Source organism: Pelagovum sp. HNIBRBA483, from assembly GCF_040931995.1.
Classification (GTDB): Bacteria; Pseudomonadota; Alphaproteobacteria; order Rhodobacterales; family Rhodobacteraceae; genus JAEPMR01.
On the sequence record NZ_CP162412.1, the window covers coordinates 843,120 to 900,790 of the forward strand.

General features: G+C 59.0%; 47 protein-coding genes and 2 tRNA genes (2 of these 49 cut by a window edge). 34 read left to right on the forward strand and 15 right to left on the reverse strand.

Going from position 1 to position 57,671, the window contains the following annotated elements; genetic code table 11:
* On the reverse strand, positions 1-2,053 hold the 5' portion of the coding sequence (locus tag AB1E42_RS04230) for a tetratricopeptide repeat protein (RefSeq protein WP_368345754.1). Its footprint begins 362 nt before the window's first position; the window shows 2,053 of its 2,415 coding nt (coding positions 1-2,053); its start codon is at positions 2,051-2,053; its stop codon lies off the left edge, out of view.
* A gap of 52 nt (positions 2,054-2,105) precedes the next feature.
* Positions 2,106-2,789, reverse strand: coding sequence for a sugar transferase (locus tag AB1E42_RS04235; RefSeq protein WP_368345755.1), 684 nt, complete (start codon positions 2,787-2,789; stop codon positions 2,106-2,108).
* A 396-nt stretch (positions 2,790-3,185) separates the two neighbouring features.
* On the opposite strand from AB1E42_RS04235, the gene AB1E42_RS04240 reads away from it, so the two are divergent.
* The 8 genes from AB1E42_RS04240 to AB1E42_RS04275 all read left to right on the forward strand — a co-directional run bounded on the left by AB1E42_RS04240 (position 3,186) and on the right by AB1E42_RS04275 (position 10,975).
* Positions 3,186-4,487 carry a right-handed parallel beta-helix repeat-containing protein gene (locus AB1E42_RS04240; RefSeq protein ID WP_368345756.1) on the forward strand — a complete coding sequence of 434 codons (1,302 nt, stop codon included), beginning with the start codon at positions 3,186-3,188 and terminating at the stop codon, positions 4,485-4,487.
* A 99-nt stretch (positions 4,488-4,586) separates the two neighbouring features.
* Positions 4,587-5,474: an ExeA family protein gene (locus AB1E42_RS04245; RefSeq protein WP_368345757.1), complete on the forward strand. Its 888-nt coding sequence runs from the start codon at positions 4,587-4,589 to the stop codon at positions 5,472-5,474.
* Positions 5,471-7,039 (forward strand): GumC family protein, encoded by a 1,569-nt coding sequence (locus AB1E42_RS04250; protein WP_368345758.1) that lies wholly within the window; start codon positions 5,471-5,473, stop codon positions 7,037-7,039. Before AB1E42_RS04245 ends, AB1E42_RS04250 begins: the two co-directional genes overlap by 4 nt.
* A gap of 9 nt (positions 7,040-7,048) precedes the next feature.
* On the forward strand, positions 7,049-7,927 hold the full coding sequence (locus tag AB1E42_RS04255) for a CpsD/CapB family tyrosine-protein kinase (protein ID WP_368345759.1): 879 nt from the start codon (positions 7,049-7,051) through the stop codon (positions 7,925-7,927).
* Positions 7,914-8,876, forward strand: a complete 963-nt coding sequence (locus tag AB1E42_RS04260; protein WP_368345760.1) for a glycosyltransferase family 2 protein — start codon at positions 7,914-7,916, stop codon at positions 8,874-8,876. The genes AB1E42_RS04255 and AB1E42_RS04260 overlap by 14 nt, the downstream gene beginning before the upstream one ends.
* On the forward strand, positions 8,869-9,789 hold the full coding sequence (locus AB1E42_RS04265; RefSeq protein ID WP_368345761.1) for a glycosyltransferase family 2 protein: 921 nt from the start codon (positions 8,869-8,871) through the stop codon (positions 9,787-9,789). Before AB1E42_RS04260 ends, AB1E42_RS04265 begins: the two co-directional genes overlap by 8 nt.
* 160 nt (positions 9,790-9,949) lie before the next feature.
* Complete coding sequence (locus AB1E42_RS04270; RefSeq protein ID WP_368345762.1) at positions 9,950-10,138, forward strand: hypothetical protein; 189 nt, start codon at positions 9,950-9,952, stop codon at positions 10,136-10,138.
* 240 nt (positions 10,139-10,378) lie between these two features.
* Positions 10,379-10,975, forward strand: a complete 597-nt coding sequence (locus AB1E42_RS04275) for a VPLPA-CTERM sorting domain-containing protein (RefSeq protein WP_368345763.1) — start codon at positions 10,379-10,381, stop codon at positions 10,973-10,975.
* A 64-nt stretch (positions 10,976-11,039) separates the two neighbouring features.
* Here the strand turns inward: AB1E42_RS04275 and AB1E42_RS04280 are convergent, their stop codons facing one another.
* Positions 11,040-12,080 carry a LacI family transcriptional regulator gene (locus tag AB1E42_RS04280; RefSeq protein WP_368345764.1) on the reverse strand — a complete coding sequence of 347 codons (1,041 nt, stop codon included), beginning with the start codon at positions 12,078-12,080 and terminating at the stop codon, positions 11,040-11,042.
* Positions 12,081-12,268: 188 nt separating this feature from the next.
* Here AB1E42_RS04280 and AB1E42_RS04285 point away from each other — a divergent pair, with 188 nt between their 5' ends.
* The 8 genes from AB1E42_RS04285 (at position 12,269) to AB1E42_RS04320 (ending at position 23,575) form a co-directional block, all read left to right on the forward strand.
* Positions 12,269-13,921: an ABC transporter substrate-binding protein gene (locus AB1E42_RS04285; RefSeq protein ID WP_368345765.1), complete on the forward strand. Its 1,653-nt coding sequence runs from the start codon at positions 12,269-12,271 to the stop codon at positions 13,919-13,921.
* A 109-nt stretch (positions 13,922-14,030) separates the two neighbouring features.
* Entirely contained in the window at positions 14,031-15,005 is a 975-nt protein-coding gene (locus AB1E42_RS04290) for an ABC transporter permease (RefSeq protein ID WP_368345766.1), read from the forward strand.
* A gap of 13 nt (positions 15,006-15,018) precedes the next feature.
* Entirely contained in the window at positions 15,019-15,939 is a 921-nt protein-coding gene (locus AB1E42_RS04295; RefSeq protein ID WP_368345767.1) for an ABC transporter permease, read from the forward strand.
* A 2-nt stretch (positions 15,940-15,941) separates the two neighbouring features.
* A complete protein-coding gene (locus tag AB1E42_RS04300; protein WP_368345768.1) occupies positions 15,942-16,919 on the forward strand; it encodes an ABC transporter ATP-binding protein in 978 nt (325 codons plus the stop codon).
* Entirely contained in the window at positions 16,916-17,938 is a 1,023-nt protein-coding gene (locus tag AB1E42_RS04305; protein ID WP_368345769.1) for an ABC transporter ATP-binding protein, read from the forward strand. The genes AB1E42_RS04300 and AB1E42_RS04305 overlap by 4 nt, the downstream gene beginning before the upstream one ends.
* Before the next feature lie 12 nt (positions 17,939-17,950).
* Positions 17,951-20,446 (forward strand): glycoside hydrolase family 3 C-terminal domain-containing protein, encoded by a 2,496-nt coding sequence (locus AB1E42_RS04310; protein ID WP_368345770.1) that lies wholly within the window; start codon positions 17,951-17,953, stop codon positions 20,444-20,446.
* Complete coding sequence (locus tag AB1E42_RS04315) at positions 20,443-21,930, forward strand: family 16 glycosylhydrolase (protein ID WP_368345771.1); 1,488 nt, start codon at positions 20,443-20,445, stop codon at positions 21,928-21,930. The genes AB1E42_RS04310 and AB1E42_RS04315 overlap by 4 nt, the downstream gene beginning before the upstream one ends.
* Positions 21,931-22,021: 91 nt before the next feature.
* Positions 22,022-23,575 carry a trimethylamine methyltransferase family protein gene (locus AB1E42_RS04320; RefSeq protein ID WP_368345772.1) on the forward strand — a complete coding sequence of 518 codons (1,554 nt, stop codon included), beginning with the start codon at positions 22,022-22,024 and terminating at the stop codon, positions 23,573-23,575.
* A gap of 308 nt (positions 23,576-23,883) precedes the next feature.
* Here AB1E42_RS04320 and AB1E42_RS04325 read toward each other — a convergent pair whose 3' ends face one another.
* Genes AB1E42_RS04325 through AB1E42_RS04345 form a run of 5 tightly spaced genes read right to left on the reverse strand, consistent with a single transcriptional unit; the run spans position 23,884 to position 29,112 of the window.
* Positions 23,884-25,227 (reverse strand): NAD(P)/FAD-dependent oxidoreductase, encoded by a 1,344-nt coding sequence (locus AB1E42_RS04325; RefSeq protein WP_368345773.1) that lies wholly within the window; start codon positions 25,225-25,227, stop codon positions 23,884-23,886.
* A complete protein-coding gene (locus AB1E42_RS04330) occupies positions 25,224-25,979 on the reverse strand; it encodes an NAD(P)-binding domain-containing protein (RefSeq protein WP_368345774.1) in 756 nt (251 codons plus the stop codon). Before AB1E42_RS04330 ends, AB1E42_RS04325 begins: the two co-directional genes overlap by 4 nt.
* On the reverse strand, positions 25,979-27,475 hold the full coding sequence (locus AB1E42_RS04335; protein ID WP_368346365.1) for an aldehyde dehydrogenase: 1,497 nt from the start codon (positions 27,473-27,475) through the stop codon (positions 25,979-25,981). Before AB1E42_RS04335 ends, AB1E42_RS04330 begins: the two co-directional genes overlap by 1 nt.
* 3 nt (positions 27,476-27,478) lie before the next feature.
* Complete coding sequence (locus AB1E42_RS04340; protein ID WP_368345775.1) at positions 27,479-28,396, reverse strand: dihydrodipicolinate synthase family protein; 918 nt, start codon at positions 28,394-28,396, stop codon at positions 27,479-27,481.
* Between the two features lie 8 nt (positions 28,397-28,404).
* The gene (locus tag AB1E42_RS04345; protein ID WP_368345776.1) at positions 28,405-29,112 is read right to left on the reverse strand and encodes a GntR family transcriptional regulator; all 708 of its coding nucleotides are present in this window, start codon (positions 29,110-29,112) and stop codon (positions 28,405-28,407) included.
* 155 nt (positions 29,113-29,267) lie between these two features.
* On the opposite strand from AB1E42_RS04345, the gene AB1E42_RS04350 reads away from it, so the two are divergent.
* Together AB1E42_RS04350 and AB1E42_RS04355 are read left to right on the forward strand one after the other, a co-directional pair.
* Positions 29,268-30,218 (forward strand): GlxA family transcriptional regulator, encoded by a 951-nt coding sequence (locus AB1E42_RS04350; RefSeq protein WP_368345777.1) that lies wholly within the window; start codon positions 29,268-29,270, stop codon positions 30,216-30,218.
* Positions 30,219-30,358: 140 nt separating this feature from the next.
* On the forward strand, positions 30,359-32,503 hold the full coding sequence (locus AB1E42_RS04355) for a DEAD/DEAH box helicase (protein WP_368345778.1): 2,145 nt from the start codon (positions 30,359-30,361) through the stop codon (positions 32,501-32,503).
* Between the two features lie 552 nt (positions 32,504-33,055).
* Here the strand turns inward: AB1E42_RS04355 and AB1E42_RS04360 are convergent.
* Together AB1E42_RS04360 and AB1E42_RS04365 are read right to left on the reverse strand one after the other, a co-directional pair.
* On the reverse strand, positions 33,056-33,484 hold the full coding sequence (locus AB1E42_RS04360; RefSeq protein WP_368345779.1) for a putative quinol monooxygenase: 429 nt from the start codon (positions 33,482-33,484) through the stop codon (positions 33,056-33,058).
* A gap of 97 nt (positions 33,485-33,581) precedes the next feature.
* Positions 33,582-34,838, reverse strand: coding sequence for an HD domain-containing phosphohydrolase (locus tag AB1E42_RS04365; RefSeq protein ID WP_368345780.1), 1,257 nt, complete (start codon positions 34,836-34,838; stop codon positions 33,582-33,584).
* Positions 34,839-35,492: 654 nt separating this feature from the next.
* On the opposite strand from AB1E42_RS04365, the gene AB1E42_RS04370 reads away from it, so the two are divergent.
* The 3 genes from AB1E42_RS04370 to AB1E42_RS04380 all read left to right on the forward strand — a co-directional run bounded on the left by AB1E42_RS04370 (position 35,493) and on the right by AB1E42_RS04380 (position 39,593).
* A tRNA-Gly gene (locus AB1E42_RS04370) sits at positions 35,493-35,566 on the forward strand.
* A gap of 198 nt (positions 35,567-35,764) precedes the next feature.
* Positions 35,765-37,558: an ABC transporter transmembrane domain-containing protein gene (locus AB1E42_RS04375; protein WP_368345781.1), complete on the forward strand. Its 1,794-nt coding sequence runs from the start codon at positions 35,765-35,767 to the stop codon at positions 37,556-37,558.
* A gap of 142 nt (positions 37,559-37,700) precedes the next feature.
* Positions 37,701-39,593, forward strand: a complete 1,893-nt coding sequence (locus AB1E42_RS04380) for an acyl-CoA synthetase (RefSeq protein WP_368345782.1) — start codon at positions 37,701-37,703, stop codon at positions 39,591-39,593.
* 117 nt (positions 39,594-39,710) lie between these two features.
* On the opposite strand, the gene AB1E42_RS04385 is transcribed toward AB1E42_RS04380, so the two are convergent.
* Entirely contained in the window at positions 39,711-41,999 is a 2,289-nt protein-coding gene (locus AB1E42_RS04385; RefSeq protein ID WP_368345783.1) for a methyl-accepting chemotaxis protein, read from the reverse strand.
* Between the two features lie 197 nt (positions 42,000-42,196).
* Positions 42,197-44,404: a catalase/peroxidase HPI gene (katG, locus tag AB1E42_RS04390; protein WP_368345784.1), complete on the reverse strand. Its 2,208-nt coding sequence runs from the start codon at positions 44,402-44,404 to the stop codon at positions 42,197-42,199.
* A gap of 163 nt (positions 44,405-44,567) precedes the next feature.
* On the opposite strand from katG, the gene AB1E42_RS04395 reads away from it, so the two are divergent.
* A complete protein-coding gene (locus tag AB1E42_RS04395) occupies positions 44,568-45,470 on the forward strand; it encodes a LysR substrate-binding domain-containing protein (RefSeq protein ID WP_368345785.1) in 903 nt (300 codons plus the stop codon).
* On the opposite strand, the gene AB1E42_RS04400 is transcribed toward AB1E42_RS04395, so the two are convergent.
* Positions 45,460-47,640 carry an ATP-binding protein gene (locus AB1E42_RS04400; RefSeq protein WP_368345786.1) on the reverse strand — a complete coding sequence of 727 codons (2,181 nt, stop codon included), beginning with the start codon at positions 47,638-47,640 and terminating at the stop codon, positions 45,460-45,462. The two genes, AB1E42_RS04395 and AB1E42_RS04400, sit on opposite strands and share 11 nt — an antisense overlap.
* A 225-nt stretch (positions 47,641-47,865) precedes the next feature.
* Here AB1E42_RS04400 and AB1E42_RS04405 point away from each other — a divergent pair, with 225 nt between their 5' ends.
* On the forward strand, positions 47,866-48,885 hold the full coding sequence (locus tag AB1E42_RS04405) for an ABC transporter substrate-binding protein (RefSeq protein ID WP_368345787.1): 1,020 nt from the start codon (positions 47,866-47,868) through the stop codon (positions 48,883-48,885).
* Here the strand turns inward: AB1E42_RS04405 and AB1E42_RS04410 are convergent.
* A complete protein-coding gene (locus AB1E42_RS04410) occupies positions 48,882-50,087 on the reverse strand; it encodes a winged helix-turn-helix domain-containing protein (RefSeq protein WP_368345788.1) in 1,206 nt (401 codons plus the stop codon). The two genes, AB1E42_RS04405 and AB1E42_RS04410, sit on opposite strands and share 4 nt — an antisense overlap.
* Before the next feature lie 124 nt (positions 50,088-50,211).
* Between AB1E42_RS04410 and AB1E42_RS04415 the strand changes: the two genes are divergently transcribed.
* The gene (locus AB1E42_RS04415; RefSeq protein WP_368345789.1) at positions 50,212-50,712 is read left to right on the forward strand and encodes a DUF6647 family protein; all 501 of its coding nucleotides are present in this window, start codon (positions 50,212-50,214) and stop codon (positions 50,710-50,712) included.
* Between the two features lie 54 nt (positions 50,713-50,766).
* On the opposite strand, the gene AB1E42_RS04420 is transcribed toward AB1E42_RS04415, so the two are convergent.
* Positions 50,767-50,841 (reverse strand) — tRNA-Thr (locus tag AB1E42_RS04420).
* Between the two features lie 236 nt (positions 50,842-51,077).
* On the opposite strand from AB1E42_RS04420, the gene murA reads away from it, so the two are divergent.
* The 10 genes from murA to AB1E42_RS04470 all read left to right on the forward strand — a co-directional run.
* Positions 51,078-52,346 carry a UDP-N-acetylglucosamine 1-carboxyvinyltransferase gene (murA, locus tag AB1E42_RS04425; protein WP_368345790.1) on the forward strand — a complete coding sequence of 423 codons (1,269 nt, stop codon included), beginning with the start codon at positions 51,078-51,080 and terminating at the stop codon, positions 52,344-52,346.
* Positions 52,343-52,822: a DUF2948 family protein gene (locus AB1E42_RS04430; RefSeq protein WP_368345791.1), complete on the forward strand. Its 480-nt coding sequence runs from the start codon at positions 52,343-52,345 to the stop codon at positions 52,820-52,822. The genes murA and AB1E42_RS04430 overlap by 4 nt, the downstream gene beginning before the upstream one ends.
* A 73-nt stretch (positions 52,823-52,895) precedes the next feature.
* Entirely contained in the window at positions 52,896-54,197 is a 1,302-nt protein-coding gene (gene hisD / locus AB1E42_RS04435) for a histidinol dehydrogenase (protein WP_368345792.1), read from the forward strand.
* 67 nt (positions 54,198-54,264) lie between these two features.
* Positions 54,265-54,744: a UPF0262 family protein gene (locus tag AB1E42_RS04440; protein ID WP_368345793.1), complete on the forward strand. Its 480-nt coding sequence runs from the start codon at positions 54,265-54,267 to the stop codon at positions 54,742-54,744.
* Between the two features lie 94 nt (positions 54,745-54,838).
* Positions 54,839-55,234, forward strand: coding sequence for a low molecular weight phosphatase family protein (locus AB1E42_RS04445; RefSeq protein WP_368345794.1), 396 nt, complete (start codon positions 54,839-54,841; stop codon positions 55,232-55,234).
* Between the two features lies 1 nt (position 55,235).
* The gene (locus AB1E42_RS04450) at positions 55,236-55,643 is read left to right on the forward strand and encodes a ketosteroid isomerase-related protein (protein WP_368345795.1); all 408 of its coding nucleotides are present in this window, start codon (positions 55,236-55,238) and stop codon (positions 55,641-55,643) included.
* Positions 55,640-56,227 carry a GNAT family N-acetyltransferase gene (locus tag AB1E42_RS04455; protein WP_368345796.1) on the forward strand — a complete coding sequence of 196 codons (588 nt, stop codon included), beginning with the start codon at positions 55,640-55,642 and terminating at the stop codon, positions 56,225-56,227. Before AB1E42_RS04450 ends, AB1E42_RS04455 begins: the two co-directional genes overlap by 4 nt.
* The gene (locus AB1E42_RS04460) at positions 56,224-57,108 is read left to right on the forward strand and encodes a carbon-nitrogen hydrolase family protein (RefSeq protein WP_368345797.1); all 885 of its coding nucleotides are present in this window, start codon (positions 56,224-56,226) and stop codon (positions 57,106-57,108) included. The genes AB1E42_RS04455 and AB1E42_RS04460 overlap by 4 nt, the downstream gene beginning before the upstream one ends.
* A gap of 82 nt (positions 57,109-57,190) precedes the next feature.
* Positions 57,191-57,409 (forward strand): translation initiation factor IF-1, encoded by a 219-nt coding sequence (infA, locus tag AB1E42_RS04465; protein WP_007205486.1) that lies wholly within the window; start codon positions 57,191-57,193, stop codon positions 57,407-57,409.
* Positions 57,406-57,671: the start of a nucleoside triphosphate pyrophosphatase gene (locus tag AB1E42_RS04470; protein ID WP_368345798.1), read on the forward strand. It continues 343 nt past the right edge of the window; only the first 266 of its 609 coding nucleotides appear in the window; it begins with the start codon at positions 57,406-57,408; its stop codon lies beyond the right edge, outside the window. The genes infA and AB1E42_RS04470 overlap by 4 nt, the downstream gene beginning before the upstream one ends.

A 57,671-nucleotide genomic window follows, 5' to 3' on the forward strand; every position in this document is an offset into this window, starting at 1 on the left:
TGTTGGCAAAGAGGAGGTTCTCTGAATTGGCGGCGTAGAGCGCTTCATAGGCGCTGATGGCACCGTCAAGATCGCCGGTTTGCTCCAAATGACGGGCTTGGGTGAAGCGCAAATCCACATCATTAGGTGACGCGGCGAGGCCCACCGCCAACACGCGGGAGGCATCCTCGACACGCCCTTCAGCAGAGAGCAGACGGAAATAGGCGCGGACGATCTGGCTGCTGTCAGGGCGCGATTGCAGGAGCGTTTCGTAGAGGGCGATGGCTTCCTCTACCTCGCCTTCGATGGCGTGGACGCCGGCGCGGAGGTAGATGGCATCAGAGTTATCCGGTGTGCTGGCGAGCACCTCGTCAATGGCCGCGGCGGCGCTGGCGAAATCACCGGCGGTGATATGGGCGCGAACGATGGTGGCAAGCCCAGCCGTGCCGTCCGCGCCGCGAGCCATCAGCTCTTCGGCAAAGCGGACGGTGCCAGCGGTGTCCCGCTCGCGGAGCAGGAGATTGACGGACAGGCTGTTGGCGAGCGTGTCCTCGCCGAGGCGCGAGAGGCGGTTCGCCACATCGCGGCCGCGCAACGTGTCGCCAAGCTGGAGATACACAGAGCCGAGTTGACGCAGCAGGGCGATGTTTTCGGGTTGAAGGCGCAGGGCGTCGATGATGATGCTTTCGGCGGCGAGCGCGCGGTCGCGTTCTTGCAGGTAGCGGGCATAGCGCAGGGTTTCGCGCGGGGCGCGGTTTGACATTTCGACCGCGAGGGAGAGCCGTTCGCCAGCCAGTTCGTAACTGCCCGCCCGCAGATGGGCGTCTGCCATCAGCATCAGGATCTCGGGGTCTTGCGGCGCTTGATCGAGTGCTTTGCGCAGCGCGAGAATGGCATCGTCGGGGCGGTCACCTTCGGTGAGCCAGCGGGCTTGCAGCTTAAGCGCGCCAACATGGCCGGAATCGGCGGCAAGCACCTGATCGACTTCGCGTCTGGCGGCGTCCGGTTGGCCGGCGGCCTCCAGCGCGGTGGCGTAGGTGACGCGGATATCATCGCTGTTATCGCTGTCGTCAGCATCGGCGAGGAGTGCGGCGAAATCGGCAAGTGCGGCGTCTGCTTCGCCGCTTTCGAAGCGGATGGAGGCTTTCATCGCCTTGAAGATCGCGGCGTCCGGTTGGGCGGCAATGAGGGCATCCAGCTCGGCGAGCGCGGCATCGGGGCCTTGCGTCCGATTGAGAAAATTGACCACCGCAATCCGGCCGGAGGCATCATCGGAGCGGGCGGCCAGCTCGCGCAGCATCGCCTCGGCGGCGGCGGGATTGTTGTGGCTTTCGTACCAGTTGATCAGTGTGCCTTGGACATTCGGATCATCTGGAAAGAGGCGGAACATGGTAAGCAGCTGCTCCTCAACGGCGGCTTGCGGGGCGCTATCGACGAGGATTTGCAGCTTCAAGAGATGCATGGTGAAGGCGGTTTCATCCAGCGCGATGGCGTCCTCGATGAGGGGCAGTGCGCTGTCAAGCTGATCGGTGGCGACATAATGCCCGATGACGACCTGACGGGCAGTCTGGTTGGTAGGGTCGTCGGCGATCATCGCGGTGAGTTGAGCGAGCACTTCGGCAACGGCGGCCTGATCGGCGGCGGTGGCGGCGTGACGGTACTGCACCGCGAGCTGGAGTGTTTGCAGCGAGGGATCGGCAGGCAGGAGCGCTATGCCAGCGGTCATGTGGCGCTCGGTTTCCTGCCAGTCGCGGGCGGAGAAGGCGATCTCGGCCAATTCGCGGCGGCTGGCGCCGTCTTCGGGATAGAACTCGGCCAGGCGGAGATAATGGGCATAGGCTTCGCTGATCTCGCCGCGATTGCGCTGTATCTCGGCATAGAGGGCGAGCGCCTCGCGGTGGTCCTCGTCAAGATCGAAGACATTGCGCAATTCGACGAGTGCGCGGGCTTCCTCGCCGCTTTCCAAAAGATCGAGCGCGGATTGGTAGTGCCCCTCGGCGCGTTCTTCCGCGCTGTCACAGGCGGAGAGGCTGAACGCCGCAGCAATAAAGATCGCAGGAAGCAAGCGGGGCATGAGGCGGTCCTTTGTCAGCTCAACGAACAGGCGGTGCGCTGGTGTCAGACTGTCAGCGCCCCGTACATTTAAACACAACACCGATGGTCGCGACCAGAAGTTGAAGATCTGTCAGGAGCGAAACCGACTGCCGGTAGCGGAAATCGTAAATGGCGCGTTCCTTGAATAGCGTCTCGTTACGATCCGAAACCTGCCATGGGCCGGTCATTCCCGGAAGCGCGCCGAAGTAGAACGGGCCGGGATACATGCCTTCCTGATCGGGAGTCATCGGGCGTGGGCCAACGAGGCTCATATCGCCGCGCAGGACGTTCCAAAGCTGTGGAAGTTCATCAAGGGAGGATTGCCGCAACACCCGACCGAACGGTGTGATGCGCGGATCGTTGTCCAGCTTTTGCACGGCGTCCCAGATGCGGCGCTCATCGGGATTGGCAGCGAGGTACGTTTCGAGCAATTCGTCAGCGCCTTTGACCATGCTGCGCAGTTTCCACATGCGGAACTTCTTACCGTTCACGCCGGTGCGCATCTGCGAGTAAAACGGATTTGATCCGTCGAGGCTGATCAGCAGTGCAAGGATCAGCACAACAGGAACGGCGATCGGCGCCATCAGCAGCACCAGCACGATATCAAAAAGGCGCTTGCCTATCATAGCGTACACACCGGCGGGCCGACGCTCGGCCGTTGGTTGGTACATCATCGGCGCTGCGGGCGGCAGGCCTTTCGAAAAGTGGATAGTCATAACCCAACCCATCCAAACAAAATTTAAATACACGTCAGAAGTATGACGTACTATGCAGACGCATATGCGTCCGTGCCCACCTGTGATGAAAATACCTTATTGGCAGCATTTCCAAACTTTCCCCGCCACAATGTTACCAAGATTTAGCCACAATGCTATAAACTTTTTCTACCCAAAGGTTGTGTTTTGCATTTTAAAATTAAAGGTTTAGAAACAAATCAGCGATACAATCAAGGATTGTGCTCAATCTGCGGACAGTGCGTCAGATTGTGTCCCAAGGAATGCGAATCCTCGTGCGGTACGCCGCGATTCTTGCCAAAACGGCATCTGTTAATACTGTGAGTGCGCTGATGTCCGAGCGCGTTTGGTTCTGGTTTTGCAGGTGGAAGGGGTAGGATGTTTCCGAGGTGGATGCTGCTTCTTTCGGCGCTGATGGCGCTGTCTGCCGGTACCGCCACCGCGCAGCGGTTTCATTATGTGGTACCGCCGGACCACCCTGCGAGCGTATCGCCAGACGGCTCGGCAGATGCGCCGTGGCAGGGGGTGGATGCTGCTTTGGAAGCGGCAAAGGGCGGCGATATCATCCTGCTCAATGACGGGGCCTACGGTGCCTTGCGGCTGCGGAACGTGATGTTTGACCTGCCGGTGTTGATCCAGTCGCTCAACGGTAAGAACGCGCATTTTGATTTTATCTGGATCGACGGTGAAAGCCGGAACCTGAGCTTCCGCAATCTGAGTGTCTGGAAGGACACTGATGCCACGACGCAATATCAGAGCCTTGTGCAATCTGGTGCGGACACGGCGTGGCTGACCTTCGAGGGGCTCGATATTCGCGGGCGCGGCGCGGAGGCAGACAGTTACCTGACGTGGACTGCCGACGAATGGCGGGAGGCGCAAAGCGCCGTGTTGCTGCGCGGCGATGACAGCTTGGTGCGAGATTGCCTGATCAGGGGGGTCGGCATGGGAATTGCGCTGTCCGGTGACAGATCGGAAGCGGTTGGTAATTTTATCGAGGGGTTTGCCGGTGACGGGCTGCGGGCGATTGGGGATTTCAACCGCTTGGCAGGGAATTTCGTGATGAACAATGTCGTGGTGGACGAAAACCACGATGATGGCATCCAGTCATGGGCGACGGAGGGAGCGGTGCGGGCGCTGGTGATAGAAGGCAACCGGATCTTCGAGTGGACGGGGCCGGAGGCGCACCCGCTGCGCGGCCCGCTGCAAGGGATCGGCTTGTTTGACGGGTTCTTTGACGGGCTGACGATCCGCAACAATCTGGTGGAGGTGAGTGCGTGGCATGGCATCTCTGTCTATGGCGGGCGGGGGGTTGATATCGTCAATAATACCGTTGTGCCGCGTGCGAGCGAGGGGGCGTCGCTGCCTTGGATCGGGGTGTTTGCGCATAAGAACGGCGTTGAGGCGCGTGATGTGCGGGTCGCCAATAATGTTGCGCCGCGGTTTAACATGAAGCCGGATGCGTCTCGTAATATCCTCTACCGTAACAATTTCCGCCTGATTGCGGTGGAGCTGAGCTTTGCCGATCCGGTGGCGGGGGATTTTCGTCCGCGCGAAGGGAGCGCCTTGATTGATGCAGGAGACGCCGATCTTGCGCCGCCTGCCGATATCGACGGGGTTCTGCGCCGGATGCACGGTGCGCCCGATATTGGCGCGTTCGAGTTGGCATCGGGGAGCGAGTGATGGGCGCCAAGTGGACACAGCGTTGCGAAGGCGAGAGATTGAGCTTTCACAAAAGCGCCGGTAGCGTTGTGATACGCGCAGATAGGAATGATACGGGTAATGGCCAGCACACTTGATATATATACGGGCCATTTTGGGCTGAAGGAGCGGCCCTTTGCGCTGGCGCCAGACCCCGACTACCTGTTCTGGTCAGCGCAGCACGAACGCGCCTATACGATGATCGAATACGGAATCCTGACACGCGCCCCGATCACGGTGATCACCGGCGATATCGGGGCAGGTAAAACGACGCTCGTGCATTATGTGATGAAAAGCATGGACGAAGACCTGACATTCGCTCTGGTGTCGAATGTGCAAGGCGGGCGCGGTGACTTGCTGCGATGGGTGTTGCAGGCGCTGGATCAAGAGGCGCGAGGCACTGACTATGTTGATCTGTTCGGGCAATTACAGGACTTCCTGATCGCGGAATACGCTGCCGGGCGGCGCACGGTGCTGATCTTTGACGAGGCGCAAGCACTTGAGCGGGAGATGTTGGAGGAGTTGCGCATGCTCACCAATATCAACGTGGGCAAGGATGACCTGCTGCAACTGATCCTCGTGGGCCAGCCAGAATTGCGCGACAACATTCGCAATGGTGGACTGACGCAGCTGGCGCAGAGGATCACTGCGAGTTTTCATCTGACGCCGATGGAGGCCACGACCGTGCGCAAATATGTGGATCACCGCCTCAAGGTAGCGGGCGGTTCGGGCAAGATCTTCAGTTCGGAGGCGATCAAGCTGGTGGTTGATGTCTCGCGCGGGGTGCCGCGATTGGTTAATCAGGTTTGCGATCTGGCGATGGTGTATGCGTTCTCCGAGGGGAAGAGCACTGTAGAGCCATGGATGATACAGAATGCCATGCGGGATGGCGCTTTTTGGTACAGCGTTGATCTGCCTGAAAGCGCCGCGTCGCAGAGCGCCACGACAGCCTACCGGAGCGCGACGTGACGGAGCTGGATCTCAAGTTCTATTTCTCGCTCTTCTTGCGGCGCTTGCATTATTTCGTTGCGGTGACGCTGCTGATCTCGGTGCTGGGGATCATGGTCAGCTATGTGTTGCCGCCGGTGTTCCGTGCCGAGGCGCTCCTGTTGGTGGAATCGCCGCAGATACCGGATGAAATGGCCGAGTCGACCGTGCGGACCGCCGCGCCGGAGCAGTTGGAGATTATCAAGCAGCGGCTCTTGACGCGGGCGGAACTGCTGGACCTGTCGCGGGAGTTCGAGATCCACCGGCGGGCGGGGTTCAGCCCTGATGAAATCGTCGCAGATATGCGCGACCGTATCCGCATCAGCCTGCCCGGAGTGCGGGATGTGGCGATCTTTGTGACAGTCTCTTTCGATGCGCCGACCGCGCTGCTCTCGGCGCGGGTAACGAACGAGCTTGTCACCCGAATACTGGCTGAAAACGTGGCGCTGCGCACCGGCGTGGCGGGGCAGACACTTGACTTTTTCGAACAAGAGGTCGAGCGACTGACTGATGAACTGGCCGTCCAGGGCGCAAGAATTACAGAATTCAAACAATTACACGAGGGCGCGCTGCCGGATAGCCTTGACTACCGGCGCAACCGTCTGGTGGCGCTTCAAGAGCGGCATTTGCAGGGGGAGCGGGAGTTTGACCGGCTGCGCGAGCGCCGCGAGCGGTTGATCGAAATCTACCAGCGGACAGGTCAGGTGGCGCTGGAAGGCACCGGCACTTCCGCCGATGAACGCAGGCTGCGTGATTTGGAACTGGAACTCGAACAGGTGCGGGAATTCCTGAACCCAGAAAACCCCCGCATTCGCATCCGCATCCAGACGCTGGAACGGCAGATCGAAGCGTTGCGCGCCAGTGTGACCGGCGTGGACGGGCAGGGCGCGGACGGGATGACGGCCTATGATCTGCAAATGGCGGATATCGACGGGCAAATCGCCTATCTGGAAGAGCAGCAAGAAGCGCTCGCCACAGAGATCGCGGCGCTTGAAGCAGCGCTCGAAGCGACGCCCGCCAATGCCATCGCGCTCGATGTGTTGGAACGGGATTACGAGAACATCCGCCTGCAATATTCGCAAGCGGCGGACCGGCTGGCGCAAGCGATTACCGGCGACCGGATTGAAGCGCTTTCCAAGGGGCAGCGGATCACGGTGATTGAGCAGGCAGTGGTACCAGACGAGCCGGCGAGCCCCAACCGCCCCCTGATCGCGCTGGGCAGTGTTGCGCTGGGTATGGCGGCAGGCGCGGCGCTGGTGGCGGCGATCGAACTCCTGAACCGCGCGATCCGGCGGCCAGCTGACCTGACCAATGCGCTGGGCATCACGCCGTTTGCCACGATCCCCTATATCAGGACGGAAGAGGAGATCAGGCGGCGGCGGGTGGTTATGATCACGGTGCTGGTGTTCGGCGTCGTTGGACTGCCGCTGTTGGTGCTTTCTGTGCATATATTCTATCTGCCGATTGATCTGTTGATCGACAAAATCATGGATGCGGCTGGGATTTCGGGCTTTCTGGAGCGGGTCCGTATGGGACGGGGGGGATAGGAGGCGCGCATGGAAAAGATCAGAGCAGCGATCGAAAAAGCGCGGGCCGAGCGAGAGCTGCGCGCTGAAATGCGCGAACGGGAGTTTGCCGCTGAAGGGGGCGAGAGCCGAAGCGGTGGCCGTCGCCGTGCGACGCCGCTGGAAATCGAGGAAGAACGGTCTGACAGCGCGGAGAGCGCGTGGCAACGATTGCCGCGCTTCGAGCCTGCGCGGGATCTGGCACGGCGCAACCGGCTTGTGGGCCTCGCAGGCGGTGCTGATGCGGTGCCGTTCGAGGTGTTGCGGACGCGGTTGTTGAAAAGCGTGGTGACGAATAACTGGCGGCGCATTGCGATCACGTCTCCGACGGCGGGATGTGGGAAGACGACAACCTGCCTCAATCTTGCTTTCAGCTTGTCGCGCCTGCCGGAAGTAAAAACCCTGCTGATCGAGGCCGACATGCGCCGCCCGGCGATGCGCGGTTTGCTGGGTTTGGAAGCGGCGCATGAGATATCGGCGGTGTTGGCGGGCGACGCGCAGGCGGAGGATCACCTTGTGCGGATGCAGTCCAATCTGGCGGTTGGCACGAATGCACAGCCCGTGATGAATCCGGCTGAGATCCTGATGGGCTCGAAGGTTGGGGAGAAGATCACCGAGGTCGAGCTGGCCTATGAGCCGACACTGATCATCTTTGATATGCCACCGATGCTTGCGGGTGACGATACGCTGGGATTCCTTAATCAGGTGGATGCGGTGATGTTGATCGGTGCGGTTGAAACGACGTCGATCAAGGAGATCGACATTTGCGAACGTCAGATTGCAGAGCATACGAATGTGCTGGGAGTGGTGTTGAATAAGTGCCGCTATGCCGAGCACGGGCAGGAATACGGCTATTATGACTATGCCTGAGCGGGATGATCGGGCCGCTGGTGGGCCGGTGATCTCGGTCATTGTGATCAGCTACAATACGCGGGACATGACGCTGGACTGCCTCCGCTCGGTCGTGGCGGTGACGCGCGTATCCCATGAGGTGATCGTGGTGGACAATGCGTCCTCCGATGGGTCGGCGGAAGCGATTGCGGCTGCATTCCCCAATATCCGGTTGATTGCATCGGAAGAGAACCTTGGCTTCGCGGTGGCGAACAACCTCGCAGCGCGGGAGGCGCGCGGGGAATATGTGCTGCTGCTGAACCCCGATACGGTGGTGTTGAACCGTGCGTTGGATAAGCTGGTGGCATTTGCACAAGCGCGGTCAGATGCGCGGGTTTGGGGCGGACGAACGCTCTATGCCGATGGCAGTTTGAATGCGACCTCCTGTTGGGGGCGGATGACGCTCTGGAGCCTCTTTTGCTATGCGCTGTTGCTCAACACGATCTGGCCGCGTGTGGCGCTGTTCAATCCTGAAAGCTACGCCGGCTGGCCGCGCGATACTGTGCGGGAGGTCGACATCGTGACGGGCTGTTTGCTGCTGATGAAGCGGGCTGACTGGGATGTGCTCGCAGGGTTTTCGCCTGTCTTCTTCATGTATGGGGAGGATGCCGATCTGTGTTTGCGAGCGCGGCGGGTGCTGGGCGCGCGGCCGGTGATCACGCCGGAAGCGGAGATCATCCATTACGGCGGGGCATCCGAGGCGGTGCGGGCCGATAAGATGGTGCGTTTGCTACGGGCAAAGGTGACGCTGATTAGGCTGTATTTCCCGAAAGTACTGCGCCCGCTGGCGCTATGGTTCCTGAATGCGGGGGTGAATAACAGGCATCGCGCGGCGCGTTTGGGGCATGCGGTGCTGAAGCGCGGTGATGCGGCGGTTTGGGCCGAGATCCGCGCGCGGCGGGGTGAGTGGGGGCAGGGGTTTGAGTGAGGCGCCGCTAAAAATATCGGTTGTTATTCCGCATTTGAACGCGCCTGAAAATCTGGCGGCGTGTTTGGCCTCCCTCAAGGCTGGCGTGCGGGTGCCGGACGAGATCATCGTCGTTGATAACGGCTCTGATGCATTGCCGGAGGATGCGTGTGCGGGTGATCCGCGCGTGACGCTGTTGCAGGAGCGGGAGGCAGGCCCGGGACCAGCGCGGAACAAGGGGAGTGCAGCGGCGCGGGGGGACGTACTGGCATTTATTGATTGCGATTGCGTGGCGGATGCGCATTGGCTTGCTGTGGCGGAACGGGAGATATTGCGCGGCGATAGGGCTGTGTTGGGCGGCGCGGTGATTGTACGCCCGAAGATCGCGGCGCGGCGCACCGCGCTGGAGGCGTATGAAGCGGAATATGCCTACCGCATGGACCGCTACATTGCCGCGCAGGGCTTTACCGGAACGGGTAATATGATCGTGCGGCGTACGGTATTTGCAGCAGTCGGCCCGTTTGCGGGAATAGCTGTCGCGGAAGATCGCGACTGGGGGCAGCGCGCGCAGGCAATGGGCCATGCGCCAACATATGTGGCTGACATGGTCGTCTATCATCCGGCGCGCGAAAGTTTCAGCGAACTTGCGGTGAAGTGGGACCGGCAATTGGCCCATGATTATCATGCGGCCAAGGCGCGGCGTGGAGGGCGGTGGCGGTTTGCAATGAAGGCGCTGGCGCTTTTGGCATCGCCCGTTGTTGAATTGCCGCGTATTGCGATGAGCAAGCGCTTGCAGGGGGTGGGGGAGCGGATTGGCGCGTTTGCGGTGCTGTCGCGCATCCGCTGGCACCGCGCCTGGACCATGTTGCGCCTGCTTGCGGGTGCCGATCCGGAGCATTTGACCCGCGCTTGGGGGGCAGCCCAGAAGAAATGAGGCGGAAATAAGGCTAAAACCGTCTCTCTTTTGCCGTAATGGAATTACATGCTTGCACTGCACCGGCTTTCTGAACGTGCTTCAACCTGTCGTTTAGAAGGCCTCGCTAGAACAAGAAGTGCAGATCGCAGAGGCAAAGATGGTTCTTGGATTTCTTTTGATGGCTCTTGTCACCGGTTTTATGGGCGCGATTGGCGTTCTGATGGCGGGTGGCACCCTTCTTTCGGCTGTTTTGGTTTATGGTTCGGTCGGTACAGCATTCATTTTGATCCCGTTCTTCGCCACGCTGATCTGGCAGGCCATCTTGCCGCCGATGCATTCTGTCGCGAGTGACTTCCCCGCGGAATAAGCGCCACTTCTAATTTTCAAAATTGCTTCTGACTGTTTCCGATGTTGGGATAGTCTACTTTTGCGTGTGTAATTGTCCCCTTAAACTCACCTTTAGGTTATATAAGTAACCGGAACGTATATATTTTTTTGCCTTCCTATCCTAAATGTGGCAACAATAGGGCATGTTTGCTCGGCAACGCGATTCCTGTTGGGGGAGGGAGTTGCCGGTTTAGCGGTCGCTTGGTTTGGGGGCTTTATTATGATTGATCTTAAGAAAATGCTGTTTGCAGGCGTCGCTGCTGCGATGACCATGCTCGGCTCAACGGCTTTTGCCGCATCTGCCGGAGAGGCGGAGACTTGTCCTGACGAACCAGGATATTCCCGTTCTTTCTCGCTGACCTTCGCGGAGATGGGCAATAACTGCTACTACTGGGGCGAGAACGACGCCAATGACACGGCCTTCCAAGGCCAAATCATTGCCGACTTCGGCGCCGATTACGGGGTCTATGACAAAACTGAAGAGGGCAGCCTGTCATCGGGTATTCTCTCCGGCTTGAACGGCTTTATCGATGCCAGTTCGTACCCGATTTCGTTTGCGATTGATCTGACTGGTCTGAGAAACGTGATCATGGTGTTCAAGACCGGCAATAACTACGATCCGGCTTACGCTGCATTCCTGCTCGACTCATTTGACGGTGTCGCAAACGGAACGTTCTCGATGGAGCCGGCAAACGGCCTGTCACATGTCACGCTCTATGCCAACGTGCCGCTGCCGGCGTCGATCCTGATGCTCCTTGCGGCTCTGGGTGGGCTGGCGCTGGTGGGCCGCCGCCGCGAGGATCCTGCCGCCGCGTGATGCGGAACGGATTGAGACTACAGAAAGCGCCGCAGAGATGCGGCGCTTTTTTGTTTGTGCGTTTTCAATTGTCGGATGAAACGGGCGTGTCCAAGGATTGCATCGGGGCTGAGCCATCCTTCAGCGCGGCGTGAACGGCGGCCTTCGCCAGAAACGTGCCAGCCTTGGTGACATCTTCCTTGGCGGTTATGATGCCGGAGCGGAACAGTTCGAGGATCGGGACAGTCTCCTTTGAAAAGACGCTGAAATCCCTGCCGAGTGTGCGGTCCGCATCCTCAAAGCCGACGATGGCGGCCATGGTCGCATTGGGGGACGCGGTCATCAAGCCGTCGATAGAGGGCGTCTCTTGTAAAACCGCGCGCACACGGCTGCGGATCTCGTTGCGGTGGCTATCGCTGGTGACGTTATCGGGGATGATCATTTCGACACCGCGCCGCGCCGCTGCTTCCTCAACGCCGCGAAGGATTTCCTGTGCATAATTTTGTGCGGGCGGTGGAGAGAGGTGCAGCACTTTGCGGCACCCCGCCGAGGCGAGCCGGTCGATGGCGATTTGACCGAATGTGAAGTTGTCATAGTCGTAATAGGCGTGGTCATTGGCCCACATCGTGCGGCCGTGCGTGGCGAAGGGAAAGCCGCGCTCCATTAGGAATTTGACGCGCGGATCTTCGGGTAGGGTGCGGTTCATGATGATCGCATCGGCGGTGCTGTTCTGAACGATATAGCGGATCGTTTTCATTGGGTCTTCGTCAGAGAAATTTGGCGTGACGACGAGGTGATAGGGCGTTCCGCGCAGACCTTCGGCAATTGAAGTCATCAGGCGCGAGGTGAGATTGAGCACATCGTTTTCGGTAGAGATGACGAGGCCGATGACATTGGTGCGGCCCGTGCGGAGGCGGACGCCAGCGCGGTTGGGGACGTAGCCGATCTCCTCGGCGATCTTGCGGACGCGCTCTTTGGTCTTTTCGCTGATGTCGGGCGCATCGCCCAGTGCGCGGGAAACCGTTTGCACCGCAAAGCCGCTGATCTCCGCGATGGTTTTCAACGTCGGGCGAATCAACTGCTGCTTGTCGGTGGGCGTTTTGCCGGAGCGGTCATTGGTCGTCATGGGTCTTGGTCTTCTTCTTTCTGGGCCGCTCTGCGCGCAAGATAACGATATTTAACCGATTTTTCTGCATTTGGCACCTCTCTTACGCCTATGTGGCGCGGCCAAAAGGGCGGGTGAAATTTGTATTGAAAATATATCTATAACGTTATAGGTCAATCTGTAACGTTACAGTAAGGGAGGTTTATACCGTGCGTTACGTCTCAATCCTGACCTCGGCAGCAGTTGCCGCAGTGGTTGCGGGCTCTGCCGCAGCTCAAGGCGCTCATGCGCAGGGGGGCACGCTGACCGTGCCGATCATCACCGCCACTTTCGTGGAAGATTTTAACCCGTTCTCCGCCGCGCAGATCGAATTGCAGCGCGGCACGATGTTTGAGCCGCTCTTCGTGCACAACGCGATGCAGGGCGAAATCAACTGGCGCCTCGCAGAGAGCTTTGAATATGGCGACGACCTGATGTCGTGGACCGTGACGCTGAAAGACGGGCTGACATGGTCCGACGGGGAAGCGCTGACCGCCGAAGACGTTGCGTTCTCGCTCAACCTTGGATCGGAAGATGCCGCGCTCGACAAATCGGGCAAGTGGTCCGACGGGTTGATCAAATCCGTGACCGCGACGGATGACCGGACGGTTGTTGTCGAATTCACGCGCCCTGATGCGACGTTTGACTGGTACCTCGAAGAGGCATGGATCGTGCCTGAGCATGTCTGGGCAGGTGTTGAAGACAAGCTGACCTTCAAGAACCCGAACCCTGTTGGCTCCGGCCCGATCACCGAGGTTGTTACCGTGCGGGACAACCAGATCGAGATTTGCCGCAACCCGAACTACTACAAAGCGGATCAGGGGCTGCCCTATCTGGATTGCATCAAGTTCCGCCAGTATTCGGACAACTCGCAGATCCAGCCGGCGCTGATGGCGGGCGAGATTGACTGGGGTTCCAACTTCATTGCGGACATCGACAAAACCTATGTCGAGCCGAACCCCGAGAACCACGGATACTGGTATCCGGCGAATGACCTGATCAACATCTACCTGAACACGCGCGAAGCGCCGTTTAGCGATATTGCTTTCCGTCAGGCGTTCTCGATGGCGCTGGACCGAGACACGATCGTTGATCTGGCAGCCTATGGCTACCCGACGCCGGAGCGCCATGTCACGGGTCTGGGTGAGTTCTTCAAGACCTACTTCAATGACGAGGTGAACGCGAAGTACGACTATCTGGCCGAATACAACCCCGATGCCGCCAATGCGCTGCTGGATGAGGCGGGCTACGCGGATGTCGACGGCGACGGCTATCGTGAGAACCCTGATGGCAGCCCAATCGACTTTGGCATTCATGTGGTGAATGGCTGGACCGACTGGGTGCAGTCCGTGCAGATGACCACCGAATACCTTGCCGAGATCGGCATCAAGGCCCGCACCGAAGCGGTTGACTGGTCTGTCTATGACAGTTCGCTGAAGGAAGGCACTTACGAGGCGTCGATCAACTGGTCGGTGACCAACAACGTTGATCCGATCCTTGCCTATCGTGACTACTTCCACCCTGCGCGTGAGGGTCAGAGCTGGCATACCAACCACGGCAAGGCATCTGCCGAGATGGGTGCGCTGGTGGATGAATACGGCCAGACCGCCGATGCGGAGCGCCGTTCGGAAATCCTTGCCGAGTTGATGGACTACACAGGCGAGACGCTGGCCTTTGTGCCGCTGTTCTCGAACCCGACGTGGTACCAATACAACGCGACCCGCGTGGGGGGCTGGCCGACCGCGGATAACCAGACAGTTCAGCCGGTGTTCTACTCTGCCGGACGCAAGCTGCTGGTCTTTGAAGGCCTCTACGCGAAGTAACACGCCGTTGGCGTAAACGGGACAAAGCGCACCAGCGCTTTGTCCCACCGTGCGCAGCCCCAATGAATGGGCGGCGCATCGAAATCCTCATATCGAAAGAGACAGGGCGATGGCGTTTCTCATCCGGCGACTGGCCTTTTATGTGGTGGCCATATTCGTGGCGATTACTTTCAATTTCATCATGCCGCGGCTGATGCCCGGCGATCCGGTTGATGCGCTGTTCGCGGCGGCGGGCGGGCGGATGCCGATCGAAACACTGGAAGCCTACAAGGAAATGCTGGGCTTCACCGACGGGCCGCTGTGGGTGCAATACCTGCAATACCTCAAGAGCATGGTGACGTTCGACCTCGGCCCCGCGATCATGCTGTTCCCTGTGCCGGTGACGGAAGTGCTGGGCAATACGCTGCCGTGGACGGTCGGACTGGCAGGGCTGGCGACGCTGGCGTCGGTGTCGCTCGGCTGCTTCATTGGGCTTTATGCCTCTTACAATCGCGGTGGCTTTGTTGACCGCTTCGTGCCGTTTTTCTGGCAATTCGTGGCGTCGATGCCGCAGGCGGTGACGGCGCTGTTTGTCTTTTTCATCTTTGCGCTGACCTTGAAGTGGTTCCCGCTGGGGTTTGGCGCGAACCCTGACCTCGATCCCGGTTTCAACTGGCCCTATATCAAGAGCATCCTGCACCATGCGGTGCTGCCGATGGTGACGCTATTGGTGTCGATGCTGGCGACGTGGATTTTCACCATGCGCAACGCGATGGTGAATGTGCTGGGCGAGGATTACATCACCATGGCGAAGGCCAAGGGGCTGGAATCGCGCCGGATCATGACCCATTACGCCGCGCGCAACGCCATCCTGCCGGTGGTAACGGCTGTCTCGATGGCGCTGGGATTTGCGGTAGCGGGGCAGGTCTTTATCGAAACCGTCTATAACTATCCGGGCGTTGGGCAGCTGATCATCAAATCGGTTGGTGCGCGGGATTACCCGCTGATGCAGGCCTGTTTCCTGTTGATCGTGCTGTGTGTGCTGATCGCCAATTTCATCGCCGACATGCTCTACGTCTGGCTCGATCCGCGGCTGCGGGGCTGAGGGAGGATACATCATGAAAACCCTAAGACGCTATGCTGCCGGTTTGATCCGGTTCTATCGTGGGAACCCTGCGGGGATCATCGGAAGCTCTATCGTGGCGCTGATTTTGGTTGCCTGCCTCGCAGCGCCGGTGCTGACGGATAAAGACCCCAACAAGCGGGTTGCGCGGGGGCACCAGCCGCCGAGCGCGGAGCTGGTTTTTGGCTCGACCCGCGCGGGCAAGGATATTTACACGCAGGTGCTTTATGGCGGGCGGGTATCGTTGATGGTGGCGTTTTCTGCCGCTGCGGTGACAACGGTGATCGCGCTCGCGGTGGGGGTATCGTCTGGCTATTTCGGCGGGCGGGTTGACGAGACGCTGATGGCGGTCACGAACGTGATGCTGGTGTTCCCGCAACTGCCGCTCCTGATCATATTGGCGGCGTTCTTAGGGCAGGTGGGGCCATTGGTGATCGCGATGATCCTCGGGCTGACATCATGGCCGTGGGGCGCGCGAGTGATGCGAAGTCAGACGCTGGCGCTGCGGCGGAAGGAATTTATCACCGCGGCCGAGGTCATGGGCGAGTCGCGCTGGCGGATCATTGTGGTGGAGATCATCCCGAACCTGATCAGCCTTGTGGCGGGGATGTTCGTGGGCACGTCGCTCTATGCCATCGGCGCGCAGGCGGGGCTTGAGTTCCTCGGTCTGGGTGATCCGACCGTGGTGAGCTGGGGTACGATGCTCTACTGGGCGCAGTCTAGTGCGGCGTTCCTAGTCGGCGCATGGTGGGATTTTGTCGTCCCCGGAACGGTGATTGCGCTGGTGGGCGGAGGGCTAGCGCTGATCAATATCTCGATTGATCAGGTGTCGAACCCGAAGCTGCGTACTGGTCGCTATCTGAAAATCTGGCGCCGGATGAAGGCTGAAACCGAAGCCAAGCGCAGGGAGGCATGAGCATGGCGGATGACGTTCTACTCGATGTGCGGGGGCTGTCGGTCGATTATGTGACCGACAATGGGAATGCCCGCGCGGTGAACAATGTCTCTTTGCAGATCCGCCCCGGTGAGACGCTGGGACTGGCCGGAGAGTCCGGCTGTGGCAAGAGCACGCTGGCCTTTGCGATTGCAAATTTGCATGCGGCACCGGCGCTGGTGAGTGAGGGGCAGATCCTGTTTGAAGGCAGCGATGTGCTGGCGATGTCTGACGCGGAATTGCGGGATTTTCGCTGGAACAAGGCCTCGATGGTGTTTCAAAGCGCGATGAATGCGCTCAATCCGGTGATCACGATTGGGGAGCAGATCATTGATGTGATCCTTGCCCACAAGGATGTGCCGCGCAGCGAGGCTTGGGCGCGGGGTGAAGAATTGCTGGAAACGGTAGGCATTCACCCGTCGCGGATGAAGAGCTATGCGCATCAGCTTTCGGGCGGGATGCGGCAGCGGGTGGTGATCGCCATTGCGCTGGCGCTGCGGCCCAAGCTGATCATCATGGATGAGCCGACAACGGCGTTGGATGTGGTTGTCGAGCGGGAGATCATGGACGAGCTGTATGCGCTGAAAGAGGAATATGGTTTTGCCATCCTGTTCATTTCGCATGACCTGTCCCTGATGGGGGAAATCGCGGACCGGATCGGCATCATGTATGCGGGGCGGCTGGTTGAGATCGGTGCGGCGGCGGATGTGCTGGAGCGGCCCGATCACCCGTATACCAAGGGGCTTGTGCGCTCCTTCCCGACGATCCACGGGCCAAAGGTGCGGCTGGAAGGGATCCCGGGCCATCCGCCAAACCTGCTGGAATTGGGTGCGGGATGCCCATTTGGGGAGCGCTGCCCGAACCGCTCTGGCCGCTGTGATGAGCTGGTGCCTGCACTGGAGGCGCTGGGGGCGAAGCGCGTGGCCTGCCATGCCGTTGCGCGTGAGGAGGAAATCGCATGAACATGAGCGAGACACCGAAAGTGCCAAGTACGCTGGAGGTTGAGGATCTGGTGATCGACTTCCGCACCGGCGGGAGCCTTTTTAACCCGACAGTCCTGCGGGCGGTGAGCGAGGTGAGCTTTGAGCTGACCACGGGGCAGGCGCTGGCGATCGTGGGCGAAAGCGGCAGCGGCAAAAGCACCGTCGCGCGGGCGCTGTGCCGGCTTTACGCGCCATCGGCGGGGCAAGTGCGGCTCGACGGGGTGGATGTGAACGCGGCGGAGACAAGCGCCAGCCAGCGTGACTATGCCCGCGACGTGCAGATGATCTTTCAGGATCCTTTTGGATCGCTTAATCCGGTGCATACGATCCGGCATCATCTAAGACGCCCTGTGAAGATCCATAACCCCGGCCTGACGGCTGACGAGGTTGAGGAGCGGGTGATTGAACTGATCGAGCGGGTGGGCCTGTCGCCCGCGAAGCAGACGGCGGATAGGTTCCCCTATGAGCTGTCTGGCGGGCAGCGGCAGCGTGTGGCGATTGCGCGGGCGCTGGCGGTGGGTGCGCGTTACATTCTGGCGGATGAGCCTATTTCGATGCTGGATGTCTCGATCCGGCTGGGCATTCTGAACCTGATGGATGACATGAAGCGCGACGGGATCGGCTTTATGTACATCACGCATGACATTGCCACGGCGCGGTATTTCGCTGAGCGGACCGCCGTGATGTATGTGGGCCATATGGTGGAATGGGGCGACAGCGATGCCGTTACCCAAAAACCGCAGCACCCCTATACGCAGTTGTTGATCAGCGCAGTGCCGGAGGCCGGGCGCAGTGGGCGGCGGGAGTTGAAGGCGAAGAAGGGCGACATCCCCGTGCGGACACCAGAGAGCGTGGGCTGCCCGTTTGCGGGGCGTTGCCTGCAAGCGCGCGAGGAATGTCACAAGGCCATGCCGCCGGTGACGAAGCTGGCGGAGGACCATTTTGTCCGGTGCTTCCTGTTTGATCAAGACGGTGCTGCGCCGGCCAGCGCCGCGTAACGCGACAAAATCATGAATAAAAACAACACGCTGCTGCGTGCCGAGAAGGATATGGGTGTGATGGGTCAGGACCGGATAGAGACGTTGTTGGACAGGCTGACGCTGGAAGAGCAAGTGATGCTGCTGGCCGGTGAGGATTTCTGGTCGGTCGCGGCGCTGCCAGAGCATGGCATTGCCAAAATGCGCGTCACAGACGGGCCGAACGGTGCGCGGGGGTCTGGATCTGCGACGCATGGCAATACCTCTGCCGCGTTCCCTGTGGGCATTGCACTGGGCGCGACGTGGAATCCGGCGCTCGTGCAGGAAGTTGCAGGGGCGATTGCGGAGGAGACAAAAAGCAAGGGTGCGCAGGTATGCCTTGGCCCGACGGTGAACATTCATCGCTGTGTGACCAACGGGCGGAACTTCGAGTGTTTTTCAGAAGATCCGGAACTGAGTGCTGCGTTGACCGTGGCGTTTGTTACGGGGCTTCAGGAGCGTGGCGTCGCGGCGACGGTGAAGCATTTTGCGGGCAATGAATCGGAGATCGAGCGCACGACGATAAATTCGGAAATTGATGAGCGCAGTTTGCGCGAGGTCTATCTGCGCCCGTTCGAGGCGGCGGTGAAAGAGGCTGGTACTTGGGCGATCATGTCCTCTTACAACAAGCTGAATGGAACTTACGCTGCTGAAAATAAATGGCTTTTGACCGACGTTTTGCGCGATGAATGGGGCTTTGACGGGGTTGTGATGTCCGATTGGTTCGGCTCGCGCAGCACGGCGCCGACGGTCAATGCGGGGCTTGATCTGGAGATGCCCGGCCCGACGCGGGACCGTGGCGAGAAGTTGATCGCGGCGGTGAATGAGGGCGCGGTTTCTGCCGAGACGGTGCGGGCGCGGGCGCGGGCGATGCTTGGACTGCTCGACCGGCTGGGGCTGTTGGACGGCGTGCCGGATTATACGGAGCGTTCGGACGACAAACCGGCGCATAGGGCTTTGATCCGCAAGGCAGGCGCAGAAGGCATGGTTTTGCTGAAAAACGACGGCCTTTTGCCATTGGCGGAGCCGCAAGGAAAGATCGCGGTGATCGGGCCGAATGCCAAGGTCGCGCAGATCATGGGCGGTGGTTCTTCGCAGTTGAACCCGCACTATCGCGTTAGCCCATGGGAGGGATTGGTGAACCGCTACGGCGCGGAAAGGCTTGCCTATGCGCTCGGCTGCCAAAACCACAGATGGGAGCCGATCATCGAGGAAGAGGTCATGGTCGACTTTTATGCAACGATGGATTTGAGCGGGCCGGTGGCGGCGTCGGTCGCTTTGGAGTCGAGCGTTGACTTCCTCTACCAGCCGAACGGGATCGACGGGCTTGACGGGCAGAACTTCTCTGCGCGGATGCGGACGCAGTTCACGCCGACGGAGAGCGGCGTTCATTCATTCGGTGTCCATAGCGCAGGGCGCGGGCGTTTGTTTGTGAACGGCGAATTGGTGGTAGATGTCTGGGATAACTGGGTGCGTGGGCGGACGTTCTTTGAGGAAGGCTGCGACGAAGTCACCGGACAGATCGACCTGACTGCGGGCGAAACCTATGAGGTTGTGCTGGAATTCGCGACGGTCAAAGCCGCGAACCTGATCAATCCGGCGTTCCGGTTTGGGGTATCGCGCCCGTTGGGCGAGGCGGGCATTGCGGAAGCGGCAGCGCTGGCGGCGGAGAGTGAAACCGCGATCCTGTTCGTTGGCCGGTCGGGGGAATGGGATACCGAGGGCAGTGACCTCGAACATATCAGCCTGCCTGAGCCGCAAGACGCGCTGGTAGAGGCGGTGCTGGCGGCGAACCCGCGCACGATCGTGGTGTTGCAGACGGGCGGGCCGGTGGAGCTGCCGTGGCTCGCTGACGCGCCTGCGGTGCTGCAAGCGTGGTATCCGGGACAGGAGGCAGGCAACGCGATTGCCGATGTTTTGTCCGGCGCGGTGGAACCGAGCGGCCGGTTGCCGCAGACCTTCCCACTGCTGTTCGCGGATAATCCAACGGCGAGCGATGATCCGGAGATTTATCCCGGAGAGAACGGAAATGTGAAATATGCTGAAGGCATATTCATTGGATACCGCCATTATGATGCCAAAAAAAAAGAACCGATGTTCTGTTTTGGTCATGGGCTTGGGTACACGTCTTTCGAGATTGGCAGCATTTCGATACGACCGGAAGGCGCGGGCATTGCCGTTGATGTTGCGGTGACGAACACGGGTGCGAGGGAAGGGCAGACCGTGGTGCAGCTCTATGTCAGCGACGAAGCGGCCACGGTTGCGCGGCCGGAAAAGGAGCTGAAGGGCTTTGCCAAGGTCAGCGCAGCGGCAGGTGAAACGGTGACGGCGACGATTATGCTGGATGACCGCGATTTTGCGTTCTTTGACGCAGCCGAGGGCTGTTGGCGGGTTGATGCAGGGAAGTTCACACTTCGGGCGGGTTTCTCGGCGGAAGATCTTCGCGCTACGGCGATGGTCGAGCGCGAAAGCCGGAGGATTTTGGTATGATGCGTAAGGTCAGCATTTTTGCCGCTCTTACGGGGCTGTGCATCGCGCATGGGGTGGCCGCGACTGAGGCAGTCGTCGGCACTGGCTGGGAACTGGTCTGGAGCGACGAGTTCGACGGCACGGAGATTGACCAGAGCAAATGGGGGTTCGAGACAAATTGCTGGGGCGGCGGCAACAACGAGTTGCAATGCTACACGGACCGGCCCGAGAATGCGTTCATTCGGGATGGAAAGCTGATCATTCATGCGCAGCCGGAGGAATTTACCGGCCCCGCAGAGCCGCTGGACTGGGAAAGCAATGCGGGTGAGCGTACCTTGCCCTACACCTCTGCGCGGTTGCGGACGCTGGGCAAGGGCGATTGGCAATATGGCCGGATCGAGGTGCTGGCTAAGCTTCCGGCGGGGCAGGGCATTTGGCCTGCGATCTGGATGCTGCCGACGGATTATGCCTATGGCGGCTGGGCGGCCAGTGGCGAGATCGACATCATGGAGGCGGTGAACCTACCGACCGATGGCGGTGAAAAGCAGATCCACGGTACGCTGCATTACGGCCGCGAATGGCCGGGGAATGTGCATAGCGGCACATCGTTCACCTTTGCGGACAGCGATCCGGTGGCGGATTTCCACAGTTATGCGATTGAGTGGAGCCCGCGCGAAATCCGTTGGTTTGTCGATGATGTGCATTACGCGACACAGAAGTCATCTGGCTGGTATGCGCAGGTGATGGGGGCGGACGGGTTTCATGAGAACCTTCCGGGTGATGCGCCGTTTGATCAGCGGTTCCATCTGCTCTTGAACGTGGCGGTGGGGGGTAACTGGCCCGGTGCGCCGGATGCCGCAACGCCGTTCCCTGCGGAGATGGAAGTGGATCATGTGCGGGTCTTTAGCTGTCCGGCTGATCCGGTGTTGCTCAAGCCATGTGCAACGGTGAACCGGCGGGCGACGCGGGTGTTCGGCCATGTGGCGCCGGAGATCGTGCGGGTGGAATATGACCCTGCCGTGATGGAGGCCGAGGAGGTCGTGGTGTTTGGCGATGCCGATCTGCCGCCATTTGCACTGGGGCAATATGTGGCGAATGGCAGCGTCGCGATGACGATGGTCGAGGAAGACGGGCGCGGCGCGGTGGCGAACCTTGCCTTTGATACCGATGAATCGGTGGTCTACTGGCAGGCGCCGTTTGGCTTTGACCTCAGCGATTTTGCCACAGTGTCGTTTGATCTGAAGGTGGTGCATGACCCGCGCGATGCGGGTGGGGTGTTGATGAAGATGGATTGCTTCCACCCCTGTGGCACGGGCGATGTGCCGGTGGCGGCTGCGCCGGTTGGGGAATGGCAGACCTACACCTATGTGCTGGATGATTTGGTGGCGCATCGGGGATCGTCACTAGATGTGAGTAATGTGAATACGCCGCTGGTGATCTTCCCCGATTGGGGCAACCAGCGGGGCGTGGTGCTGCGGGTCGATAACGTGGTGCTCCGGCGATAGCGGCGGGCTGTCGCTTTCTGCAAAGATATTTCGCAAAACGGCACGAGAACTCTGCGCGATTGAGTGAGGCTATCTGTGAAGGAGATGCCTCATGACAGAGACTGTAATGACCAGATCCCGCTCCGGCGGGCGCGCGGCGCGGCGTGCGGTGCGCATGGCACCGAAATTCGACATGTTGCCCGGATTGGAGGGCAAGCTGCCGCTCTGCGAGGTGATGGACGCGGGGCAGGTGGAGCGCATTGACGCGGCATCAATGCACATCCTCGAAAATGTGGGCGTGCAGTTCCGCGACGAGATCGCGCTGGCCGACTGGCGCCGCGTGGGGGCAAAGGTCGAGGGGGAGCGGGTCTATCTGGATCGCGGATTGGTGCGCGAGCTGATCGCGACGATCCCGTCTGATTTTACCTATCATGCGCGCGACCCGAAAAAGAACGTCCGGCTTGGCGGGCGGCATTCGGTGTTCGTGCCGATGACGGGGGCACCCTATCTGCGCGATCTGGATGATGTGCGGCGGAACCCGACGCTCGATGATCTGGCGATGTTTCACAAGCTGAGCCACATGATGCCTGCGCTGCATTCGAGCGCGCATCATATCGTCGAACCATACGACCACCCGATCAGCCAGCGGCATTTGCGGATCACCTATTCCTCCATGAAGCATTCGGACAAGATGTTCATGGGGATGACCACCAGCCCGAAGAATGCCGAGGACGTGATGGAGATGTGCGCCATCCTGTTTGGCGCGGAGTTCATGGAGGAGCATCCTGTCACCACGGGGAATTGCAACGGCAACAGTCCGCTTGTCTGGGATGAGACGATGCTGGGCGCGATGCGGGCGTTTTGTAAGCGTAATCAACCGGTCCTGTGCAGCCCGTTCGTGCTCGGGGGGGCGAATACGCCGGCCAGTGTTGCGGCCTCGGTTGCGCAGCTGAATGCTGAAGCGCTGAGCGCGTTGGCTTATACACAGGTGATCCGCAAGGGCGCGCCTGCGATCTACGGGCATTACCTCTCAACCGTGAGCATGAAGTCTGGCGCGCCGATGGCCGGCACGCCGGAGATCAGCCTGATGAATTTCATGATCGGGCAAATGGCACGTTATTACGGGGTGCCGTGGCGGACCTCGAACACGCTTGGCGGGGCCAAGACATTTGACGCGCAGGCGGGCTACGAGTCAGCCACGACGCTTTCGGCGGTGATCCATGCGGGGGCCAACTATATTTGGCACTCGGCGGGGTGGAACGAGGCAGGCATGCATTGCTCTGTCGCGAAATTCATCGTTGACGCAGAGCAATGCGCGATGGCCTACCGCATGGCGCAAGGGCCGAACTGGAACGATTTTGATGAAGCGGTTGCGGCGGTTTCGGATGTGGGGCCGGGGGGGCATTACCTCGGGCATCCGCACACGCAGGCGAACTTCCAAGAGGCGTTCTTTATGCCGGATATGTTCGACAATAACTCGATCGAGCAGTGGATGGCGGAAGGATCGCAGGAGATTACCGAGCGGGCGCTGAAGCGGGCGCGGAAGCTTTTGGCCGAGTATCAGGAGCCGGTGCTCGACGCAGCAAAAGACGAAGAGTTGCGCGCCTATATCGCGCGGCGCGAGCGGGAAATTCCGGCGGCGGATGAGTTGAACCAGAGTTTCTGACGGTGTGACTGTCGGGAGGGAAAGGCGCTGATCAGCCTCGGGGTCCAGCCAAAGGCGCCGGGCAATCGTCCCTGAGGTCGGCTTTCGGGTTGAAGCTGACATTGCGCAAGCCGCGCATTGGCGGGTCGCGGTACGGCGATCCCTGATACATGTTGCAGAGCTTTATGCCAGCCAAATACGCCAATGTTCAGATCGGTACGCTGCATTCCGACCAATCGCCGTGCCGGGGGGCGGCCCGGCGATGCGCGGCGGCCTGCGGCCTTGATTCCGCACGGGAACAATTTCCGCCAAGGGCTCCAAGCAGACCTTTAGTCCGACCGTGCGCGCCATTCCTTCCATCGTAGGACGGTGTTGGCTCCCAAATCGCGGAAGAGGCGCGGTGGAAGGGTCTTGGCCTGTGGTTCTGCAGTGAAGTGATCGGTGATGGCAGAAGTCACGCCACAAGCAAGTTCTGCCGCACCCATGCCGGTCAGGGTGCCGCGCGCGGTGCCGAGGCCGTTTTGTACACAGCCGGAAAAGACGCCGTCTGCGATCTCGCGCATGTGCGAGACGCCGTTCATTGTGAGGCAGAGGTGGCCCGCCCATATGTGCTCCATTTTCATGCCTGCAAGCTGCGGGAAGCGGCTGTCGAACTTGGCCTGCATGGTGCGGGCGGCGCGGGCGAGATCGGTAGCGCGGGTTTCCATGCCGGAGCGCAGGACGGCACAGGTGCGGGTGATGATGCGGTTGCCGCCTTGGGCGGTGTCGATCCGGCGCAGCGTGGTGCCCATCGGATCGGACGGGGTGATGCCCCAGCGGTGCTGCCCGCCGAGCTTGTGCAGCGCTTCAGCATCCAGCTCAGGTGTCATGGTGGCGAAGAGGAAAAGCTGCATCAAGCGGCCCCGTTGAACGCCGAAACTTTCCAGATGGCCGTTGACGGTGAGAATGACCTTTTCCGTGCGGATCGTGCCATTGGCTGTTCGAACGGTCCATCCCGATCCCTCCCGCGAGAAGGCGATAACGGGACTGTTCTCGAACAGGGCGACACCGTCGCGGCGGAGGCCGTCGGCGAAGGATTGGACGTAGCCAGCCGGTTGCAGCATCACCGTGCCGGGGGTGTAGAGGCCGGAGAGGTAATGGCGGCTGCCGGTGATCTCGGCCATCGCCTGTGCGTCCAGCATTTCGGAGCCTTCGCCAAGGCTTTCGAGATGGGCGGCGTAGCTGAGATTATGGGCATGTGCAGCGGGGCTGGCGGCGCCGTTGATCTTGCCCGCGCGATCGAAATAGGCGGGAGGGATGGCGAAGTCGTCTACCGCGCCGGCGGCGAATGCCTGTGCTGCGCGGTTGAGTGCGATGACGGTGCGGTCATCGCCGCTGCCTGCGTAATCCTCGCTGGTGAGTTCGTGCGGCAGGTCGATCATGAAGCCGGAATTGCGGCCTGCTGCGCCGGTGGCAATGGTGCTCGCATCAAGGAGCGCGATACGGGCTTCAGGCGCCAGTTGGCGCAGGCGGCGGGCGGCAGACAGGCCAGCAAAGCCCGCGCCGATCACGGTAAAGTCTGCGGTGTGCGTGCCTTCGAGCGGGGGCGCGGGCGTTCGCGGCGGGAGAATTGCGCTCCACGCGGCGGGGCCGCGATGAACGGGCAAGCGACGGGCGCGGAACTCGGTTGTCATGCGTCGGGCAGTCCAAGGCGGGGGCGGAAGGCATCAAGGCCGCGGGTCAGCTCGGTACGCGCCGGTGCCATGTGATCGCGCAAGGTGGCGTTGAAGCCGCCTTCGGTGGAGAGGCTGTCCAGCGCGGATTGGACCTCGCCTGACCCATCAAAGCGCATGCCGCGGAAATAGCCTGCGATCAGGGCCGCGACATAGGCTTCCGCACCCGCTGCGTTGCCTGTCAGACCAGCGAGCCAATCGGCGGTATGCTGGATCTCGGCCAAGACGGCCGAGGAGAGCGCACAGGCGGCCATGTGTGCGTTGAAGCCATCCTGCGTGGTGCAGGGGACGATGATGTTTTCGCCACCGAAAAGCGCCGCAACGCTGCCGGAATCGGGGTAGACGGGCAAGGGACAGCCGCCTTGATCGATGAAGGGAAGCGGGATGGTGAGCGAAATATTGGTAGCGGGCGCACAAAGGGGCGCGACGCGGGCAAGCGGCATGTCGGCCATGACCGAGATGACTTGTTGATCGGCACGGAAGGGGAGTGTGGGCAGCACATCTTCAGCAACATCTGCCATGAGGCATAGGACGACAGTGCTGCTCAGGGCTGTGACCTCCTCGTTGCTTGCGACCGAAACATCGGGCAGTTGGGCAAGCTCAGTGGCAACGCGGGCGTTGCGCTCGGAGACGCGGATCGTGTGGCCGCGCCCAGTGAGGGCGCGGACCATGCAAGCGGCGATTTCGCCAGTGCCTATGAAACCGATATGCATCAGTCGACGGCCTCATCCGCGTCATCAGCCAGATCAATCCAGACGGTTTTCAGCTGGGTATATTGATCGTGGGCATGAATGCCGTTGTCGCGCCCGCCGAAGCCGGACTGTTTGAAGCCGCCGAACGGGGTGGAAATATCCCCTTCGCCAAAGCTGTTAACCGTGACAGTGCCAGCGCGGATGGCGCGGGCGCCGCGGATAGCGCGTTTGATATTGGCGGTGAAGATGGAGGCGCACAGGCCGTAGTCGGTGTCGTTGGCAAGCGCGATTGCTTCGTCAAAGCCGCTAACGGGGATCACGCTGAGGACAGGGCCAAAGATTTCTTCGCGGGCGAGGGTGCTGTTATTGTCCGCGACCTCGATCACCGTAGCCTCGACAAAGCCGTTCTCGGCCTTGCCGCCAAGGACAATGTTCTCGGCCTGATCGAGATAGCCGCAGACCTTATCGTAGTGGGCTTTGCTGACCAGAGCGCCCATGCGTGTCTCTGGGTCGAGCGGGTCGCCGACGTTCCACTGTTTGGCGTGGTGGGCGATGCGGACGAGGAGGTCGTCCTTGACCTTTTTGTGCACGATCAGGCGGGAGGAGGCGGAGCAGTTTTCGCCCATGTTCCAGAATGCGCCATTGACGATGTGCTGCGCGACGCGGTCGAGGTTTTCGGCGTCGTCCAAGACGATGGCGGGGTTTTTGCCGCCCATTTCCAGGGTGACTTCCTTGGCGTTGGATTCGGCGGAATAGCCGAGGAAGCGCTTGCCGGTCACGGTCGAGCCGGTGAAGGACACCGCATCGACATCCAGATGGCGGCCGAGCGGTTCGCCCACCTCGGCGCCACTGCCGGGCAGGACGTTCAGTACGCCACGAGGGAGGCCCGCCTCGGATGCCAGTTCCGCGATGCGCAGGGCGGTGAGGCTGGTTTCCTCTGCGGGTTTGACGATCACCGAGCAACCGGCGGCGAGCGCGGGGCCGATCTTCCACGCCAGCATGAGCAGTGGGAAGTTCCACGGCAGAACAAGGCCCACGACGCCCACAGGCTCGCGCAGCACCATGGAGATATGTTCGTCGCTCGCGGGGGAGACTTGATCGTAGATCTTGTCGATCAGTTCGGCGTGCCATTTGAGGCAGTTGATGGTTTCTGGCACATCGACCGTTTCGCAATCGAAGATGGTTTTGCCGCTGTCGAGGCTTTCCATCACCGCCAGTTCGCGGGCGTTGCGGGTGATCAGCTTGTACAGGCGGATCAGCACGTCCTTGCGCGCGGCAGGTGGCAGGCGGGACCAACGGCCATCGTCGAAGGCTTCCCGCGCTTTGAGAACAGCGAAATCCACGTCCTCCGCGCCACAGGCGGCCACCTCAGCGAGGGCTGTGCCGGTCGCGGGGTTGGTGGTGGTGAAGGTCTTGCCCGAGATGGCGGGGCGATAGCCGCCGTCGATGAAAGCGCCAGAAGGGAAGGCCATGCCGGAGGCTATGGCGTGGTATTCGTCGCGTGTCAGCAGTCCTATGGTTCAGCCCTCCGCACGGATGTCAGCAATGGTTTTCTTCAGCACGCGCACGACCTGTTCGAGCGCGCGTTTGTCGTCTTTGTTCAGCCCTTTGAGGGGTGGGCGCATCGCGCCAGCGTCGATCCCGTTCATGGTGACGCCGTGTTTGATCGTCTGGATGAATTTGCCGCCCTGTTCGAGGACGCGCATCAGCGGCATCATTGCGGACATGATCCGGCGGCCTTTGGCGAAATTGCCTTCGATGACGCAGGCCTCATAGAGCGCGACATGTTCTTCGGGCAGGAAGTTCGACCCGCCGCAGACCCAGAACGGGGCACCCCAAGCAAAGAATTCGAGCGCCTGATCGTCCATCCCGCAGCCAAGCTGGATATGCGGGTAGTCGCGGGCGAGGAGGTGGACGCGGTTGATATCGCCCGAGCTTTCCTTGATGCCGCAGAAATTACGGCTGCGGCCGACGCGATCAAGAAACTCCTCGCCCATCATTGTGCCGGTGCGGTGTGGGTAGTTGTAGAGCATGATCGGCAGATCGGCGGCCTTGTCGATGGCGAGCGCATTTAGCGCGTTTTCCCGGTCTGTCGGCACGGAATAGGGCGGGCTGGCGAGCAGGATCGCATCGGCGCCCATCTCGCGGGCACCGGAAGCGAGCGCGATGGAGTCGCTGGTCAGCATGGCGCCGGTGCCGATTACGAGCGGCAAGCGCCCCTTCAGTTGATCATGGGTGAAGCGCGCGATTTCCAGCCGTTCGGCGACGGTCTGGGCGTAGTTTTCGCCTGTGGAACCGCCGGAGATCAGGCCGTGCACGCCCTTCGAGATCAGAAACTCGATCACCTCTGCCAATGCATCCCAATTCACGGAATAATCGTCATGATAGGGGGTGACGACGGGGGTGTAGATGCCGTCAAATTTGAAAATGGGTGTCATGAGCTTTCTTACGCTGAGGATTGAGGGAAGGTGCCGAGCGGCGCGTCAAGGGCGGTGGGCATGACGAACATTTCGATTTGTCCGCGTGAGAGGTGCCAGTGGTCATGCGCCAATTGCGCGGCGCCCTCTTCGTCGCCTGTTGCTATGGCCGCGATTATCGCGTCGTGATGGTCGCTGGCGGTGGAGAGGTTATCCGCCATTTTGTTGTTTTGAGGGCGATAGAAGGTCATGCCGATCCGCGCATGGTCGATCAGCAGTCGGTTGAAGGATGGGATGAGGTAAACGTTACCAGCCATCTCGCCCGTAATCTCGTGAAAGCGGTTGTTGGCGAGGGCGCGCTGGGCGGCGTCACCCGAGCGGAGTGCCGATTTGAACGCATCCTGCGCGCTGCGGAGGCTCTCGATCTGCTGCAGCTGTGCGTTTTGCGCGGCGAGGCGCAGGACGGCGGAATAGATCATCGGGGCCGCAAGGAAGAAATCGCGTAAAGTGGTGTGCGACATCTCTGCGACGCGGGCACCACGACCTGCGTGAAGCTGCAGGAAACCCTCACCCGCCAGTTCGCGAAATACTTCGCGCAGAGGGGTGCGCGATAAGCCGAAGGTGTCGCTCAGGGCAACCTCGTCGAGATCCGCGCCGGGGCGGAGTTGCATCGTCAGGATCGACGTCTTCAGGTGCGACTGGAGCGCCTGCTTCCTGTCTTTGACCGTCTTTTCCAATTTGGCAGCCTCCTTTCAGGATCGGGGAGAAGTGATTCCATTTGTATTGGTGTTGTGTTTACAAATTATACATATTGTATTCAATCATGAATTATGCAGAAATATCGCATGGCCTCGCCTTGGCCCGTTTCCGTTCCTTGCCTCCGTAGTCGCGCATGACAAAGACACAGCATTTTGCCTTTGCATTGGTGGAAGAGTTTTCCCACCTCGCTTTCTCCTGTGCGGTGGAGCCATTGCGGATCGCTAATCTGATCAGTGGTGCGCCGCTCTATGAGTGGTCGTTCCTGTCAGAGGATGGCGAGCGGGCGACTTGCTCGAACGGGTCGGTGACGTTGGTACATCACTCATTTGCAGAGCCGCCGGCCTGTGACCGGCTGTTTGTTTTGTCGGGCATCAACATGAACAAGCATGTCACCAAGCCACTTGCCGCGATGTTGCGGCGGGAGAAGGCGCGCGGGCGAGCGATTGGGGCGCTGTGTTCTGCGGCGTGGGTGCTGGCGGAGCTGGGATTCCTCAATGGGCAGAAAGCGGCGATACACTGGGATTATCACGATAGTTTCATGGACCGTTTCCCCGCTGTCGGGTTGGTGCGGAATGTTTTCGTGGCCGATGAGAAGCACATCACGGCCTCTGGTGGCACGGCCACGGCGGATTTGATGCTGCATCTGATCGAAAAGGACCACGGCTATGACCTGTCGATCGCGGTGGCAGATCAGATGGTTTATACGGCGGCGCGTGAGGCGACGGCGGAACAGCGTGTCTCGCTCCAGTCACGTTCGGGGATGCGAAATGCCCATATGGCCAAGGCGATCCAGATGATGCGCGACAGCCTCGAAGATCCGATATCGCCATCGGTGATTGCAGCCGAGATCGGGATATCGACGCGCCAGCTGGAGAGACTCTTCGGGAAATACCTCAACACCTCGCCCAAGAAATATTACATGGAAATCCGGCTGGAGAGGGCGCGGCACCTTTTGGTGCAAACGGAAGCGTCGATCATTGATGTTGCGTTTTCCTGCGGTTTCGAAAATCCGGGCCATTTTTCGCGGGTCTATAAGGCAGCCTTCGGGATCACGCCGATGTCGCAGCGGAGCCGCCTGAGCTAGAGGCCTGCGACGTAAAATACCTATACATTAGCCGCCAGACCGGCTAAGTGCGGCGCTTGTTGCCCTGAATAGGCGCCCAGCGGCCGCCGATGAGACGTCTCGGCCGGATGAATTGCCCTCCCATAGAAAAGAACGATACTGTGAAACCGACCCTCCGCGAAGCGCTTGATGAGCGCGGATACACGACCCTAACCCCTGTGCAGAATGCTGTCCTTGACCCTGAACTTGCGGGGCGGGATTTGCTTGTCTCCGCGCAGACAGGGTCGGGCAAGACGCTGGCTTTTGGCCTTTCGATCGCACCGGAGCTGTTGGGGGATGTGGACCATTTTGCACCAGCTGCGACGCCTTTGGCACTGGTGATTGCGCCGACGCGGGAACTGGCTTTGCAGGTGAAGCGCGAATTGGCGTGGCTTTTCGAGAAGGCCGGTGCCGTGGTGGCCTCTTGCGTGGGCGGGATGGACATGCGCGACGAACGCCGCGCCTTGGCACGCGGGGCGCATATTGTCGCCGCAACGCCGGGCCGCTTGCGCGATCATATCATGCGTGGGTCGATTGACCTTCAGCAGGTTAAGGCGGTCGTGCTCGATGAGGCCGACGAGATGCTGGATCTCGGATTCCGTGAGGAACTGGAATTCATCTTGGGTGAAGTGCCAGAAGAGCGCCGCACTTTGTTGTTCTCCGCAACGGTTCCGGCTGCGATCAACGCGCTTGCGAAGCGCTACCAGAGCGATGCGCAGCGGGTGATTGTGAAATCGGAAGAAAAGCAGCACGCTGATATTGATTATCGGGCCTACCTTGTTGCGGATCGTGATGTGGATAACGCGGTGATCAATGCGCTGCGCTATTTCGAGGCACCCAATGCGATCGTTTTTGCCAACACGCGGGCGATGGTGAGCCGCCTTGCGACGCGGCTGTCGAACCGTGGTTTCCGCGCGGTGGCTCTTTCTGGTGAGCTGTCGCAGACGGAACGGACCCATGCGCTGCAAGCGATGCGCGACGGGCGGGCCGAGGTTTGCGTGGCGACGGATGTGGCGGCGCGGGGTATTGACCTGCCGAAGCTGGATTTGGTGGTGCATGCCGAATTGCCCACGAACCATGAAACATTGCTCCACCGCTCTGGCCGGACGGGCCGCGCGGGGCGGAAGGGCGTGAGCGCGCTGATCGTCACGAAGAAATCCCGCAAGAAGGCAGAGCGTATTCTGAAGGGTGCGCGGCTGACGGCGGCATGGAGCGACGCACCATCGGCGGAAGAAGTCGAGGCGCAGGACGATGTGCGCATGTTTGCGGATCCCGCTTGGGCCGAACCGATTGCCGAGACGGAAGAAGCTATCGTCGGGAAAATGACCGAGCGGTTTACGGCCACGCAGATCGCGGCTGCATATTTGCGGCTGCGGCGGACGCTGAGATCCGCGCCGGAAGAGTTGAGCAGCTCTGATGCGAAGCCCGAGCCGCGTGCGCCGTTTGGGCCAAGCGTCTGGTTCTCCATTTCAGGCGGGCGGGCTGTTGGTGCCGAGCCGCGCCGGTTGCTGCCGATGCTGTGCAAGGCTGGTGGGCTGGGCAAGGATGACATTGGTGCCATTCGAGTGCGGGCGGAGCAATCCTTCGTGCAGGTGCTAGAGGCCAGTGCGCCGAAACTGCTGGCAGCTGTTGGCGACGGTGGCGAGCTGGAGCCGGGTGCGCAGTTGCAGAAACTGGACGAAGCGCCGGATTTGGGCGGTGATCACAAGCCTGCACGCGGTGCGCCGAAGCGGCATGACAGCGGTGAGCGGCCATTTAAGCGCAAAGCGCGGGAGGAAGCGAAACCGCGCGTGAAGGCTGAACGCGCAAAGGCAAGCCCGCAGGAAGAGGAACTGCGTAAAGAGGCGGTCACTTCTTGGTCGCGTCCGGCCCCTGCGGCGAAGCCTCGCGACGGTGGCAAGCCGCGCGATGGCGCCAAGCCGCGGGATGGTGCCAAGCCGCGGGATGGTGCGAAGCCGCGTTTTGCCGATCGGGCGCGTGATGTTGGCAAGCCATTGCATGATCGCAAGAAGCGCGACGCTGGCAAACCGGGTGACGCAGGCAAACCGCGCGGTGGCAAACCCGCTTGGGAAGGTGGCAAGCCGCGGGATGGCGAACAGCCAGCGCGTCGGAAGTCGGACAAGGCGAGAGATAACAAGGGTAAGCCGGCAGGGCCGCCGCCCCCTACGGGCAAGCCCTCCAGCAAGAAAAACAAGGCGCGTGCAGTGGCTGCGACGACTGCCAAGCAGGATGCATCTGGGAAGAAGCGGCGCAAGGACAAGCCCTAACGGCAGGTTAATCCCGCATGTGCCGAGGCCGGAGCGACACGCCTGCGGCCTGTTCTTCCTGCTGAGGTGGGTGAAGTTCAGGGGCAGGCTGCATTTGATGCAATTTGCACCAGAAACGGCGTGCGCGGTTCGGCTTGCGGCGGGATATCACGCGCATGGATGTAGTGACCCCTTTGGACAGCGCGTAAGAGGGAAAGGCGGGCGGTATCTGTTGCCAGCAGCGCAGGTGACGCTCCGCCCGGGTAGCGTGCTTTAATCATCGGAACTGATGCGGCGGGGCCTGACCTTCCGTCGCTCAATCTGTGCGATCCGGCCGGATGGCGGCCTCGCGCTCGACTGTCTGGCGAAACGTCCCTGAAAACAGCGAAGCTACAGGGAACAACTGCCGATTTTGCCAATATTCCGGCCCAACTCTCGAGATCTTTTGCCGCGTTGGCAGGTCGGAGCTGGGGAAACTCGTTGTCACATGCCAACGGTTTTGCACCGCGCAGAAAGATGGTCGTGAAGCCCCAAAAAGGGGCTCCAAGGTTTTATACAATAGAAGGCGCTTTATTAGCGGTCGAACCCGCCGATTTGATCGTAGAAGGTCGCCCCAAAGCCCGCCAAACCTTCCCGAACGCCACCTTCGGCAGGGCCGTAGACCTGAAGCCCTGTTGGGGACAATATTGCCAGAAAACGTTCTGCAAAGTGTTCGCCAAAGTTGCCGAGATGGATACCTGCGTCAGCGTTGGTTTCGTAGCGTTCGTTGATGTGGATCATATTTCCCGAACGATGCCATTCGTATGACTTCGCGCCGGCTTCGGCCATCGTGGCTTCGACCATCTCTGCCATAAGCGCGTTGAAAGCATCGTCTTGGCCATCGGCCAATTCAACGGAAAGTGTCCATGCGATGTCATCTGTGTTTTCGGCCATTGCTGTCGTCATGAGTCCTCCAATCAGCAGTGCTGCTGTCGTTGCTGTTTTGATCGATTTGATAATCATTTCGGTTCCTTCGGTTTATCCGGCGATCTGGTTGTCGCCGTTAAAGCCAAGGTGCAGCAAAGTGGATTTCCGGTGTATCAGGAGTCTTCCCTATTTTTCACGAAATCTCTGAATCCATCACAATGCCGTGCTCCAGCGCGAATAACGCCAATGCGGGACGGGCGCGGATATTGGTTTTGTTGTAGATATTTTGAATGTGGTGATCGGCAGTTTTTGGGGAAATCCCAAGTGTATCTGCGATCTCGGCTGTGGTTTCACTTTTGGCGAGCCTCGAAAGCACCTGCGCCTCACGTCTTGTGAGGCCAAAGGGAATGGATCCCAGACTTTCGCTGACCATATGCCCCGCCGCTTGTAAAACGGCTGATACAGCCGAGGACAGGAACCGTTTGTCACGCCCTGCGGCGTTTAATTTTTCCGCAGCGACTTTCGCTGAAACTGGTGCGTTGTTGGGCATGCCGTGCGTGAGTTCGTCATACTCATTGGCAACAGCCAGGATATTTGAGGGCAGATCGCTCAGATGAATACCGCGATGGTATCCGGAACCATCAGCTCTTTCCTGAACGGATGCTGCGACTTTCGCCCATTGAGAAAACGGCTTGCCATGAGAGAGGTAGAACTGCGTTTGAAAGGGGTGCCTTTCCATTTCCAACCGTTCAGAAACGGCCAAGTCGGATTTCTTGTACCAGATCCGGTTGTTAATTGCGCATTTACCGAGGTCGTGCACTAACGCTGACAGCCGAAGGTTTTCGATGTCACCTTTTGAAAGCTTGGCGATTTGTCCGGCCCGTGCAGACAAACCTGCAACGCGGCGGGAATGACTAAGAAAGCATAGGGCCTTATTGTCTGTTATATCAGCCGCGATTTCAGCGAGGGTCACGCGACATTTCGGCGTCATGAGCACTCTCTCGCCGGGTTCGGCGGCAATAAAATTCTCGAACTCCGGAATTTTGCTCGCCTGTTTGAAAATCTCATCGGCGTGTTCCAAGAACTGGTCGCCAAGGTTGGGGTCGAGCTCGCGCCCAAGCTTTGCGGCAATAACTTCTTTGGCTCGTGTGGGGTTTTCCAAACGTCGCACCAGCTCTGCCATTTCTGTTATGCGGTGCAATCGTTGGAGGTATGGCAAGCTTTCTCCGCCATAAGGGAGAACTTTCGCGTCCCAGCGGCCATAATAGTACGGAAGACTTTCCAGAATCGCTTGCGAAATGGGCAGGCGCTTGGCCAATAGATGGGATTGTTTGCAGTGAGCGGTGGTGAAATCGGGGGCCGCAGTGGGCAATAGATCGCAAATGTTTTCGAACGCGGCGTCGCGCTCTTGTTCCGGGGCGTCAAGTGCCACGAAGCGATCAAGATGCATCTTTAGATCGTCCCGATCTGCCCAGTCTCCAAGCATGGTCGCGACTGCGAAGCCTTGGTCATCTCCGGCTCCCATCATCCCAGTTTCATGGCCAGTCACTGTGCAGCCAATAAATCGGACCAAGGCAATGTGATAGGCGTCTTTTTGTGTGGCGATATCGTCACCGAGCCGACGGGAAAATTCCGCCGCAACGACTGCTGCGGTCAATCCAGCACCTTGCGGCCGTCCGGTTGCAGCGTCTGCCGCGAGCGCAAGAACCCCCAAGCCTTCAGCAATGCCCGTTTTGGTTCCGCCTCCAAGCAATGCGGCTCCCAAGTTCGCTATTCGTGAAGCCGCCATCAGTTTTCCCCAAAAGATTGTCTACAAGGGGTATCATGGATTCCGTATTTGAGGGAGAAATTCGTGTAAGGTGCCTCGTCGATAGTTAGTTCGCCTTCACGCCGAATTCGCCAATTGCTGCCTGTGGTACACGCAGCAGCATCCGCCTATATGGGCCTTGAGCCGCCTTTAGGTGCGCATGTCATCTGCTTCCGCTTAGGGTCGATAGCGAAGTCGTGTCTCTTTAGACGCTCCGATCGAAAATCGCTTCAGTGATCTAATATGGCAGGTATCGGCTTGACGTTGTTAGGGACATTTTATATCCGCAAAAGTGCAGCGGGCGTTGTGTAATGGTAAGACCTCAGCCTTCCAAGCTGATGATACGGGTTCGATTCCCGTCGCCCGCTCCAAAATCTCCTTTGATGACATTTTGCTTAATTCGTTGCTCCGAAAGGGCACGATAGAGCTTGGGCGCCATATGTCCGGACTTTGCGGCATCGTATATGCCACCAGCAGCAAAGCTGCAGTCTTGCGCGAAAACGTGTGCCTGTGCTTGCTCTCACATTCGGCTCTGATTATGTGAGAGCGAGGTTACAAAAGGCGCGCCCATGTCCGATCCAACGATTAATCTTCTGGAAGAACGGGATGCGTCAAAGGAAATTGGCGCTTTGCGCGGTTTGTGGCCGTTCCTCAAACCTTATCGCTTGCTGATGACGGGGGCGGGGCTGGCTTTGGTCATCACGGCAAGCGTGTCGCTGGTATTGCCGTTGGCCGTCAGGCGTGTGGTCGACAATTTCGACGTCGCTGAAGTTGATCTGCTGGATCAATATTTCGAGGCTGCGATCGGGATCGTGCTGTTGCTCGCGGTTGGTACGGCGATCCGCTACTATCTTGTGACCCGTCTGGGCGAGCGCGTGGTGGCCGACATTCGGAAAGCGGTCTTCGAGCGCATGATCGGCATGAGCCCTGCCTTTTACGAAAAGATCATGACTGGCGAGGTCTTGAGCCGGATCACTACGGATACGACGTTGATCCTGTCGGTGATCGGGTCGTCTGTCTCTGTCGCGCTGCGCAATGTGTTGATCCTTTTTGGCGGAATTTCGTTGATGCTTTGGACCAGCGCCAAGCTGTCATTGATGGTGCTGTGGCCGATTCCGCTGATCATGCTGCCGATTATCGTGCTGGGGCGTCGGGTTCGGCGGTTGAGCCGCGAAAATCAGGATTGGATCGCGACGTCCTCCGGCGAGGCGTCTGAACTGTTGCTGTCCGCACAGACGGTGCAGGCTTTTACCCATGAAGACCGTTCCAACGCGAAGTTCGCCCGCGTGACCGAGCAGAGCTTCCTCTCCGCAAAACGGCGCATCGCCACCCGCGCGATCCTGACGGCGATTGTGATTTTCATCGCGGCGGGGGCTGTTGTTGGCTTCCTTTGGATTGGCGCCAATGACGTGCGAGAGGGCGCGATTTCGGTCGGTACCTTGGTGCAGTTCATGATTTACACGATCATGGTGGCAGGTGCGCTGGGCGCGTTGAGCGAGATCTGGGGCGAATTGCAGCGCGCCGCCGGCGCGACCGAGCGTTTGGTTGAGTTGCTGAATGCCAAAGATACCGTGCGTGAGACGGAAACGCCACTTTCGGCACCGGATATGCGCTCGGGCGAGATCATTTTTGACAATGTGGTTTTCCATTATCCGAGCCGCAGAAACATGGCGGCGCTGGACGGTGTGTCGCTGACCGTGAAGCCCGGTGAAACAGTGGCGCTCGTGGGGCCTTCGGGCGCGGGGAAGTCGACGATCATTCAGCTATTGCTGCGTTTTTATGATCCTGATCAGGGGAGTGTCAGGTTTGATGGTACCGATCTGCGTGAAATGGCGCGGAGTGATTTCCGCAGGCATCTGGCTCTGGTGCCGCAGGACCCTGTGATATTTGCAGATACCGCGCGGGAGAACATCCGTTTTGGCCGCCCCGATGCGACAGATGCAGAGGTTGAAGCCGCCGCGCGTGCTGCGGCTGCGCATAATTTCCTCGCTGCGCTGCCAGACGGCTATGAGAGCTATGTCGGGGAACGGGGCGTGATGCTTTCAGGCGGGCAAAAGCAGCGGATCGCGATTGCGCGCGCAATCCTGCGCAATGCGCCGGTGCTGCTTCTCGATGAGGCCACGAGCGCGTTGGATGCTGAGAGCGAACGTGCGGTGCAAATGGCTGTTGATGAGCTGGCAAAAGACCGAACCACGATCATCGTCGCGCACCGCTTGGCGACGGTGAAAAAGGCAGACAGGATTGTTGTCTTTGAAGAGGGGCGGATTGTCTCTGAGGGGACACATGCGGAACTGGTACGCGAAGGCGGCCTGTACGCGCGACTGGCCGAGCTGCAGTTTACCGATGGCGTAGCGGCGGAGTAGGGGAGCCGGGCGCTATTGCGGTCAACCTGACCGGATCACGTTGCGTCTCTTCTGCCGCTATGGTCTTGCCAGCAAGCAAAGATTTCCCCATCGTTGATCTCCAAGAACACGCGGTCAAAACGCGGATCAGGGAGGAGATTTAATGGGATACGCTACGATTGAAGATCGCGACGCCATTCAGAACGAAAGTGAATGGCCGGACCGCGCGCTTCCGGATACACTTTACGGACTGCTCAACGGAACGGCGACGCGCTTTCCGCATCGCGCCGCTTTCACCTTTCAGCTGACATCCGGCCCGACGGACAAGGATGAGACGCTCACCTGGCAACAGCTGCATGACAAGGCCTGCCAAGCGGCTAACATGTTCCGGTCATTGGGTATTGGCGAGAATGACGTCGTGGCATTCGTGTTGCCGAATGCGACCGAGACGGTTCTGACCTATTTGGGGGGTGCCATCGCGGGGATTGTGAGCCCGATCAACCCGCTGCTGGAGCCTGAGCAGATCGGGGCGATCTTGCGGGAAACGGGCGCTAAAGCGGTTGTCACGCTGCGGGCCTTTCCGAAAACCGATGTGGCTCAGAAAGTTGCCAAGGCGGTTTCGCTGGCGCCGGATGTGAAAACGGTGATCGAGGTTGATCTGCTGCGCTACCTGACCGGCGCGAAGCGGTTGATCGTGCCGTTGATCCGCCCGAAGAACCCCGTTGCGCACAAGGCGCGGGTGATTGATTTCAATCGCGAACTGGAGAAGCACCCTCCGCGGTTGGCGTTTGAAGATGCGGCTGGTGACCGGATTGCGGCCTACTTCCATACTGGCGGGACGACTGGCATGCCGAAGGTGGTGCAGCATCGGTATTCAGGGATCATCTACAATGCATGGCTCGGGCAGCGGCTCTTGTTCACCGAGGACGATGTTCAAATGTGTCCGATGCCTTTGTTCCATGTCTTTGCGACAATCGTTGCGTTTGGTGCCTCGCTTGCATCGGGCGCGCAGATCGTATTCCCGACGCCGCAAGGTTATCGGGGTGACGGCGTTTTTGATAATTTCTGGAAATTGATCGAGCGGTATAAGGCGACCTTCGTGATCACCGTGCCCACAGCGATGTCGGCTTTGATGCAGCGAAAGGTTGATGCGGATATATCCTCGCTGAAGCTGGTTTTCTGCGGATCGTCGCCTTTGCCTGTCGAGCTTTATAACCGTTTCGAAGCGGCTGCGGGTGTGACGATCTGTGAAGGTTATGGATTGAGCGAGGCAACCTGCCTTGTGTCGATCAACCCGCCTGACGGGGTAAAGAAGATCGGCTCCGTCGGTATTCCGTTCCCGTATACGGATGTGAAGATCAAGTCCGTAGAGAGCGGCGAGGAGTGCGCGGTTGACGTGATTGGCGAGATTTGTGTCTCCAATCCCGGTGTCGCGATGGGAGCGACCTATTCGGAGCCGAGCAAGAACGAAAACCTCTATTACCCCGGGCATTTGGGGGAGCATCAGTATCTGCGTACGGGAGATTTGGGGCGCATTGATCCTGATGGGTATTTGTGGATCACGGGGCGGGCCAAGGATTTGATCATCCGTGGTGGCCATAACATTGATCCGGCCCAAATCGAGGAGGCGCTAGCGGCGCATGAAGCGGTTGCGTTTGCAGCCGCGATTGGCCAGCCAGACGGATATTCCGGCGAGTTGTCATGCGCCTATGTAGAGCTGGTTGACGGCGCATCGGTTTCGGTGGACGCACTGAGGGAATTTGCCAATGAGCGCATCCCCGAAAAGGCGGCCCGTTTGAAATATGTCGAGATCGTTCCCGAGATACCAAAAACCGCTGTTGGAAAACCGCTGAAAAACGAGCTGCGCAAACTGGCGATCCGCCGCGTGTATAACGAGGCGCTTTCGCATGCCGAGGTGGGCGCCGAAGTTTCAGAGGTGATCGAAGATAAGAAGCGCGGGCTGGTGGCGCAGGTGGTTCCGGCGGGAACGGTGTCAAAAGAGGACGTGGCAAAGGCGCTGGGTGACTTTACGCGGCCTTGGGAGTGGAACGGCTAGCGGCCGTCCTCTCCAACCGTCTCCTTAGAAATCAATCGGGCCAGGCTTTCGCCTGGCCCTCTTGTCTGGCCGCGCCACTGGGTGGGGTGAGAAAGACGCGACCGGGGACGCTGTTGATCAGAAGTCGCCAAAGCCGCGCTGGTCGAAATCCGAAGAGCCGTTCTTGCCTTTAAAGCCGTTGGCGCCGTTGGCCTTGACGATTTCCAAGCCGGTTTCTTCGGGCTTGGCCACCGTGCGCGGTTCTTCCCGGCCATCGAGAGTGATGGGGCGGGCAACCGGCTTTGTGGGGGCTGCGTCGGTTTGCTCGGGCGCGGGGATCGGTTCTTTGGTGATGTCGGCTTTGCCGGTCACTTTGAACTGACGAACCTGCTCAAGCAGACGCTGGTTGGTCGATGTCAGCTGTGCCGCAGTTGCTGCAAGCTCTTCTGCCTGGCTGCTGCTGTCACGCGCAGAACGGCTGATGTCGGAGATCGCGGAGTTGATCTGATCCACGCCACGGGACTGCTCTTCACTGGCGTTGGAGATATCGCCCATGATGGTTAGAACCTCTTGGGTGCCGCCTGCGATTTCCTCGAAGGTTGCGCTTGTCAGGTCAGCCATTTCGACGCCAGCCTCGACGCGCTTTGATGAGCTGTCGATCAGCTCGGACGTTTCACGCGCGGCCTTTGCAGAGCGGCCAGCGAGGTTGCGCACTTCGGCGGCCACAACGGCAAAGCCACGACCGTGCTGACCGGCACGCGCGGCCTCGACAGCGGCGTTGAGCGCGAGAAGATTGGTCTGGAAGGCAATCTCGTCGATGACCTTGATGATGTTGCCAATCTCCTTGGAGGATTTGTTGATGGCATCCATCGCCTTAACCATCGCTTCAACCTGCTCTTTGCCGGTATCGACGCGCTGGGAGTTCATGGTTACGACTTCTTGCGCGCGGCGGGCGGACTCGGCGTTTGCACGGACCTGAACGGCGGTTTGTTCGGCAAAACTGGAAAGCTCTTCGACGGCAGAGGACTGAACCTCGGCGTTGCTTGCCATGCTTTGTGCCGCGTCGGACATCTGTTCAACAACATCGCTCACCTGATCGGTGCTGAGGCGAATGTCGTTGAGGGTGCCATCCAGTGCGTCCAGGATATCGTCCATTGCGGAAGCGCTGTTGCCGACCTCATCTTGGCTCTTGATCCCGAGGCGGGTAGCAAGGTCCCGTTCTTGCGCAATTTTTACCAAGCGGCTGCGCATTTGGCTCAATGGGCCAGTGATGGAGCGGGCGAAGAAGATGCCGATCAGGGTGATGATAACGGCTGTGCCGATTGCCGCGTAAATAATCAACCTTCCAACGCGGTTAGCATCTGTCATCACCTCGTCATATGTTGTCTCGATAACCAGCGCATATTTCGCGCCGGCGGCGTCAATGGGGGCATGGGATGCCATTACTTTGACGCCAGTGCCTTCATCGACGTGGATGTTGACGCCGGCTTCTTCGTTGAAGGCAACGAAGCTCGTGTCATTGGTTTGCCAGGAAAGGGGATCGGCCTCGGGTTCATCGGGATCGAAGCCGGTCATCATGATGCCAATGCGGTCGCTATTGAGGAGGACCTTTTCGGTTTCAACACCAAGGCCGATGTCTGCCGCGAGGTAGTTTACGAAAGTGCTATTCGGCAATTGAATAGCAACAGCGCCTTGTACCGCGCCACCTGCGTTGATCACAGGTGCCGCAAAAAATGCGGCCTGGTCACCGTTGCTCGGTGCGTATGGTGCAAATTGAGAGGCAACGACCGTGTGAGATGGGTCGTGTTCGGCGCTGTCTATCGAATGGTCCATAGCGCTGACGGAGTTAAGGGCTTCTCGGGCGACGCGGGCCAGCTCTGTGTCGCGGTAGCGTCCTTCGAAAATGTTCGTCCCGAAGTCATCTTCCTTATAGTAGGTGTAGATGATGTTTCCATTCGTATCGATCAGGAAGAAATCATAGTAACCGCGCTGTTCGACGATGTTCTTAAACATTTGGTGCCAGCGACCATGCACCATTGTGTAGGTGCTGGTGTCTTCGGCCTTCAAGAGTTGGTGACGCTGACCGGCAGGGAATTCGTTATTGGTGATGTACTGTTCGCGCATGTATGAAAGCGCGTCACCTTCCTGCTGCTGCAAAACATTGAATGCCTGCGAGAAGGTAGTAGCTGCGCTGACGATGCCAAAATCGGTTGAGAAAAGGGAGACATCTGTTTGGAGGTTGTCAAATGCGGTGCGGAACTCTTCCACAATCGTGTGCGATGCCGCTTCTAGCCGGTTTATGGCCTTTTCTTCCATCGCACCATACATGCCGTTATAGGAGAGAAAACCGATCGTCGTAGAAGCCGCTATTGCCAGTCCAGCAAATGTCAGGGGCAGTTTGCGGGCGATTGTCAGGCGTTTTATCATAGTCATCCCTTTCTTTGGGTATAAACCCTGCGCAGTCATTGGCGCGTCAGAAAGGGAAACGGCCATGCCGCCTTACTATTTAGGTGGCGGAGGCCCGTGCGAGATGGCCATTCGTATAGATGGGGCGCGAAAGTATCTATTTTTAAAGAAAAGAGGCGCCCCGCGAATGCGGAGCGCCCCATATTCAGAGTGGTCGATTAGGCCAGATCGAAGCGATCTGCGTTCATCACTTTGACCCATACAGAAACGAAATCGGCCACGAATTTTTCTTTTGTATCCGTTTGAGCATAGACCTCGGCCAGAGCGCGAAGCTGCGAGTTGGAGCCGAACACCAGATCAACACGGGTGCCTGTCCATTTGACAGCGCCGGTGGCGCGGTCGCGGCCTTCGAAGCTGCGCTCGTTGTCGTCAGTGGCGGACCATTCAACACCCATATCCAGTAGGTTGACGAAGAAATCGTTCGTCAGCTGGCCCGGCGTGGCGGTGAGCACGCCATGGCTGGTGCCGCCCTGATTGGCGCCCAGTGCCCGCATACCGCCAACGAGGACGGTCATTTCCGGTGCAGTGAGGCCAAGGAGCTGCGCCTTGTCGATCAGCAGTTCCTCTGCGGAGAGGCTATATGCGCCTTTCTCGTAGTTGCGGAAACCGTCAGCGATCGGTTCAAGCACGTCGAAGCTCTCGGCATCGGTCTGCTCTGCGCTGGCGTCCATGCGGCCCGGGGTAAAGGGCACCTCGATTGCATGACCAGCGGCCTTCGCTGCAGCTTCGATTGCCGCGCCGCCCGCGAGTACGATGAGATCGGCCAGAGAGATCTTCTTACCGCCGCTGGCGGAGGCGTTGAAGTCGGCCTGAATGCCTTCCAGTGCGCGGAGAACCTTGGCAAGCTGTGCCGGGTCGTTGGCTTCCCAGTCCTTTTGCGGGGCCAGACGGACGCGGGCGCCATTGGCACCGCCCCGCATGTCGGAACCACGATAGGTCGAGGCGGAAGCCCAAGCGGTGAGCACGAGTTCCTGCACCGTCAGGCCGGTAGCGAGGATTTTCGCCTTCAGTGCGTCGATATCGGCGGAATCGACGAGCGGATGGTCCACGGCGGGGATCGGATCCTGCCAGATCAGATCTTCGGCTGGAACATCGCTGCCGAGGTAGCGCACCTTCGGGCCCATGTCGCGGTGGGTCAGTTTGAACCATGCGCGTGCGAAAGCGTCCGCGAATTCCTGCGGGTTTTCGTGGAAGCGCTTCGAGATCGGGCCGTAGATCGGGTCCATGCGCATTGCCATATCGGCGGTGGTCATCATGATCGGCACTTTCTTTTCAGAGCCGTCGACCTCAGGTGCATGGTCTTTCTCGTCCAGATCTTTGGCGTGCCAGATATGGGCGCCAGCGGGCGATTTGGTCAGTTCCCACTCGTAACCGAAGAGAACGTCGAAATAGCCCATGTCCCAAGTTGTCGGGTTCGGGGTCCATGCGCCTTCGATGCCGGAGGTGATGGTGTCTACGCCCTTGCCGGACTTGTGCGAGGAGAGCCATCCGAAGCCCTGAGCGGCCATCGGTGCGCCTTCCGGCTCTGGACCGACTGCATCTGCGGGCCCGTTGCCGTGGGCTTTGCCGAAGGTGTGACCGCCAGCGACGAGGGCGACGGTTTCTTCGTCATTCATGGCCATGCGGCCAAAGGTTTCGCGGATGTCGCGGCCCGAGGCGATCGGGTCGGGGTTGCCGTCCGGGCCTTCGGGGTTGACGTAGATGAGGCCCATCTGAACGGCTGCAAGCGGGTTATCAAGATCACGCTCGCCGCTGTAGCGGCTGTTTTTCTTGTCGCTGGTGGCGAGCCATTCTTCCTCGGCACCCCAGTAAACATCTTCTTCAGATTCCCAGACATCAGCGCGGCCGCCGCCGAAGCCGAAGACGGGTCCGCCCATCGACTCGATGGCGACGTTGCCAGCGAGGATCATCAGGTCTGCCCAAGAGATCTTGTTGCCGTATTTCTGCTTGATCGGCCACAGGAGGCGACGGGCTTTGTCGAGGTTGCCGTTATCGGGCCAGCTGTTGAGCGGCGCAAAACGCTGCTGGCCGGTGCCTGCGCCGCCGCGACCATCGCCGGTGCGGTAGGTGCCGGCGCTGTGCCATGCCATACGGATGAAAAAGCCGCCGTAATGGCCGTAATCAGCGGGCCACCAGTCCTGACTGTCGGTCATCAGGGCGCGAAGGTCTTTCTTCAGTGCTTCAAGGTCGAGCGATTTGAAGGCTTCTGCGTAGTCGAAATCGGCGCCCATCGGATCGGACTTGGCCGAGTTCTGGTGGAGAATCTTGAGGTTGAGCTGGTTGGGCCACCAATCGCGGTTCGTGGGTCCGCTGGTTACGGCGGCGCCATGCATCACAGGGCATTTGCCGTTGTTATTTCCGTCCATGTCTGTCTCCGATGTTATTCGATTGAACCGCGGCGCTTGGAGGTGCCACGGCGTGCGGTTATGACTCAGATATAAGCCATGATCCGCAGGAATGAAGAGGAGATAACAGAGGGGATTGATTAGATTAAGTTGCATTTTCTGATTGATTAAATAAGAAACGCTTATGATAAATATGACACTCAGACAGTTGCGCTACGTCGATGCTTTGGCCCGCCACAAGCATTTTGGAAAGGCGGCTGATGCCTGTGCAATTTCGCAGCCCGCTCTATCCATGCAGATCAAGGAACTTGAAGCGGAGCTGGGAACGAAGCTCATTGAGCGCGGTGCGCGGCAGGCTCGGTTGACCAGTTTTGGCGAAGAGTTCGTAAAGAGAGCCCGCCGAATATTGCGGGAAGTTGATGAGCTGTCGGTTTTGGCCCGCGCGACTGAGGTGCAGTTTTCGGGGCGGTTGAGGCTGGGGATCATCCCGACGATTGCGCCCTATATTTTGCCGCAAGTTGTGGCGGAAGTGGCCCAGACCTACCCGCGTCTGGACCTTCATGTGCGCGAGACGCTCACGCCGAAGTTGCTTGAGGAACTGGACGCTGGACGGATCGACGCCGCAATTGTTGCCTTGCCAGTTTCGGAGCCGTGGCTGACGGAAGTTCCGCTTTTCGAGGAGGCGATGATGTTGGTCAGGCCAAAGGCCGAAGCGCATGCGGCGGTGCCTGATCCTGCCCATCTGAGCCAGATGCGGCTTCTATTGCTGGAGGAAGGCCATTGTTTTCGTGACCAAGCGCTAGAGTTTTGCCGGCTCAGACCAGAGCGGCCCCGCGAGGGGTTGGACGGGACGACGCTTTCAACTCTGGTGCAGATGGTCGGCGCGGGGTTGGGGATCACGCTGATCCCTGAAATGGCGGCGCCCGTTGAAACGCGATCGGCGAACGTCGCTCTGGCGCGGTTTCCGGCACCAGAACCCAAGCGAACTGTAGGCATGGTCTGGCGGCGGGCAAGCCCGCTGGCCGATCAGTTGCTAGCTCTGAGCGAGATCGTCGGCAGGGCCGCGCAAGGGGGCATCAGGGGGTAGGGGCTGCCTTGGGTGTTGCCGCTTCTTGCCATTTGGAGAGTGACTTTCTCAATTCGTCCATACGCACCGGCTTGGCAAGAAAACCGTCCATACCCGCAGCATAGCAGCGCTCTGCCTCTCCGCTGAGTGCATTAGCGGTGATGGCGATGATTGGCATGCGGTCACGCCCGTTCGCCTGTTCTTCGGCGCGAATTTTTTCGCTCAGACCGAAGCCATCCAAAACGGGCATGTGGCAATCCGTCAGGAGGAGGTCGAACGGGCTGCTTTCCAAAAGTGCCAAGGCTTCCTTACCATCAATTGCGAGGGTGGGTGTATGACCGAGTTTCTCAAGCTGAAGCTGGATCACTGATCTGTTGACGGGGTTGTCTTCTGCCACGAGAATTCTCAGCCCCGTTGCAGGCATGTCATTCGTGGCGATTTCAGGGGCTGCCAGCTCTTTGATTGCTTCGGCAGTAGCATCTGTCGGGATATGGTTGTCGGTATGGTTGGCCATCGTATCCAAGGCGCGCCAAAGGACACTCGGCAAGAGTGGCGAGCATTCGACATTGTAGCGGTTAGGCTCGACGTGGCCATAGCTCTGCATGCGGTCCTTGCTGATCGTTACCGTGCGCCGGTCAGGATGTGCTTTCTGGAATTTCCTCACAGCTTCAAGATCGTATTGAAACTTCTTATCGAGCTTACCGATGAGCGCGAATGTGTCTGCCGGTTCGGTGCGGAAACGTTCGATCAACTCGTCTTCGGTATCGACCCATTCCGCTTTGCCGCCGTGGGCTTCGATGTAGCTTTGCCAGATATCGCGATGCATTTTGGCGGTGGCGATGCCAACGATGGACTGGCCAGCGAGCGACTGATCCCGCAGTGAATCGTCACCATCGACAATTGGCAAACGAACCGTGAAATGCGAACCTTCGCCGAGGACGCTATCAACTTCGATCGTGCCGTTCATCCGGTCAACAAGTTGCTTCACGATGGCGAGCCCCAGCCCTGTTCCGTTGGCGTTGCGGCTCAGATCGGTGTCACCTTGCGAAAAAGGCTTGAACAGGCACTGTTTCAGCTCAGGTGACATGCCTATCCCTACGTCGATGAAATCCAGTCGAATTTTGTCCCCATCTTCGATCGAGACAATGAACCGGACCACGCCAAAGTTGGCGCCGACGGGGCAGGTGGAGAATTTGATCGCGTTGCCTGCAAGATTGAGAATGATTTGCCGCAATCGCCCCGGATCTGCGACAATCGTTTTCGGGATGTCGGGCGAGATCTTGAGAGACAGGGCAACCTGCCTTTGATCCGCAAGGGGGGCAAGGGTTTTGAGTGCGTCCTCACATATTTCCGACAAATTACACCGCACTGGCGAGAGCTGAAGCTTGCCCGCTTCGATGCGGCTCATATCAAGGATGTCGTCGATGATCCGCAAAAGCGAGAACGATGAGTCACGGATCGTGTCCAGCATGCGGCGTTGATCTTGCGTGAGGTCGCTGGTGCCAAGAACCTCAACCATCCCGACGACACCGTTCATCGGTGTGCGGATCTCATGGCTCATTGTTGCGATGAAGATGGATTTGGTCTTTGCAGCGTCTTCGAGGCGCAGGTTGGATTGGTTCAGCTCGGTGCTATAGCGCAGGGTCACAGCCGCGAAATAGAATATTTCCATACCCGTGACCACAACCGCCGTGGCCGTGGATAATGGTGCAATCAAACGACCCGCGACCACATCATCAAACACCAGAGTGCCGAAAAAGTTTGGATCAAAGGTCCATGTCAGGATCCAGAAAACGGATGATAGGACAGCGAAGAATACGACATATTTCAGTTCCTTACGGATCGAAAATGTCATGATCGGACCTATTGCGGAGGCAAGGAACAAGAGATCAACGCGGCCCGCGCGCGCGATGATGAAGCACCCACCGAGGATCGATAGATTGGTCCCGATCATCCAGATTACACGACCGAGCAGATCCTTCCCCAATGCGATGAGCGCAAAGAGCGCGATGACGCTCACCAAGGCAGGGATGAGAACGTAGGCAAGCGCGGCGCTTTCGAGCCACAGTGCCACGAGATACCAACCGACGGTGACGAGAAGGCACATGCCGCCTGTGACGTACACCGTTAGGATGCGCCGCTTTTCGGAGAAGTTCCGTTTGATCGGGATGACTTCCTCGGGTGTCATCATCGGGTATGCAGTCCCTCTAGGCTGAGCGCCTTGGTAGCAGTGGCCCTTGATACCACGTTCCTATTGCAAGGTATATGATCAGGTGGCTGGCGCTTGTTTTGCTGTTCAGGGCGGATTTAGGAGAATCTTTGCGTTTTCATCGTTTTTTCAGGTTTCGCTCAAGACAACGGCTCTTTACCGGCGCAAGTTAGTGTGGGTATCGGAATTATCGGACGACGTTTGAGCATGCGGAAATTCATCAAAACACATTTTGCGGCGCTTCTCGTGGCTATGACTGTTCCGGCGGTAGGCGCTGCGGCCGAGATTACGGAGTGGCGGGTGAACAGTCTCTTGCATCCGAAGCTTTTTGGCGAGTCCGCGTGGGTGTTTGCGGACGCAGTCGATGCTGAGACAAGCGGGGCATTCCGCATGGAGATTCATGATCAGCTCATTATGGATGTCGATGCTTTCGAGGCTCTGAAAAGAGGATTGGTGGATGCTGTCTGGGGGTCGCCGGGGCATCACTATCGGGAAGATCCGTCGCTCATCCTCTTTGGCGGGTTTCCCTTCGGCCCCGATCAAGAGGTTTTCTCCCAGTGGATGCACGGGGGCGGAAACGAAATATTGCAGGAAATCTATGCACGACACGGATTGCGGAGTGTCTATTGCGGAGCGTTGCCTGCGGAAACCGGTGGCTGGTTCGCGGAGCCGGTGACGGAGCTGAAAGATCTGGAACGGCTCAGGATGCGCGCCTTCGGGTATGGCGCGCGCAGTTTGGCGGAACTGGGCGCGACGACATTCGCCTTGCCCGCGCGCGACATATATCCTGCGTTTCAAACAGGGATCATTACGGCCGCTGAATTTGCCATGCCATCAATAGACGTTGAGCTTTCGCTCTGGGAGGTGGCCCCGATCCTGATGGAGTCGGGTTGGCAACAGCCCGCGACCGCGCTGGAAATCCTCATGACCGAGATCACTTGGTTGTCACTCAGTGACGAAAAACGGGAAGCCATCAGGACCGCCTGCGGTGAAGTCGCGGAATGGGCCGAGACGGACGCAGTCGCTTTGCAGGAAAATGCCCGCGCGCAGTTCGCGGCGCAGGGTGTGCAATTCGCCGCGTGGCCTTCGCCTGTTTTGTCTGCGCTTGAGATGGCGTGGGAGCAGGTTATCCTCTCGGACGCGGCTGCCAATGCGGACATCGGGCGGGTGTGGGCGGATTACCGTGATTTCCTAGCCGAGGAGCGCCCTGACGCACAGGCAGATTAGTGCGGCATTCCTGCAAGCTTGAGGCCGTCAATCACCACATTCAGTTCCGCGCGATCTCCGAAGCGGCGCGACAGGGGGATCGCGACATCGCGCGTGGTTTGCTCTGGCCGTTTCGCGCGCACGTCATCAAGAGCGCGTTCTGCCTCATCCATGCGCCCAGCAAGAGCGAGGCTCGCGGCGAGAAACCAGCCGGCGGAACTGCGAGAGGACGCAAATGTACCTGCGCCGTAAAGGCGACCAAAATGTTCGGCGGCCTTTGCGGGTTGATCGCTGAGCAAATACACTAGGCCCGCGGTTTCTCTGAACCTGTCAGGGGGCGTTTGAAGGGTAGCGAGAGCCTGTTCGATGGCCGTGACAGCCTCCGCCATATGGCCGTTTGCTACCAAGGCTTCCGTAAGGATACGAAGGTTTTCGGGCTGGGTTGGGTCTTCGTCTACCGCAGATCGAGCGGCGGCCAGAGCATCTATCGTAGAGCGTTCGTTTGCGTATGGGGCTTCGAGCCGAATTTGCGCGAGCGTTTGATAGGTTGTCGCGCTGCCGCCCAAGTGAAACGATTGTTCGATCGCATCCAAGGCGAGTGTCAGCTCGCGGCGTCCACCGCCCCACTCGCTGAACCGCACCTCTCGCCAGTAGGTTTGCGCCAATCTTGCCCAAGCGTCGGCGTCTGCGGGTTGTGTCTCGAGCATCTCAAGAAGTTCGGCGCGAAGGTGATCATTGGCTGCGCGATCTTCCCAATCGATGCTCTCGAAGCTGACGATTGTGGATTCCGGCACCGCTTCACTCGTTCTGGAAAGCGGATTGATGGTGAACAAGAAAACAACACCCAAAGCCACTGCAGCGGTGATCATTAGCGTGACGAGAGACGGGTGACGCGGTGGAGCGATTTGCGGTGCGATTGGCTGTTCTTCAAGGATGAAACCGCGCCTTGGAATGGTTTTGAGAAGGCGGGCGTTCGTCTTCCCCAATGTGCGGCGGATGTCGCTGATGCATTGGGAGAGTGACTCGTCCGATGCCGCTACCTCGGGCCAAACGGCAGAAGCGAGATCGTCTTTCGTGACAAGCTCGCCCCGCCTTTGAACGAGGACATCAATCACTTGAAATGACTTTGGCCGCAAATGGAGCGGTTGCCCGTTACTGTCTTCAAGGCATCCGAGCTGCCGGTTCAGGCTGACATCGCCGATGGGTATCGAATGAGCGTTCATGAATAAGAATCTCTCCTGACCTCGCAAATATAACAGGAATTTCAAGAAAATTCAGCGTTCTGTCAGGACACGGATGCCGACGGGACACAGCCTGTGATTGAACCAATCAGTACAGGCACTCTCCATGAAGTTGCGCCCATTTGCACTTGCGGTTTTCTGTTTCTGCGCGCTGGAAGGCACTGTAGGGCGCGCGCAAGACCGTGCGGTGCCGACGATCTTTGACTTTGTTCAATTGTGGTTGGCAAAGGAGCATAACATCGTGCGGGATCAGCCACCGCCGCAGATCGTGGCTATGTCATATGACCAACTGTATTTCCGAAGATTTGGCACCATGGAGGGCGCCGATGGCGCAACCGTAGAGGCGCTTTATGACGCGGAAAGCGATACGATTTTCGTCTCGGATAATTGGTCCGGTGGTTCAATTGCCGATCTGTCCGTGCTCGTACACGAAATGGTGCACCACTTGCAGGCAAAATCTGGGTGGATACATGCATGCCCCGCCGAGCGGGAGAAACTTGCCTATCAGGTGCAGGATGAGTTTTTGCAAATGTTCGGTCAGAGCTTGCAAAGCACTTTCAACATAGATCCAGCCCTGATCTTGGTTGCCACAAGCTGCTTGCACTAGGCAGCTTCCACGCAGCCGCGAAACCGTTTCAGTTATTCGTAGAGTGAATGGAGATGGTGCTGCAGGGGAGGATTGAACTCCCGACCTCTCCCTTACCAAGGGAGTGCTCTACCACTGAGCTACTGCAGCGTTCTGCGGCGGGGAATTAGCCGTATTCCGCGTAAGGCGCAAGCCCTGTCTGGACGCTTTTTTCGGCAATTGCTATCAGCTTGGTCATGACAGGCAAAAACCAACAGAAAAACTCTCCGGATCCTGCTAAAACGCGGGAGGACAGGTTGAAAGCTGCGCTAAAAGCGAACATGGCAAAGCGTAAGGCGCAGGCCCGTGCGCGGGCAGAAGAGCAGCAAAAGAAAGCGTAGGCGTTTATGGACTCGATTATCGTCAAGGGTGGCACCGAACTGCATGGCCAAATTCACATCGCGGGGGCGAAGAATGCGGCGCTGACCTTGATGCCGGTTACATTGTTGACCGATGAGCCGCTGACGCTGACGAATACGCCGCGGTTGTCGGATATCCGTACAATGGCGCAGTTGCTCTCTTCGTTGGGGGCTGAGGTTACGGCGTTGAATGACGGGCGTGTCGTGGCGCTTTCGTCTCATGGGCTGACCAGTACACGCGCGGATTATGACATCGTGCGGAAAATGCGCGCGTCGAACCTTGTGCTCGGGCCGTTGTTGGCGCGCGAGGGGCGCGCGGTGGTTTCGTTGCCGGGAGGCTGCGCGATCGGAGCGCGACCGATGGATATTCACACCACGGCGCTGGAGGCGCTGGGCGCGGAGATCGAACTGAAAGACGGCTACCTGCATGCGGTGGCAAAGAGCGGGCTTAAGGGCGCCGTCGTGCCGCTGCGATTTGCCAGCGTGGGCGCGACTGAGAATGTTTTGATGGCCGCTACGCTCGCCAAAGGAACGACTGTCATTGAAAATGCGGCGAAGGAGCCGGAGATCGTCGACCTTGCTTCCTGTCTGCGGCGCATGGGAGCGCAGATCGAGGGTGATGGCACTGGGCGCATCGAGATTCAGGGTGTTGATCGCCTTTCCGGTGCAACGCATCCAGTGGTCACGGATCGTATCGAATTAGGCACCTATATGTTGGCTCCTGTGATCGCCGGCGGCGAGGTTGAATGCGTCGGTGGACGGCTGGATTTGGTGGCCGCCTTTGCGGAAAAACTTGATATGGCTGGCGTTCAAGTCGAAGAAACGCCTGTTGGCTTGAAAGTTCGCCGTGCGAATGGCCGCCCGCGGGCGGTTGATGTGGTGACCGAGCCTTTCCCCGGTTTCCCGACGGATTTGCAGGCGCAGATGATGGCTATGCTATGCACGGCAGAGGGCAAGAGCGTTCTTGAGGAGCGGATTTTTGAAAACCGGTTCATGCACGCTCCGGAACTGATGCGGATGGGCGCTGATATCGAGGTGCAGGGTGGGACCGCAACGGTGCGCGGCGTTGAGCGCCTGAAAGGGGCGCCGGTGATGGCGACCGATCTTCGGGCGTCGGTCTCGTTGATTCTTGCCGGTCTGGCGGCAGAGGGAGAGACGCAGGTAAATCGCGTGTATCATTTGGATCGCGGCTACGAGCATGTCGAAGAAAAGCTCAGCGCAGTTGGCGCACATATCGAACGGGTGCAAGGCTCATGAGCGGGGATGCACGATTTGCCGACGGCGCCGAGCGCGGGTTGAAGCTTCAGGCGCTCGATGTTGAGGATCTGTCGGTGATTTCGTCGCTGTTGCAGGACGCGGTTTTGACGATTGCGGATGTCACCTGGCAACGGAAGCACCGTCGGTTTGCGCTATTGCTCAATCGCTTCCGGTGGGAAGATTTGGACAAGGCAGATACGCAAAAACGGCCTTTTGAAAGGGTCCGCTCGCTGCTGGTTTTTGAGGATGTTCAAAAGGTACAATCGCAGGGCGTCACCGCAACCGAGAAAGACACCGTTCTTTCTCTTCTAGCTGTAACGTTTGACCCCTCTGAGGATGGCGCGGGCAGGGTGGTGATGACGTTCGCCGGCGATGGCGTTATTGCACTGGACGTTGAGGCGCTGGGCGTTCTCTTGCAAGACGTGACGAAACCTTACGAAGCGCCTTCGTCCAAACGGCCGCGTCACGATATTTGATTGAACTGTTCGGCGCATTGCCCAGCCTTGTGATCAGGGCTATGTCGGTGCGCAAATCAAGAGAGTGCCAGACATGCCCCAGTTTCTTTCTTCAAACGACCCGGATTTCGAAACCAAATTCGATGCTGTTTTGGGGATGAAGCGGGAGGACAGCCCTGATGTGGATGCTGTCGTCGCGGAGATTATCGCGGATGTGCGCGCGCGGGGGGATGATGCTGTCCTTGCGCTGACCGAGAAATTTGACCGCCTCTCGTTGACGCCTCAAACCATGCGTTTCTCGGAGGCCGAGATTGAAGCGGAATGCGCCAAAGTGTCTGTCGAAGATCGCGCGGCACTTGAACTCGCTGCCGAGCGCATCAGAGCCTATCACGCACGGCAATTGCCGGAAGACGCGGAATGGACCGACGCGGTGGGCGCACGGCTTGGCTGGCGCTGGACCCCGATTGCTGCTGCGGGGCTCTATGTTCCGGGTGGCTTGGCCTCCTATCCATCGTCGGTACTGATGAATGCAATTCCGGCTAAAGTCGCCGGAGTGGAGCGCTTGGCTGTTGTTGTCCCCACGCCAGACGGTGTGATCAATCCGCTGGTGCTTCTGGCGGCGCGGATCGCGGGTGTGGACGAGATTTACCGGATCGGCGGTGCGCAGGCCGTCGCTGCTTTGGCCTATGGCACAAAGACGATTGCACCTGTCGACAAAATCACAGGCCCGGGCAATGCGTTTGTTGCTGCGGCGAAGCGGCGCGTTTTTGGAAAGGTCGGCATCGATATGATCGCCGGCCCTTCGGAAATCCTCGTTATTGCAGATAAAAACAATGATCCCGATTGGATCGCAATCGATCTTTTGAGCCAAGCCGAGCATGATGAAAGCGCCCAATCGATTATGATCACCGACGACAAGGCCTTTGGTGAGGCGGTTGCCGCTGCGGTTGCAACGCGGCTTGAAACGTTGGAGCGACGCGCGATTGCGGGAGCAAGCTGGCGCGACTTCGGTGTGATCATCACGGTCAACGATATTGATGAGGCTGCCGCGCTCTCGGACCGGATTGCGCCGGAACATCTTGAGCTTTGTGTTGCCGATGCCGAACAGTTGGCGGGCAAAATTCGCCATGCAGGTGCGATCTTTGTGGGGAGCTGGACCCCTGAAGCCATCGGAGACTACATCGGCGGCCCGAACCATGTTCTGCCCACGGCACGCTCGGCACGGTTTTCCAGTGGGCTATCTGTGATGGACTTTGTCAAACGGACCACCATCGCGCGGATGACGCCGGAAGCTTTGCAGGCGATTGGTCCTGCGGCTGTGCGCTTGGCGAATTCTGAAAGCCTCGAAGCACATGGCCTGTCTGTGAGTGCGCGATTGGATCGGTTGAACAAATAGGTACGCAGGTTAATTGCGCCGAGGGGCTGGCTGGTCTAGGAAGTTTCGACAGTTTCGAGGAACCCAGATGAGCCATATCAGCCGCATCGAACTTGATGACTCCAACCTCCCGCCGCCGACACCGGAGATCGAGCAGGAGCGGCGGGTCGCAATGTTCGATCTGTTGGAGCAGAACAGCTTCACATTGCCGGAGCGCGAAGGACGCGCGGTTCCCGAGGGGCCTTATGTTCTAGCGTTGTCGATCCGTGAACGCCGGTTGGTTTTTGAGGTGACGACAGAAAGCGGCGAGGGCGTTGCGGAATTCCACCTTTCTCTCGGGCCGTTCCGCCAAGTTGTTAAGGATTATTTCCAAATTTGCGCCAGCTATTTTGACGCTGTGAAAACGCTCCCCCCGAGCCAGATAGAGACAATCGATATGGCGCGCCGCGGCATCCATAACGAAGGTGCGCGGGTTTTGCAGGAGCGGCTGGAAAACAAGGTCGAACTCGATACCGATACCGCGCGACGCCTGTTTACCTTGATCTGCGTGCTGCATTTCGGGGGCTGAGGGCGTGGTGGGGGAGACAACGTTACACGAAACCGCGGCTCCCTTGCCGCAATCGGTTTTGTTTTGCTGTGATCATAACGCGGTGCGTTCGCCAATGGCGGAAGGCATCATGAAGAAATTCTACGGTTCTGAGTGCTATATTCAATCGGTCGGTGTCCGCAACGATATGGAGATCGACGGTTTCGCGATTGCCGTCTGCCAAGAGATTGACGTGGAACTGTCGCGGCATCGGTCGCGCTCGTTTGATGAAATGGAGCAATGGGGCGACGATCTGTCCTCTTTTGATTTAGTGATTGCTTTGTCGCCGGCGAGCCAAAGAAGGGCGCTGGAGTTGACGCGGTTCTTCCACCTCGACGTAGAGTATTGGCCAATTCTGGACCCGACAGGGCTGGGAGAAGGGCGTGAGGCGAAGCTCGAAAGCTATCGCCAGACGCGGGATCAGATTATCGGACGGCTGACCGCGCGTTGGGGGCCGCCGCAGGAGACATAGAATGAGAGACGCTGCGAAGGCGACAATGGTTCGCTATTTTGAGGCCTTTAATGCTGGTGATATCGACGGGATGCTGGCGGAGCTGGACGACGATGTTGCGCACCATGTGAATGAGGGGCAAATTCGCTCTGGCAAGGCGACGTTCGCCGAGTTTTGTGCTCATATGGCGCGTTGTTACAGGGAGCACCTCACCGAAATCGAAATATTCGCAAGCGATGACGGGAGTCGCGCTGCGGCGGAATTCATCGTCAACGGCACCTATCTTGCGACAGACGTAGGCCTGCCAGAGGCGAAGGGCCAGACCTACAAACTGCCTGCTGGTTCGTTCATGTCATTGCAAGGCGGAAAGATTACGCGGGTGACGACCTATTATAACCTCGCGGACTGGATTCGGCAGGTGTCTGATTGAGCGTCGAAATTCGTGAGCTGACGGGGGACGACCTCGACCAATATTTGCCGGATTTGGCACGCTTGCGCATGCGGGTGTTCCGCGACTGGCCCTATTTGTACGAGGGCAGCTTCGAATATGAGCACCGGTATTTGGAAAGTTACCGCGAGAGCGCCGGCGCAATCCTTGTAGGGGCTTTTGACGGTGCGCGGCTTGTCGGCGCGGCGACAGGTACCCCGATGGAGGATCATGAGGACGACTTCGCGGGGGCATTCCAAACCACCGAACTAGCTCTAGGAGATATCTTTTATTGTGCCGAGTCAGTGCTGTTGCCTGAATATCGCGGGCAGGGGATCGGGCATGCGTTTTTCGACAAGCGCGAGGGACATGCCCGCACTCTTGGCCGTTCATATGCTGCCTTTTGTGGAGTGATCCGGCCGGACGATCACCCAATGAAACCGCATGATTATCATCCGCTTGATCCATTCTGGCAGAAGCGGGGATATGAAAAACTCACGGGGGTACTTGCAGAATTTCAATGGACTGACGTGGGGCATTCTCGACAAACCTCAAAGAAGCTTCAGTTTTGGATACGCAAACTATGAAAATTGCGACATCAGCTTACAAACCAACTTGGCACGATGATTGGCAGTCTCTGGAAGGCCGTTTGGATGCCTGGATTGGTGAGGCGGCTGCTCAGGGTGCGGAGCTTGCATTGCTGCCAGAATATGCGGGTTGTGAAGCGGCGCTAGTCGGGTCGCCGAGTGGTGAGCCGACACCTGTTGAGTGGCGTGACAAGATGCAACGGGTTGCCGAGCGTTATGCCAAAGCGATCTCCGCGCTCGCGCAAAAGCATCGGCTCTATGTGCTTGCGGGGAGCCTTTGTGCCATTGATAGCAGAGGGGAGAGCGTCAATCGGGCCTATTTTTGCGGCCCAAATGGGCAACTTGATTGGCAGGACAAGATGATCCTGACGCCCTACGAGCGCAACGAGATGAAGATCGTTTCCGGCGTGGAACTGAAGTGCTTTGATACGACACTTGGCCGGATTGGTGTTTTGATCTGCTATGATGTCGAGTTTCCGCTGTTGGCGCGCCGTTTGGTCGAGGCAGGGGTGGATATGGTACTTGTCCCCTCTGCGACGGACTATGCTGCGGGGCAGACACGGGTGCGGCAATCCTGCCGTGCAAGGGCGATTGAGGGGCAGTTACTGATCGTTCAGGCACCGCTCTTGGGCGGGGTCGCGGGCTGTGAGATTCTGGATTTGGGAACGGGGCGGGCAGGGGCTTTCTGCCCGCCAGATTATGGGCTGCCTTCTGATGGAATAGTCGCCCAAGGGGAGACGGATCACGAAGCTTGGGTCGTGTTCGAGGTGGATCCGAAGGCGATTTCGGCCCCTCGTGCGAGTGGTCAGGTTGGAAATGTCGCGCACTGGCCGGAGCAAGATGAACGACTGGCGCAGGTCACTTGCCGTGAGATCGGATGATTTCGCTTGAAAAACCTGCCAAACAGGCCCATTTAGGCGCCGTTCGCAGATTTTGGGCGAATAGTGCAAAACAGGAGATCACATGGCCAAGGAAGAACTGCTCGAATTCCCCGGTGTCGTGAAGGAACTTCTGCCGAACGCGACGTTCAGGGTCGAGCTGGAAAACGGCCATGAAATCATTGCGCATACGGCAGGAAAAATGCGGAAAAACCGCATTCGCGTTCTGGCTGGCGATAAAGTTCAGGTAGAAATGACGCCGTATGATCTGACTAAGGGTCGGATCAACTATCGCTTCAAGTGACAACCCTTAAGCCCGATAACGGGCTGCGGCTGGTTTTGGGCTCCGGATCGCCACGGCGACTGGAGCTTTTGGCGCAGATCGGCATTGCGCCGGCTGACATACGCCCACCTGATATTGATGAGACGCCCCTTCGTGGGGAGTTGCCGCGCCCCTATGTGATCCGTATGGCGCGCGAAAAGGCGCAAGCGGTGCCTTGTGGCACAGGCGAGGTTATCCTGTGTGCGGACACGACTGTCGCGATGGGGCGGCGGATCATGGGCAA

Excerpts from the sequence above, each read along its gene's own strand:
- AB1E42_RS04340 (WP_368345775.1), bottom strand. The coding sequence starts at position 28,396 with ATGACACCCATTTTCAAATTTGACGGCATCTACACCCCCGTCGTCACC.
- AB1E42_RS04315 (WP_368345771.1), top strand. The coding sequence starts at position 20,443 with ATGATGCGTAAGGTCAGCATTTTTGCCGCTCTTACGGGGCTGTGCATC.
- AB1E42_RS04275 (WP_368345763.1), top strand. The coding sequence starts at position 10,379 with ATGATTGATCTTAAGAAAATGCTGTTTGCAGGCGTCGCTGCTGCGATG.
- AB1E42_RS04240 (WP_368345756.1), top strand. The coding sequence starts at position 3,186 with ATGTTTCCGAGGTGGATGCTGCTTCTTTCGGCGCTGATGGCGCTGTCT.
- AB1E42_RS04255 (WP_368345759.1), top strand. The coding sequence starts at position 7,049 with ATGGAAAAGATCAGAGCAGCGATCGAAAAAGCGCGGGCCGAGCGAGAG.
- AB1E42_RS04445 (WP_368345794.1), top strand. The coding sequence starts at position 54,839 with ATGGCGGAAGGCATCATGAAGAAATTCTACGGTTCTGAGTGCTATATT.
- AB1E42_RS04305 (WP_368345769.1), top strand. The coding sequence starts at position 16,916 with ATGAACATGAGCGAGACACCGAAAGTGCCAAGTACGCTGGAGGTTGAG.
- AB1E42_RS04395 (WP_368345785.1), top strand. The coding sequence starts at position 44,568 with ATGATAAATATGACACTCAGACAGTTGCGCTACGTCGATGCTTTGGCC.
- AB1E42_RS04280 (WP_368345764.1), bottom strand. The coding sequence starts at position 12,080 with ATGACGACCAATGACCGCTCCGGCAAAACGCCCACCGACAAGCAGCAG.
- AB1E42_RS04260 (WP_368345760.1), top strand. The coding sequence starts at position 7,914 with ATGACTATGCCTGAGCGGGATGATCGGGCCGCTGGTGGGCCGGTGATC.
- hisD (WP_368345792.1), top strand. The coding sequence starts at position 52,896 with ATGCCCCAGTTTCTTTCTTCAAACGACCCGGATTTCGAAACCAAATTC.
- AB1E42_RS04325 (WP_368345773.1), bottom strand. The coding sequence starts at position 25,227 with ATGACAACCGAGTTCCGCGCCCGTCGCTTGCCCGTTCATCGCGGCCCC.
- AB1E42_RS04350 (WP_368345777.1), top strand. The coding sequence starts at position 29,268 with ATGACAAAGACACAGCATTTTGCCTTTGCATTGGTGGAAGAGTTTTCC.
- katG (WP_368345784.1), bottom strand. The coding sequence starts at position 44,404 with ATGGACGGAAATAACAACGGCAAATGCCCTGTGATGCATGGCGCCGCC.
- infA (WP_007205486.1), top strand. The coding sequence starts at position 57,191 with ATGGCCAAGGAAGAACTGCTCGAATTCCCCGGTGTCGTGAAGGAACTT.
- AB1E42_RS04295 (WP_368345767.1), top strand. The coding sequence starts at position 15,019 with ATGAAAACCCTAAGACGCTATGCTGCCGGTTTGATCCGGTTCTATCGT.
- AB1E42_RS04385 (WP_368345783.1), bottom strand. The coding sequence starts at position 41,999 with ATGATAAAACGCCTGACAATCGCCCGCAAACTGCCCCTGACATTTGCT.
- murA (WP_368345790.1), top strand. The coding sequence starts at position 51,078 with ATGGACTCGATTATCGTCAAGGGTGGCACCGAACTGCATGGCCAAATT.
- AB1E42_RS04460 (WP_368345797.1), top strand. The coding sequence starts at position 56,224 with ATGAAAATTGCGACATCAGCTTACAAACCAACTTGGCACGATGATTGG.
- AB1E42_RS04400 (WP_368345786.1), bottom strand. The coding sequence starts at position 47,640 with ATGATGACACCCGAGGAAGTCATCCCGATCAAACGGAACTTCTCCGAA.
- AB1E42_RS04375 (WP_368345781.1), top strand. The coding sequence starts at position 35,765 with ATGTCCGATCCAACGATTAATCTTCTGGAAGAACGGGATGCGTCAAAG.
- AB1E42_RS04430 (WP_368345791.1), top strand. The coding sequence starts at position 52,343 with ATGAGCGGGGATGCACGATTTGCCGACGGCGCCGAGCGCGGGTTGAAG.
- AB1E42_RS04440 (WP_368345793.1), top strand. The coding sequence starts at position 54,265 with ATGAGCCATATCAGCCGCATCGAACTTGATGACTCCAACCTCCCGCCG.
- AB1E42_RS04320 (WP_368345772.1), top strand. The coding sequence starts at position 22,022 with ATGACAGAGACTGTAATGACCAGATCCCGCTCCGGCGGGCGCGCGGCG.
- AB1E42_RS04270 (WP_368345762.1), top strand. The coding sequence starts at position 9,950 with ATGGCTCTTGTCACCGGTTTTATGGGCGCGATTGGCGTTCTGATGGCG.
- AB1E42_RS04405 (WP_368345787.1), top strand. The coding sequence starts at position 47,866 with ATGCGGAAATTCATCAAAACACATTTTGCGGCGCTTCTCGTGGCTATG.
- AB1E42_RS04330 (WP_368345774.1), bottom strand. The coding sequence starts at position 25,979 with ATGCATATCGGTTTCATAGGCACTGGCGAAATCGCCGCTTGCATGGTC.
- AB1E42_RS04235 (WP_368345755.1), bottom strand. The coding sequence starts at position 2,789 with ATGACTATCCACTTTTCGAAAGGCCTGCCGCCCGCAGCGCCGATGATG.
- AB1E42_RS04410 (WP_368345788.1), bottom strand. The coding sequence starts at position 50,087 with ATGAACGCTCATTCGATACCCATCGGCGATGTCAGCCTGAACCGGCAG.
- AB1E42_RS04360 (WP_368345779.1), bottom strand. The coding sequence starts at position 33,484 with ATGATTATCAAATCGATCAAAACAGCAACGACAGCAGCACTGCTGATT.
- AB1E42_RS04245 (WP_368345757.1), top strand. The coding sequence starts at position 4,587 with ATGGCCAGCACACTTGATATATATACGGGCCATTTTGGGCTGAAGGAG.
- AB1E42_RS04415 (WP_368345789.1), top strand. The coding sequence starts at position 50,212 with ATGAAGTTGCGCCCATTTGCACTTGCGGTTTTCTGTTTCTGCGCGCTG.
- AB1E42_RS04380 (WP_368345782.1), top strand. The coding sequence starts at position 37,701 with ATGGGATACGCTACGATTGAAGATCGCGACGCCATTCAGAACGAAAGT.
- AB1E42_RS04290 (WP_368345766.1), top strand. The coding sequence starts at position 14,031 with ATGGCGTTTCTCATCCGGCGACTGGCCTTTTATGTGGTGGCCATATTC.
- AB1E42_RS04310 (WP_368345770.1), top strand. The coding sequence starts at position 17,951 with ATGAATAAAAACAACACGCTGCTGCGTGCCGAGAAGGATATGGGTGTG.
- AB1E42_RS04300 (WP_368345768.1), top strand. The coding sequence starts at position 15,942 with ATGGCGGATGACGTTCTACTCGATGTGCGGGGGCTGTCGGTCGATTAT.
- AB1E42_RS04365 (WP_368345780.1), bottom strand. The coding sequence starts at position 34,838 with ATGCATCTTGATCGCTTCGTGGCACTTGACGCCCCGGAACAAGAGCGC.
- AB1E42_RS04450 (WP_368345795.1), top strand. The coding sequence starts at position 55,236 with ATGAGAGACGCTGCGAAGGCGACAATGGTTCGCTATTTTGAGGCCTTT.